The sequence below is a fragment of the Lacipirellulaceae bacterium genome (assembly GCA_040218535.1).
Taxonomy (GTDB): Bacteria; Planctomycetota; Planctomycetia; order Pirellulales; family Lacipirellulaceae; genus Adhaeretor.
The window spans coordinates 1,499,456-1,557,126 of record JAVJRG010000005.1; the positions used below are offsets into that span (position 1 = coordinate 1,499,456).

A 57,671-nucleotide genomic window follows, 5' to 3' on the forward strand; every position below is an offset into this window, starting at 1 on the left:
AGAAGTGTACGAGCACTGGAAGAACCTACCCAAGGAGGCCCGCCCCAAGTTGTACCTGCATGGACTCAGCCTTGGTTCTCTCGGTTCAGAGACGTCAGGAGATTTGCTCACGACATTCGAAGACCCGATCCAAGGGGCACTTTGGAGCGGTCCACCATTCCCGAGCCGTGTGTGGTCTCAATTGACACGAGCTCGAGAGCCAAATTCTCCTGCATGGCTGCCCGTGTTCAGAGATGCTTCGGTTGTGAGATTCATAAATCAGAAGTCCAAGCCGGACCCGTCGAGTGAGTCTTGGAGTTCCATTCGCTGCATCTATATTCAGCACGCAAGTGACCCGATGATCTTCTTCTCGCCATCCTTGCTGTATCAGAAACCAGAATGGCTTGTGGGGGAACGAGGAGCGGACGTCTCACCCTATTTGGATTGGTACCCGATCATCACTTTCCTGCAAGTCGCCTGCGATCTTCCCATGGCGACCAGTGTGCCGATTGGCTACGGACACAACTACTCACCAAGCGAATATCTCGACGCTTGGATAGCCATTACTAATCCAAAAGATTGGGATGATGCGGATAGCGTACGCCTGAAGCAATTGCTTACGCCATAGTTTGTTGGGGCGTCTCGAATGCCTAGTCGCCTTGCAAGCCGGGTCTCAGCACTCGCACCACTGGTGTTTGATCCACTGCGATAATAGACTGAGCAATCCTCACACGAACTGTTAGTAGCGATGATTTTCGTTGCTAGCCTACCCTGACTTTCAGCTCGCTTACCCCATTTATGAGCAACTTCACGATTGAAAGCGAAGCTGGAATACTTGCGACGCTTGCTGGAATATGTGCTTTTTTCTTTTGGCTGGAACGAAGTACCAGGTGGCGGCTATTCAACTACTTGCCGCCATTGATTTTCATTTACTTGATTCCAGTCATCTTCTCTGCCACAAACGTTCTGCCGAACGACGCGCCAGTCTACGATGCCTTTAGTCGGTTGGTGCTGCCGATGATGCTGGTGCTTCTGATGCTGAAAGTCGATATTCGTGGAGCCGTTGAGACGCTGGGGCGTGGAGTCGCCGTGATGTTGTTCGGCACGTTGGGCGTCATGGTAGGGGCTCCGATAGGGCTGCTGGTCGTAAAGGGGTGGCTTGGGCCGGATGCTTGGAAAGCGTTTGGCGTTCTGTCAGGTAGTTGGATTGGTGGAACCGGAAATATGGCTGCGGTCAGCGAGATGATCGAGGCTGAGGGAGCTGCCGTCGGTCTCGCGGTGATTGGCGACTCCGTGATCTATCTCTTTTGGCTGCCGATCTTGCTCGCTTCAAAGAACTGGGCGAGCGTTTTCTCCCGTTGGGTCGGCGTCTCTGAAGAGTCGATGAATTCACTCCCGATGGCCAACGAGGTGGACGAGCATGCGGCGAGTCAAGCAACGCCCTCAACACCTGATTTCCTCACAATGCTGGCGGTCGCGTTTGCTGCCACATGGCTCGCTGACGTGATTTCTGGCGTGCTACCTACGGTCGAGCCATACTTGACGGCCTCGTCCTGGCGGGTGCTGCTGATAACAGCCATTGGGATTAGCCTTTCGCTGACCAACCTGCGGGACTTGCCAGCGAGTCATGAGTTGGCAATGGCCCTGGTTTATCTGTTTGTTGCTCGAATGGGTGCAAAGACCGATCTTTCAGCGGCTGCCGAGCAGGCGTTACCCTTTTTGCTGGGAGCGGCCATTTGGATTCTCATCCACGGGGGTTTCTGCCTGCTGGGGGCGAAACTCATGAAGGTCGACATTCACACGGCCGCCATCGCCAGTGCCGCGAATATCGGTGGGGCTGCGTCTGCGACGATCGTTGCATCACACCACGACGAGCGACTCGTGCCGACCAGTATTCTCATGGCACTGTTAGGCTATGCCGTTGGTAACTTCGCGGCCTACGGGACAGCGCTGATTTGCTCGTGGGTTGCGTGAGAGCTACCAAAGCCGCTTAGCGAATGCGAAGTTCTTGTCACGTACGGGTGCGTAATTGTCGTCTTCGGGATTAAAGCTGCTGATGGTGACGATTGGTACTTCGGCTTGCAGAAACTGATCGTCACCCAGGTAGATAGCTGTATGGCGAATTCGGCCGAGGGGCCCAAGAAAATAGAGCAGATCACCGCGCTGCAAACGCGAACGGTGCCAACGCGTAGCGACTAGTCGGCCTACGTAACACTGTTGATTCGAGTCGCGCGGCAGGTTGATTCCGATGGTTGCGTAGCAAATCTGTACGAGCCCTGAACAATCGATGCCCGCGGCCGTTTTGCCACCCCAATAGTATTTGACACCGAGCAGCTTTTCCCCGTTTTCGATTGCCCGGTCGATCTCTTCACGAGGTGGCTCATCAGTTTTGCAGATATTTTTGGGGAGCGTTACGGTCTTCCCATCAGGCAATTCGCATTCGACGCCTTCGTTCGTTTCACCTGTTCGCTTAAGTCTCGTGCCTGCGGAAAGTTCGAGCCCCGCGTCGACCGTGTAGTTTGAAGTGAGGATCACTCCAGGAGCCTGGACATAAGACTCGAATTGCGCTTGCGTCAGTTGCGTTACGGCAGTCTTGGGAATGTAGCCCAAATAGCCTTCAACGCTGTGTGCCAAGTAGTAGTCTCCCACGATTCGCAACAGATAGAGTGGCTCGCCGAGCAAGCAGGTCGTTCCAGCAGATTGATTCCTTTCGGGGCTGTCGTAGCTAATCGTGGAGGCGATCTTCACAAGGCCATAGTGCTTGCTGGCCAGATTCTCAGAGGGAAGAACTTCGACGCGGTTATCAATCTCGCCAAAGCCGAGCGTTTCGAGAAAAGACTGCAGCCCTTCGCGCGATTCCGCGAACTCGACGAAGCCGTCGAGGACTAAGCTACCCTCGTCCTGTATTTCCCCCGTTACCTCGAAAGCACAAACTCGCGAATCGTTGGCAAGTCGCGAACGATAAAAATCGATGTACTGAGCGACACGGCTGGCGTCCCCCTTGAGTGAAGGCTCGATCTCTTTAGCGAGTCGGACGACCCTGCCTGACGAAGCCGGCGGGGCCCCATCAGGCACGGTTTGGGCCGTTGCGGTGGCGTCGAGGGTTGTGGCGAGGAGGGCGTAGGAAAGCAGTGTTATCGAAGAACGCATTGTATTGACTAGTTTAGAACGATGGGATGCTTGTGTGGCCTTATTGTAGACTTTATTTGAGGGTGTTCCACACTCAATCACTGGCTTATCAGCTAGTGGCGGTCAACGATATGCCTATTCTCTAAAGTTGCACCAAGCAGTGGCACAAGAGTTTGACCTGCCGCTGCAACAGAGCTCACGTTCTGGCTCTTTACAAGGTCACGTACAACAAGAAGCTGCCAAACTGATCACATCTCAGTTCTCAGACTGTCAGGACAAACTTAAGGGTCTGTTGGCTGTTCCGAATCTCCTGGCATTGATCCCTGTGCTTTGGAGCATTGTTAGATGCAGGCTTGCCATGTCGACAGGGCGACGAGAGCGGATTTGGCTTCCTGCCTCAATTGTTCCTCCGCCACGCCCCGCAATAAGGGTTGGCAGGTCTTCATTGCCGTGGGTGTCGCCGTCACCGAGGCTGCTTCCGTAGACGATCAGACTATTGTCTAGCAATGTCCGTCCATCTGGTTCTTGGATCGACTTCAGTTTGGCTAGTAGGTAAGCGAGCTGACGGTGGTGCCAGCGATTCACCTTGGCATACATGGCACGTTTCTCTTTCGTTGAACGCCACCGTGTTTTGCCATCGTCGTCATCGGTTCGGCCTGAAGCGTCGCGGTAGTGAGAGAGTGCGTGCCACGTACCCTTCACGCCGTCGATGAAATTGAAGTAACGGTTAGATTGTCCATGGTCGAGCATAAACGTCACCACCCTTGTTGCGTCAGACTGCAGCGCCAAAACGATGAGGTCGAGCATCTGTCGGACGTATTCCTCGTGCTCCGCTGGAATTCCAGGGGCTGGCGGAGTAAACATGTCGGTAAGAGTTTGGTCAGCGGACATTTCGTGCGATCTGCGATTCGCGAATTCGATCCGCTTTTCGAGCGCACGAATTGATTGGAAGTACTCGTCAATTCGGTGCTGGTCTTGTCGACTCACCTGCTTGCGTAGTCGCCGTGCCTGATCGCGTACCTCATCAAGCACCCCGGCTGTGGTTGCTCCACCCGATGGTGGGCGGAACATGCGATCAAAAACCGCACGCGGCTCGACTTCGCGAGGGAGTGGTACCCCTTGTCGATTCCATGAAATCGCATTGCGAGGCAAGGAGTTGGAGAAGAAGCCTTGGCCTTGTAACGACAGTTCCAATGAAGGTAGTAGCGTCTGATCGCCGATCGCTTCCGCGGCGACTTGATCAACGGAGACCCCAGCGGCACGTGAGTGTTCCCCCACATATCCCTTGCCCGTTAGCCAGTTCGGCGGACCTTCCACGTGACCATCACCCTCAGGCATCCAGAGATTGGTGGGAATGGTCAAATCGTCCTTAAATGGCTCGAGTGGGCTCATCCAGCTGTTAAGTTCAAGCAACTTTCCATCGTGTCCCACTTTTTTGGGATGCCATGTCCCTTCGGCAACTCCGTTGGGAAAGTACAAATAAATCAACCGTCGTGGTGACGCTGAGACAGTGGGCTTGGCGAATGCAGGTGACAGTAGTTGATCAAGAAGAGGAAGGGACACCGCAGCACTGGCGGTCTTCAATATGAATCGACGACTGATCTCGACTTGGTTTCTCAAGGATTCGTTTGTCATGGCTTCGCTCTTTCTGTTTGTTGGTAGCGAAAGGGATAGCTGGTAACGACGCCTTCCAATAGCGACTGCATTCTCAAATCGTTCTCTTTGACATGCTCAATGATCTTGCGAATGGCCGGCTCGTCGTAGTACTCCACCGGTCGGCAGAGCGCGTATTCCAGCGTTCTGACGACCAAATTGCGGATTAGATCCTCGCGACGTTGGGTGAGCAAATACTCGTTCAATCCTTGGAGACCAGATACCTCATAGCCGTCGGCAAGCGTTGCGCGCGTCAAGCTCTCGCCATGCTCTCCACGATGTCGGCCAAAGGCACCATAGTCTTCAAGTGCTATTCCTAGAGGATCAATCGTCTGATGGCAGGTCGCACAACGCCGATCGTCAGCATGGCGGCGTAGTTTCTGAGCGAAAGTCAGTCGATCGTCTTCTTCGAGTTCTTCATCCAGTTCGGCGACTTCGAGTGGGGGAGGTGGGGGCGGAGTGCCGAGTAGGTTCTCGAGAATGTAAGCACCACGCTTGATGGGGCTTGTCTCGTCGTAATTTGAGGTGACGGCCAGCACACCCGCGTGACCTAGGATTCCACGGCGATCCTGATGAGCAAGACTTACGCGACGCAGGTCCTTCCCTTGAACGCCTTCGATCTCGTAGAGAGTATTCGCCAGTTCTTCGTTGACGAAAGTGTAATCGGCGTCGAGTAGCTCAGTCAGAGGCTGATTCTCACGGACGATCGACATGAACAGCATCATGGTCTCTTGCCGCATCGCATCCATGAGTGTATCAGTACACCAAGGCTCATCGATCGGGTCACGACGGATTTCGCGACCTACGAGCTGCGTTGACAACCATTGGCCAGTGAAAGACTCAAAGAAAGCTTCGACCTTCTTGTCCTGGATCATCCGCTGGAGTTGCTTCCGAACGTTATTCGACTCGCCAAGACGATTGCTGGCTGCGAGTTGAAGCAGCTCCTCGTCAGGCATGGAAGACCACAGAAAGTACGACAGACGACATGCCAACTCCCAGTCGGTGATCGGCGTCGCCTCTTGATGTTTCGTAGTCTTTTCGATTCGCATTAGAAAATTCGGGGAAATTAGAATGCTCGGCAATCCTTCTTTAACGGCAGCAAGAGGAGACAGTCCACCTGCTCTCGACTGCTCGTATTCGTCATGCAGGCGACGTAGGTCCAACTCGTCTGGCGGTCTTCGGAAGGCTCGCGTCATGAAACGCGTTAGAGCCTCTTTGGCTCGTGAATCCTCGAGAGTCGTTATGTCGCCTCCGCTGAAGAGTGCCTTCCGAGCTTTCGCATCAATCATCCGATCCTTCCTTAGCGGGATTGCAGCATCAACCACACGTTCTGCTGTGGCGATGTACCTCTCCATCAGTGACGTCTGCAAAGAGAGGTTGGCTGCAGCGTTGTCGAATCCGGTTTCCCCCTTCAACTCCCGTGGAAAAAGATCGGCAGGACGCAGGTCGACCCCAAGCAGATCGCGGAGTGTGTTGTTGTATTCCCGATGAGTAAGCCTGCGAACTGGCTCATAGCCTGGATGACGGACTTTGGAGTAATCAAACTGGTCGAGCTCTTGCGACACGAGTTCGACAAACCGTTTACGGTGGTGGCTGGTCGGCTGATCCGCTTCCTCGGGAGACATCGACCGTAACTCGACCAACTGGGAGATTCGTCGCCAAGTCTTGCCGTGGACAACGAGCGGATGCTGAGCAAGCAAGAGTTCCAGGTCAACATTTCCCTCAGCGTGATCGCTCGAGTGGCACTCCCAACAATAACGCTCAATAAAGGGACGCAACTTGTCTCCCGCAGAAGCAGCTTCGGTGGAAGCTACCGCGCAGGAAATTCCCGCCAGAGATGCAAGTAGAATTCGTGATCTTGCACGGAATCGTGAGGTGATATTCACAGTGACACCGGAATTATTGCGGAGAGTTTCTATGGCTAATGCAGAGCATCGCAAGGCGGAAGGGGGTGGCTACCTTGTGTGCGTAGCCACCCCTCCCCCCTCAGCGGCACATTACGACGTGCCAGAGTTCTGGCCAGCTAGATTGAGGCGAATGCCGAATCAAGTGCCGCCAGGCCGCCAATTCCCTCGGTAAATTCCCTCAGAGTATCTCCATCCCCTTCGACTAACTCGAACGGCAGCGGGTGCGCCGCTAAATCGTGGGCTTCGCTCTCCCCAACCGTGCCGTCACTGAGGGTAACAGTTGTGGTGGCGAAATGCGTGAAAGCTAATGGAGGGATTGAGTCGTCACCAAGACCGAAGAACACGTTGTCAGAGGTCAACGCGTCAATGGTCACCCCGATCAGCGAAGTCGTCGACTCGCCTGAGGCTCCGTCAACATCAATCACCAGAGCCGATTGGCCATCAATGGTCGTCTCTATGGAATTCGCGGCAAGGTCCTCCAGCGAGGTTAAGGTTGCGAATCCGTCGGATTCACGTGCGAAGTCGCCAACGTCGAGAAGGTCTTCAAACGGATTGAAATCAGTGATGACATCATTGCCAGTGGTCAGCGGGAAGAGATCGGCTCCGCCGCCGCCGGTCACTGTGTCGTCGGATTCAAACCCTTGCAGTTTTTCCGACTCGTCGGTTCCAACCAGAGTAGCCTCGACGGGGACGACCTCATCCGAACCGTCATCATCGCTTTCCTCGGTTTCGTCTTCTTCAGTATCCTCGCTCAAATCCTCTTCATCGTCGGCCTCATTCTCATCCGTGTCATCGCAGAGGTGCTCTTCCTCTTCGGATTCATCCGTTTCATCGTCGGAGCTTAGCTCCTCCGGGTCCTCATCTTCATCGATTTCTTCATCATCTTGAGTGTCACTTTCTAAGTCATCTTCCTCACAGATGTCCTCGTCGTCGCAGATGCGTTCAGGATCGTCGAGATCCATCTCCGCGTCGAACTGGCCGTCTGAGTCCATGTCGTCCTCGGGATCAGCGAATTCTGGATCCGAGGTATCGTGAGCAGCGTCGTCAGGATCCGTCTCAAGAACTTTTGACGCATCGACCTCATCGGCTTCGTTTTGTGGTTCCTCTTCGTCTGAATCTGAATCGGACGCCGGTGCTTCCAGTGTGGATGATCCGCTCGACACTTCGCCACTGTTCAAAGCCTGTGAGCTTTCTGCTTCGCCGGAAGAATTGCTTGTTGCCCCATCAAAGTTGGTGAGTGTGCCAGGATCAACCAAGATGCCGTCGCCCCCCTCGTTTGTCATGTCGTAAAGCGGTGGAGTTGTGGGCGTTGTTGCCGGTGCACTGCCAACCACTCCGCCGTCAATGAAACTTACCGGCATTGCGTCACTCGGTAGGATCGCTCCGCCAAACGAGGTTCCGTAGGTATCCCAGAGCTGTTGATTCGTCAGTCCCACGAACTCTTGCGGGATGGGCACGACACTCTCTGGATCGGACGACTCGACCGGTACATGGTCATCCGCCTGCTGGTCGAAGTACAACGACTGTCCATTGAGTTGGATCCGATCAGACATCAAGAAGAAATACGGCTGGTAACCGTCGCCTCCTGTATCCGCTTCCATGACGACATTCCTCCGTTGACCAGCCGTGTTTTGAACAGCCGTGCCATCGAGGCTCTCGAAGGTGACGTTGTTCATGTTCAACTTGCGTGCCGACTGGCGGGCCTCGGTGATCACCAGGTCAGTCGTATTGGCGAGCTGCAGATTGCTGACCGTCCAATCATCTTGACGTGGAGCAAGTAGGCCAACGCCGTAGCCTTCGATGCTGACATTTTCGATCACGCCTGGGCCGCGGCTTACTTCGTTGTACATGTCGATTCCGACACCCGTGTCTGCCGTACCTCCGTTTTGTACCCACGGGTCGCCGATACCGATCAGTCGTGCATTCTTAAGCGACATTCGTTCGTTGTAATTCATCAGCACGCCGTCGCGCGATCCCCACACCGTCAGGCCATCGACCACCGGGTTAAGCGTGTCGATGTAGGCCTGGTTTGGTTTCGCGTGGAAGGGGCTACCGATCTCGCCGAGGTAGACCGATGAGTGGACATATCGCGAGCGGAAGCCAACGGTCGCTCCATAGGATTCGTTGTTGCTGATCTCTGCCAAGGGTGCCCACCAAGTCGGAATCGTCTCACGGCCAGTGATCAGATGTCCGTTCGCGATGTTTGCAGTTTTCACTGTCGCGCGGCCACGATCTTCCTCCACGAGGCCATCGCTCCAGATAATGATTCCGTGACCTGAAGCACCTGCAGACACGTTATCTCGCATGCTTACCAAGTGGCCGGAGAGCCAATAGCTGTCCCCATCCACCCCGAAGCTTTGCACATGAGCCTCCAGGTCGGGATCGATAGCGCCTCCGTCATCTAGTGTGAATGTTGGGCTCACCGTGCGGATGGCGATGTTACCAACCATCGAGCCGATTTCGTCTCCCGCTTCGGTGTAGAACGCGGCTCCCTTTACACCGTAGGAAACGTTGTTGACCATGTTCACGTGCCCGGAGTGGTTCACGAATCCCCAGCCGGGACTACCGTTCACCACGCTGCACTCGATCAGGGCCGGCTGACTACTCGGGTCGTTCCCACCACGGTGGAAGTGCACTGCGTAGCGACCACGCATATTGGTTCTTTCACCTGCTTCTGTGGTGAACACCACGCCTGCACTGGTTTCGTTGCCAACGACATCTTCAGCGAATTCGAAGAAGAGGTCGTCGAGCTCGCGTGACTTATCAGTGCGCCCCAATTCGTTAAAGCTGGTGTTCTTTACGTTCACATTCAATTGATGCATGAACATGATGTGGCCGCGACGACGGATCTCCGAGTTCTCTGAGACGAACTCAACGTTGCGTGTCGTATTGGCAACATACACGTTGAGATCCGTCTTCGGTGGAATGTGATCAAGTTGCAAAGCCTCGTTGAGCTGCACGATCGTGCCATCGATGGACTGAATCGTGCGCACTTCGTCACTCGTCGAGCCTTGCGTCCCCGTGATCACAATCTGGTCGCCGACGTTCCAACCCGTTGGAACAGATTTTAACTGAATCGAGGTCGCACCAGCGGCGGGGTGGCTCGCCAGGGTGACCCGGTGCGTCGTCTCAGCACCGTGAATGTCGACCGGTCCCTGCAGCAACGCACCGCGACTGAGTTGTTGGGGATCCCATTTCTGATCAATGGCTCCGTCATCAGTGAAGACAACGCGAGCCGTGACGTTGGCAGCAATCGGATTCGTCGAGGTTCCCATGACGAAGCAGCCCGTCGGTGAACTGACGATCGTATCGACACGCAACTCGGTGTTCGTATTCGTGGCGAACTGTAGAGTTCCGTCAATGCGAATGGTTTTGAATTCTTCAGCGATCTGTCCATCGACGGTCAGAGTCATCCCTTCAGGAATGACAATCCTTGCCCCGGCGGTAGGCAGTGTCCCGTTCTGCCAAACACTCGGATCCGACCAGTTGCCCGAGGCGACGACGGTATTAGTCGCTTGATCGAGCGATACGAGAGCCATCGCCGCCGGATTCGCGGGATGGCCTGTGTGGCCATGATTCCCACCGCCATGGTTTGCTCCATAATTGGCGTCCCAGGCTGCTAGTTCCGTCTGCGCAGTCGAAGTATTTTCCGTCGTGCTGGTCTGCTGCCATTGAAGAAAGTCAGCGCCACTGATATTTCCATCGCCGTTGTGATCTCCATCGTGCATCGTGTCGCCCGCAAGCATCATTCGGGCTTCTAGATTCTCAAAGCGAAAAGGCTTTTGCACGAACTTTGGTATTTTGCGGGGCTGTCGGCGAAAGAAAGGCAACGAATCAAAGTCATTCCGTGTGTTCCTACACATGCTTTTGCCTCTTTCTGTTCTCGGTGAAAAGTAGTTGGCCCAAGTCTTAATTCCTGTTAGGCGATCCAAGGTGAGGGACTCTCCCAGCGATCTTGATCAGAACGGGTATTCAGCCTTCCGCTAGAAACAGAGCCAATCATGGCAATTTGTTTCCCAACTGTGGCGGGCTATACTTAGTTGCACACGAGTTGCGGCTTTCTAACACGATTTTTCAAGAAATCTTCAATCGGCTTTCGCGAGTGCCACAGGCCCGTGAAGCGGCAATTAGAGCAAGCTAAGGAATTCGCTTTTGCTGACGACCAAGCAGAGCTTGATTTTCCGCGTCCGTGATGCGGACGACCTTGAGGCTTGGACTGCGTTCGTCGATATCTACGGTCCGCTGGTCTGTCAATACGGCCGCCGACGAGGACTTCAAGACGCCGACGCCGCTGATCTCGCACAAGATGTGCTGCGGGAGGTAGCGTGCAGTATCAAGCGTTTCGATTACGACTCGGAACTAGGCCGATTCCGCAACTGGTTACTGGTCATCGCGCGATACAAGCTCAGCCATCTCGTACGCAAGAAAGGTAAGGCTCGAGGAACCGGTGACACAGCCAATCTGCGAGTCTTAGAGCAACAAACAGCACCCGACGAACTTGCCGACCAATGGGAAAGCGAGTACCGTAGCCACATGTTTCGATGGGCGGCTGAGTTGGTTCGTGCCGAGGTCAACGAGCAATCTTGGGAGGCTTTTTGGGCGACAGCCGTTGAAGGCCGAACCCCCACGACCGTCGCTGCTGCCTTGGGTATGAAAGTTGGTGCTGTTTATGTCGCCAAGAGCCGCGTGTTGTTGCGTATTCGTGAAAAGATTGCCTCCGTAGATGACTCGATCGGCGGGTAGCTGTTTATGGAATGTCCTACGGAAGAAACGCTCCGCCAACTCTGTCGTGGTCAGCAATCAGAAGAGCATGAAGCGCTCCTCTTCACCCATGTCGATCGCTGTACCAAGTGCCAAACGCTAATCGAGCAACTCGGTGGTGGGTCTCTCGAAGCGGCCCAATCGCTGCAAGACAAAGTCTCCGACGAAGAGTCCGTGGTTCTTCAAGAGCGCCTTCGCAAGCTTAAGAAAGAGCGGCCTTCCTCTGCTGGGACGCCGAGCGCGGTACGCTTCGAAGACCTTAGCCCTTGGATCGACGTTGGTGACGAAAGCCTGGGGCGCGTTGACGAGTATGATCTTGTGAGATGCGTTGGGCGTGGCGGAATGGGAGTTGTGTTTGAAGCTTACGATCGCAAACTGCAACGTTCCGTTGCCTTGAAACTGATGTCGCCCGCATTGCTAGCCGGTGAATCGAACGGCGAGCGATTCCTACGTGAGGCGCGTACAGCCGCGTCGATTAACCACCCCAACGTCGTCTCGATTCACGCGGTTTCTAAGATTCGGGAATTGCCCTACTTGGTCATGGAACTCGTCGATGGCGATTCCCTGCAGCAAAAACTTGAGACTGAGCCACCTCGCGACATCGATGAGATTGGTGCATTGGCTGCGCAGATCGCTGACGGACTTTCCGCGGCCCACGCCCAAGGGGTTGTCCACCGTGACGTCAAGCCTGCCAACATTCTCATCGAGCGGGGAACGGGCCGCGTGAAGCTGACTGATTTCGGACTCGCTCGTCGAAACTCGGATGACATTCTTACGCAGACCGGCAGCCTGCTCGGAACTCCCGAGTACCTTGCTCCTGAACAGATCGATGGCGGTGAGGTAGACTTTCGGGCAGATTTATTTAGCCTGGGCAGCGTGATCTATCACATGTGCGTGGGTGCACCACCGTACGCGAGTAACTCGATTGCCTCCACGCTTCATGCCGTTGCGACAACACCGCCCACGCCGATCCGAATCGCTAGGTCTGAAGTTCCCGCTTGGTTGTCTGGGTTAGTCGAGTGCTTACACGCCAGGAATCCCGCGCAACGACCAGCCGATGCAGCGTCGGTAGCGAGAATGCTCAGAGATCGGCAGAGGCCTGCTGTAGTTCCTGGGGCAGGAAGGTCGCTTGCGAACGACCGCTCTCGGGCGCTGATTAGCATCGCTGCTATCGCTGGAGCCTTGCTTCTCGGTTTGGTTCTAGTCATGGTCAGTGGGCGCTCCACTTCCTCTGCTTATAGGGCGGAGAACGCTACTGAGCTAATGGACCATATCGAGCAGCGCGAAGGCGACCTGGAAATCATGCTCGTTTCCAACGAAGAATACCGCCTTGAGGCCATCCACCTCGAAGGGCGTTCCATGAAGATTGCTGCTGGGGAAGGTTTCGAGCCAACTTTGATTTTCGGAGGCCAACCCGACGAGACGGCTTTTCATTGCGAAGAGGGTGAGCTCGTATTGGCGGGCCTGCGCATTGAGACTGATGATGACATCGGCCCAGCTGACGAAGACTCGCTGGAAGTAATGGAGCCAATTCTGTCTTGCGCCTTTGGTAGTATCACGCTCCAAGATTGCGAGATTGATGCGGGCCATCGCCGCTGTTTAAGCCTGGCCGAGTCGCATTGCACCATCAGTCAGTGTCGACTCGATTCCGAGGATACGGCATTCTATGTTGAGTCGGCGGACTCGATCCTCCTAGAGCTCGACGAAACGACTATCCAAAGCCAGATTGGTTTCGAGATTACCGCACCGATGGAAGGTCGACTGCTACTAGACACATGCACTTTTGAGGGCGAGGTCGCATTTGAGCTCATCTACTCGGATGACAGGTCTCGCCTCGATATAACCTCAAACGATAGCCAATTCGATTGCGGCACCGCCCTTTTCAGTTTATACGACGTTCCTTCTGATGCCTTGATGAACAAAGATACCTTTCGTCTAACCCACTTGCCTATCGTGAGCGGAACTGAAAACCAATTCTCAGAATTCTGGATGCACTTATTCAACGACGAAGGCGAGTTGGTGCGAGCTATATCTACCGAAGAGTGGCAAACAAACAATGATGGAGTGGACTGAGAGCTACCAACATGGGCAAGGACCGACAGCCTCGAGGTTATGAGGCAATGCGAACGAATCCAGTACCAAGTTATTGTTTTCAAAACGCTATTCAAGGTTCAATACCCTCTTCTCTCCAGCCAACACTTGTAATCTCGATGTATGCAGCAAGAAATCACTGCATTTTGTTATTGCAAAGGAGTAGTGTGGATCGAGCATCGTCACTTGCGCAACACAGTGAATGAGGTAAATAGTAAACATTCAAGTGAGCTCCTGCTGCCTAGCTACCGACCGCTTGGCATTAGCCCGACTGTGGATTTCTAGTAGGGTATTGGGTATGCATGGACACGTAATTGTTCTGGGCGAACTACTTGAATCAGCCCATTGTCGTTAGAGTGACGTGATTGATATCAGGATCTGAAAGTAAAGCCAATGAGTCACGCTATTTGGCTGGAATCTCTGTCCATTTCTACGCAATCGTGGCGTTATGATAGGTGGCCCTCAGGTTTCATTGGATAGTGAATCCACTGGGGCTCCTCGGATTTCCAACTGCTAGGTTCGGGTTCGTCCATTGCCTACAGTCTGTGGAATGATTTCTGACGCTATACGAAATTGATTCAATCGCACAGCCAAAAGGTCGTTGGGAGGGAACTCTACGACTATCAGGGCGCCCAGTTGCTACAAAGGAACCTTGCCGACGATGCCGAGCAAGTGGATCTGGCTGCCTAACTTACTAAGCGATTGAACGTGGCCCCAAAAGTTGCATCCGGCAACGTGTACAAGAAAGAGTAAGGAAGTGAAGTGTTTGTCGATCTGTTTGAACTCGTGCACGACTGCTGGCGCGGTGGAGCGGTGTAGTTCGGTGAGTGCGGAGGTTGCTTGAATGGGATTGATGGTGCTGCAGAATGATTTCACTAGTGATTAAGAACACGTTGCTAACAGGGATATTCATCATTTCCCTGCTCAGGTGTGTCATCGCTGCGGAAGTCTACAACGAATCCGATGGGGTGGTCATCTTTGAGATTGAAAGCACCAATTCGCCCTACGGACTCTGGAAGCAGAAGACAACTCTTGCTGGCTTCTCCGGTAGTGGCTACATGGAGTTCACCGGTAATGATTACAGTCTTGGGGCGGCAGTCTCTCCATTGTTTTATCATTTCAAGATCAACAAGGGGGGGACGTACCTGTTCGATCTTCACTGCGCAAAGATGGCAGTCAAAGGGCACACAGACTGGGCAAATGATTGTTACATTCGCGTAGTTGGGGATTACACCGCGGCCCCAGGACCACACGACGTCCCCAAAGGCAATGCCTCTCTCAGTTTGCTGAAAAGTGACACAAAGTATTTTGGGGGCAAAAGCGATGCCTGGGAGTGGGCTTCAGGGGACTATCATTTCACTGGCGGCCGCCTCGATCCCGGTGGAAAAAAGAATAAACGCACCGCGCTCTATAAGTTCAAATCTGGCGAAATCTACACCCTGGTCATTTCTGGTCGCTCCAAGTCCTTTCGAATCAACCGGGCTATGTTCCGCCATACGTCGGCATCTAAGCGAGCCGCCCAGACCTTGAGCAGCGAGGAATCGAGCAAAACGGACGGCATACCTCCGATTCCCGACGATCTTGATAAGAAAATCAACGCTGCCAGTTTCGATAGGGAATCCCACGCCAGCAACGACACGATTATTAAGAGTAACAAATCTCACATCAGTAATACTAAAGATGAATCTTGGATCTGTTTCCAAAGTTTTGATTTTGGAACCGGCCTGGGCCGGAGCATTGAAGTGCAGTCGGCCAGCGCGAGTCCTGAGGGAGGCACTATTGAAGTACGCACTGGTTCAGCGACCGGCACACTATTGGGTACCATTGACATCCACAAGACTCAAACCTGGAATGACTATGAGCTTTCTAGCGCGAACCTGGCTGGTGCAAGCGGCAAGAAGGATCTGTTCTTGGTCTTTCGGGGCGGCAATAGAAACCTGTTCAACCTTAGAGACTTCATTATCAGGTCCGGTGTCTCTGTTGACGAGAGATTGCCCACAACCCCCGTACGCCCACCTGCAGGTCGAGTCGCTTACTTGGCAGACGGCAACTCACCTGACCCAGATGATCTCGGAGGGTCGGCAGCTGCCCTTGCTATGTTGCGTGCTGCTAACCTCGCTGACCGACTCGCCTACTTTGCCCACAGCTGCGACCTGGTGAGAGCAAGCAATATCTCTGCAAAAGATGAACTGAACAGACAAAAACTGTTGCAAGCCACGTGCGAAGATACTGCGACCAGATGGGGCGGATTCGAGCACATTACTTTTTGGAATTGCAGAACCCAGCAATCAGAGGCCATTTACAGACTCGTCGACCAAATAAACGCCTCGTCCGAGCAAGACCCACTTTGGATTCTTGAAGCGGGTGAACCCGACATCATTGGCTATGCGTTGAAGAAAGCCAATCCTGCAAAAGTCCCCTTTGTCAAACTTCTAACTCACCATCTGGCAAACGACGATAGCGGTGACTATTTCAAATGGAGACAGATTCTCGAGTTTGGAACCGAAGTGGTGCGCATTCCTGACCAAAACGGATACGACGCGCATCTCGGCAGGGGGCTCCAAAGACCGCTCTGGGCCTTCCACTGGGCTAGGGATCACGAAGACAGCCGCATTCGAGAGCTGTGGCGACATGGAAAGATTGCCGAAGAAGATTCGGTGGTCGGCTTTCAAGATGGCAAGTTCGATATTTCGGACGCTGGGATGATGTTCTACTGGATCACTGGCGGTAATTCAGCAACTCCTGGATATCGACAAGCTACTGTCCATGATGTGCGAAAACTGCTCGAAGACTATGTCGCAAAAGTTAAATAGAACGTCTCCGTCTTGTTCAAGGAAGCACTCGATTTACAACCGCAGCCCCACATCTACCTGTCCCGGCCTGGAAGACGTCATGACTGCAACGCTTAGAAACTGATTGCCTAGCAGCGGTATTGTCAAACTATTTGTGACATTATTGGTTCTACTTGGAGCCACCGTATCCAACCTGACCGCCAGGGAATCTTTAGGAGAGGGATTCCAATCATCGCCTAATTCTGCGAAACCGCATTACATGGTGACATTGGATGAACGGATACGTTTCAGCGGAAGGCATTACAGCCGACCTGGAAGCGATGAAGCGTGCAGGCATTGGGGGCTTTCAAGCTTTCCATATCTAATGGCGAATGTCTGAGGGCCCCGTAACGTATATGGGTAAGGAGTGGCGCAAGCTAATGAGGCACACAATTAGCGAGGCCGAACGTATGGGCCCGGAAATGTGCTTCCACAACTGCACCGGCTGGTCCAGTAGCGGAAGGCCATGGATTACTCCTGAAGACTCCATGATGAAAGTAGTTAGGTCTGAACAACAAGTAGTGGGGGTGGGCGTTGCCGAGGGACTCAAGCTGAAAAGCTTGACAAAAGAGTCACCTCTCCCGCGGAGAATCCTATGCCTCGGGAATCTCTTGTGGAGAAACGAATTCCAGATATGCCTTTGGCCTCTCGAAGACTAAAAGCCGGCCGCTCGGAGCACGCATTCCTCAACCTGAAGGATTGGAATCTGCGGCAACTCCCACTACATTACGGGTACATCACACGAGACGCAGGGGTGCATGAAAGAGGGATTCTCACTTCTTTATCTATTCTCGCATCGATTCAACAACCGCCGAATCCTATTTAGGGGATTGCTCTCACAGACATGGGTGATATCAAAATCGAAGTTTGGGACGCAACAGGTAACAAACGCCAGCTGGTTGAAGTGCCCTCGAATGCCGAGGTCAATCGTTTGATTGCTGTACTGATCGAACGCATGAACTTGCCTCGACATAGTCCCGACGGGCAGGCCATGAGCTATAAGTTTCATCACAAAAGTTCGGGGAGACAGTTATTGGATACTGAGACCCTCGAGTCTGCGTCGGTTCAGGATGGCGACATCCTTCGGCTGCAACCTGAGATCACTGCCGGAGTAGGCAAGTTGGATGCCTCTTCTTCTACCAGCCTGAAGAAGGGCAGGGCGGTGTGAGCGAAGTCCTCCGATTAGTCGATCTTAACGCGGACGGTGGCGGCAATCCTGGTGACGGTCGTTTCGCACGTTTTGAATTGATCGGCTGGTGGGACCAGCGGCGGCTGAAGGAGGCGAAAGCCTTAGTCATTGGCGCGGGAGCTCTGGGTAACGAAATCATCAAGAATCTGGCTCTACTTGGTGTGGGTCAGGTGTTGATTGCCGACCTCGACCAGATTGAGCACTCCAACCTTTCCCGTTCCGTCCTCTATCGAGCTGAAGATTGCGGTCGCAGCAAGGCGGAAGTTGCTGCTGAGCGTGCCCGCGATATCTATCCTGATATCAGAACGCATTCGTTCCACGGGAACATCGTCTACGACCTTGGTCTGGGCCTGTACCGCTGGGCTGACGTGATTCTCGGTGGCCTCGACAATCGCGAAGCGCGCGTCGCCATTAATCAGTCCGCTGCGCGAACTGGGAAACCTTGGATTGATGGAGCGATAGAAAGGCTCGATGGCGTCGCACGCGTTTTTGATCCAGCTGTGGGTCCTTGCTACGAATGTACAATGAGTGAGGTCGATTGGAAGATGCTCGAAGCACGTCGCAGTTGTGCATTACTCACTCGCGATGAGATGGAGCAGGGCAAAGTACCAACCACCCCCACAACCTCTTCAGTCGTCGCTGGCATTCAAGTCCAGGAAGCTGTGAAAATGCTGCACGGACTCGATTCGCTCTCAGGCCAGGGATTCGTATTTGATGGCACGAACCACCAGAGCTATACCGTTAGCTACAGTCAGTTGCCGGACTGCCCCAGCCACGATGCTTTCGAGCCCATCGAAGTTCTAGACGCTTCGACGGAGATGACAGGGGGAGAGTTTCTCGATCTCATAAGATCGCAGATTGGGCCATCCGCGGTCATCGAAGTGAACCACGATCTGCTCTCGGGACTTGAGTGCCCAGAGTGTACCGAGACTGAGCCTTACTATGGTTCCCTGGGAAGAGTAACAGAGTCCATGGGCAAGTGTCCAGGTTGCGGTGCAGCACGGACTCCTAAGATTTACCATACGATTGACGAGAATTTCTCCAATCTTGAAGCCACGCTCGGGGAACTGGGCGTGCCTTTGTGGGATGTGATAGGAGGCCGCGAAGGCGTGAACGCGAAGTACTATGAGTTTGCTGCCGACCGCTCAAGAGTTCTAGGGAGTCTTGCCCAGCCAGTGAATAGGGAGTTCGCCGAATGAGCACTTCACAGGACAGAATTGACGTTACTCATCTCGCCCGTGAGCCCCTCGAGGACGCGACATTCCCAGTCGGTACTGAAGCTGATTTCCGGCTTCACATGACCCCCTCCGTACGAGGCGGAATCGAAGAACATGCCAAGGCCGATACTTCAGTTGAAATTTGTGGCGTTTTGGTTGGCAAGTGGGGCAAGGACGAGAACGGCCCCTTTGTCTCCGTGACGGACTATATCCGTTGCGATAACGCCGACAGCAAGTTTGCTGAGGTCACCTTCACTCACGACTCTTGGGCGAAAATCAATGCGGAAATGGACAAGAAGCCCGACGATTCAAGAATCGTCGGCTGGTATCACTCCCATCCTGATTTCGGGATCTTTCTCTCCGATCGCGACTGTTTCATTCAAGAGAATTTCTTCTCAGGACCGGGACAGGTGGCCTTCGTTGTGGATCCCATCAGGGACCTGGAGGGAATGTTTGCCTGGCGTGGCGGGAAACCGACCCCGATGTCACACTTTTGGATCGGTGACCAAATCCGCACGGTCAGCGCAAGCGAGCGCAACCCGGAAGCGGAGGCGAAGCAAGCCGCCCCGGCTGCCAGTTACCAACCCGTAACAGGACAGGCAACGGGCGATTCGTTGTTGTCTATGCCACTCTTGCTTGCCCTTGGCAGTGTAATGTTGATGACCTTGGGATACTTTCTAGGCAACATGAAGAGCCGCTGGGAGCAGCAGAAGATTGTCCAAGGGGCGGTCGCCCATTATGGTCTTACGAAGGTGATGAAGTTTGGGCTGAAAGACGACCTGGCTATTGTCCTTGCGTATATCAATCGAGCAGAAAAACTTCGCCGGGCGATACCGAAGGATCAATCGGATATCGACGAGGAACTCAGAAAGGAAATTGAGAAAGCAGATCAGGAAGTGTCTCTTCTCCTAGGAAAGGCATTCGTCGCCCTTGCTTCGATTCAGCAACACTATGGCCTTGATCGCCTGGAACAGTCCGCCATCGAGGAGATTCTCAAAAAGCAAGACGAACTGAATCGGGTTCCGCCACCGAAAGAGAAAGCCAAACCTAAGGCCAAGCCGAACCCCTCAGCCAATGAGGAAAGGTCAGCGAAGAATAGCGGCGAACAGAGCAAGCCAGCGTCAGAATCTCAAGAAGATACGAGGCTGGTTCCCGACGATCCGCCAAGCGCACCACAAGCCCCGGTGAAGCCTAAGAATAACAAACCGCCCGAAGATACTGAGAAACCGAGCACTGAGCCAACTGAAAACTGAACAATTCAAACTGAAAACTCAAATCTCTTGTCCGACCCCATCCGAATAAGCACGACCGACCTGCGATCACCTGAGGTTGACGAGTACGTTGAGATGCAACAGTATCTCACGCGTGATTTCGATGCCGGCGCGTCACGGCCGTGGGTCATTCGCATGATTTATGCGAACTGGTTCTATCTTTCAATCGCTGCGATGCTGGGCGGACTTGTTGGATGGGGAATTTTGGAACCTTTTTATGACGATAACGCGCCAGAAGACAAGCGAACTCTAGTCGGGATACTGGTGTTCCCAACCGTCGCTGCAACGATCGGACTTTTCCTTGGCGCTGCTGAAGGCATCATGTGTCGCAACTACGTTCGCGCGCTCATCAATGGAGCCGTGGGGCTCGGCGTCGGTTTCCTTGGAGGGTTAATATTCTTAATCCCTACGGGCATTGTCTTTTTTGCGATGCGCGAGCTCGCCCTCTCGCTATGGGAGAATCCAGCCCCCGGGAAAATGCCAACGGGTCTTGCGTTGATTGTCTTCATGATGGGGCGGGCGGCAGCATGGGCAATTGTTGCCATCCCCGCAGGGCTGGGCCAAGGCATCGCGATTCGCGAAAAGAAAGTGATTATCAACGGGCTCGTTGGCGGCTTGCTAGGAGGGCTGATCGGAGGCTTGCTCTTCGATCCTATCAGCATGGTACTCATTACTGACGATGGCCAAGCCACCTATAGCCGTGCTGTCGGTTTCGGCACCATTGGGCTTTTTGTCGGCCTCTTTGTTGGTCTCGTCGAGGGCTGGACCAAAACTGCTTGGCTGCTGATGCGCAAAGGGCCGTTGGCTGGAAAACAGTTTATTATGTTCAAGGATACCACCGTGCTGGGTAGCTCTCCTAAGGCAGACATCTATCTGTTCAAGGACGACGCCATTGAGCCCCAACACGCCCTGATCATCAATCGCGGCGGTCGTTTTGAGATCGAAGACTGCAACACCCCCGATGGAACGTATGTAAATGGCATCCCCACGAAACGACACTTGCTTTCCGACGGAGACCAGATTGTACTTGGCAAAACCGTCCTGGAATTCTCAGTGAAGGAAAACACCACCTAGAGCTACAAACAATCTGCAACCCATCTTTAAGATGTTTCGTACTACCAGCGTCTTAGCAATCCACAAAAACATTGATATCTCATCCCCCGGTAAACAAGAGTTCTTTTCCTGGAGTCAAACGTGGCTATCGAAGTAACATGTGAAAGCTGCGCGGCGAAGTTTCGCGCTGGTGATTCTGCCGCCGGTAAGCAGACAAAGTGCCCCAAGTGTGGTGGGGTTATACGAATCCCCGTACCGAACGCCGAACCGGAGATCTACGAAGCGGAAGAAGCTGACTTTGGTGGTTTTTCTGATGAGGAATTGGCCGGCCCTCCATCTCCACCAGACGTGTCTGGCGATGGCCGTAAGCCTTGTCCGGCTTGCGGTGAATCGATCATGCAAGAAGCTGTGAAATGCCGTTACTGCGGTGAGATTTTCGATCGCTCGCTCAAGGGAGTCCTCGGTAACACAGGTCAGGTTGATCCCGAAGCCTGGTCGAAGGTCCGAGGTGGACTGAACACGATTTACATTTGTACGGGGATCATTTTTGGTACCGCCATCCTGATGGGAATTCTTGGTGCCCTGACCGCAGCGATGGGCGGTGGTCAAGCTGGGGGTCCTGGGAGAGGCGCTGCGATCCTGATAATCTTGGGAGGGCTTGCGATTCTCGGTGCCGCAATTGGAATTCTCGTTGGCTATGTTCGCTGCACGAATGTTCCCCAAGAAAGCGGTGCGAAGGGCTTTGTTACTTGGGCGGTGATTTGCATGGTTGGCAACATCATCCTCAATATTGCGGGACGAGGGGCAGAATCAGAAGCGATAACAGGTATCGGATCGCTAGTCTCTCTCGTCGGCAATGTCTTGTTCATTTTGTTTATTCGACGCGCCGCCACTTACCTCAACGACTACGAATTAGCTTCTAGCGCTGGCAAGTTTCTCATCTTCTGCGCGGCATTTATTGCTGGTTGTTTCGTGCTGGGATTCGCATTTGCTGCTGCAGCTGGTGGGGCGGCAGTCGCGATCGTTGGCCTTGTGTTCGTCGTTTCAGCGATTGTTTTTCTTCTTTGGTTCCTGCGTTTGATTCGAGGACTCAGGGATACGATCGACCAACGCATCGGATTCTAGTTCTCGGGTGAGGGGAGTAACAAAGTAAGCATTGTCCAATTCCGTCATTACATGTGACTGTGGCGTTCAGCTTCGCGTGCCTGAGGGGCCCGCGGGGCGGGCGCTGCGCTGTCCCAAGTGTAAGGCGGGAATTGCCGTATCCGCGGAGGCGACGGTGCTCGAAAGCACCCTTTTGTCCGGTGGTCGGATGACCATGTGCCCGATTTGCCAGACGCAGATTCAGCCCAACGAAAACTGCGTTACCTGCCCCGGTTGCGATCAAATCCACCATCAGGAGTGCTGGGCGGAAATCGGAGGTTGTGGAACCTACGGCTGCCAGCAGGCCCCCAACCTGGAAAAGCCTGACGCCACAGATGTGGCAACGACCACGGGATGGGGCGACACGAAGAACTGCCCTGCGTGTGGTGAAGAGATTAAGTCGATCGCTTTACGATGCCGGTACTGCAATACGGATTTCGACTCCGTTGACCCGATGACAAGTACCGACCTCAGACATCGCGCGAAGTTAGAAAGCAAGATATCAGGGGTCAAAAAAAATATAGCTATCTTGTTCGCACTGTCACTGTTGGGCTGCACAGGGCCGTTTGTCGCGATTGGCACGCCAATTTACTTCCTTCCCCGTCGTGGAGAAGCTGCACGAGCAGGGCCTTTATTCGTTATGATGGGATGGGCGGCCATTGCTATCTCTTGGTTGTTCTCGCTGTTGCTAGTCGCAGGTCTAGTTAGCGGCAGCTTTTAAATTGCCCGAAGCCCGCTCACGTTAACGCCTGAGATTTCCGAAGTGTCTGCATCCTCACCCCGACTGACGACAGCTGGCGAACGAGAAACTGGGACCGTCTGCGCCGCTTGCTCCGCGGACATCAACCTCGGCGATGCGGTAGCGCTTTGTGGAGATTGCGGATCGATCCATCACGCATCCTGCTGGAATGAGTCAAATAGCTGCCGGGCTTATCAGTGCTCGCCCGGGAAGCTGACGGGTAATAATTCGGGCCAAGTACCGATAACTGTCACGCCCCTTGATCTGAGTGAAGCCACTCCGTTGCCGACGGCTCCCAAGCGCGTCTCAACCCAAGAGCTACTCAAACAACTCGACGAGCAACCCAAGGCGTGGAATCGTCTCGCGATTTGGGCTTTCGGAATCGCTCTGGCCGGAATTCCCCTGTTTGGGATTATTACTGGCGTCATCGCGATGATCATCGCTTGTGTTGCCTTAGTTTCGCATTCACAACGCAAGCGAGGACTGGGGCTGGCCGTAGCTGCCATGTTGCTTGGGCTAGTTGACGTCGTAGGTTGGTCGTTTGGGCTGGCTTACTTCTATGGCGACAAAGCGGCGCATGTCTCGCTCGATGAATTGGTAATTGATCCCGAGTCACTCGATGAGCTTCCCCAGCATCTGGCGCGAGCCATGCGTGCCAATGTCTTGATCTCCTCTGATCGTGGATTTGGTCGGGGTGGATTTGGGTCGGGCGTTATCTTGAAAATTGACGACGGAAAAGCACTCATCGTGACGAATCGCCACGTAATTGATGCCAACTACTCCGATAGCACTCAGAACGCCCCCGAAGACCTCAGCGATCTGGCCGAGGTGGCCATTACGGTTGTATCACAAACCACGATTCCCGCAGTCGTTGAGTGGGTCGCGCCCCACGGAGTAGACCTAGCGATCTTGTCCGCTCGTGTGAGCTCTCCTGAAGTGCGAGCTGCGCGATGGCTTGATCATGCAAAACCGAAAATTGGCGACATGATCTTTGCGGTAGGTAACCCTCACGGCCTCGGTTGGACGCACTCTGAAGGAAGCGTTTCACAAGTCCGCCGGCAAAGAAAAGGTGCTTTCGACTACCGGATCTTGCAATCAACTGCGGCCATCAACCCAGGCAACAGCGGCGGAGGCTTATACAACGAGCAGGGTCAACTTATAGGTATTAATACCATGACTGGCGACAAAAGGGTCGCCGAAGGTCTCGGGTTCTCAATCGACTTTCAAACCCTCTTAGATCTAGTACCTAGGTGGCTCGCCTTACCCGAACAGGAAGAAAACAATGACGTCCTCAGCGATAGCGACTCTTAGGAGCCAAACTTCTTTGAACTCGTGATGCCGCCACTTAGATTAAGCCCTTGTCCATATACAAATGTCCAACGTTCGCCTCCGTCGCCTAACTGCTGATCATGAAAAGCTGCGTGAGTATGTGCGGCTGCACCCACGAGTCCGCTTGATTCAAGCAGACGGCACACCTCCAGAACGGTATCAGCTTGAGTATCGCATTAAGAGCGTGCGGATGCGTGATGGTGAATTACAAGAGACACTCAGCCACATGGTCGAGATTCACCTTCCGCGCAACTACCCAAGAACTCCGCCACAGTGTCGGATGCTCTCTCCAGTGTTTCACCCCAACATAGCCCCTCATGCCATCTGTGTGGGGGATCATTGGGGTTCTGGAGAACCACTTCAATCGATCGTGACGCGAATTGGCGAAATGATCGCCTACCAAAGTTACAACGTGAAAAGCCCGCTCAACGGTGAAGCGGCTCGCTGGGTTGAGGATAACAAAGATCGCCTCCCACTTGATCCAGTCAGCCTCTTACCTGAAGAGGGGACATCGGAAGTAACGGCAGCGAGCAAACAATCAGACGCCCCACCCACGCCAGCCGCTAAGACATTCCCATCAGAGCCACCAGGAGATGTCGAAGCGACCCCGAAGCTTCTATCAATTGCCTGCCCTCATTGCCAAGCTTCGTATCGAGTGAAGGAGAAGTTTCATGGCCGCAAATTGCGTTGTAAGAAATGCCGCGAAGTATTTACCGTCGAAGCTGAATGATGGATTTGCGCGGCCTTGCAAGTGCCGCATCTTGACGCCATTGCTCGAACGCTAAGTCCAAATAAGCAACATGATCAGGCTTGCGACTCGACTACAACGAACACCGACCCCATAGCGTCTTTGGCAACCTGGCCCCGAAGGAATTTGTTTCAATTGGCCAGGATAGCCTGGCCAATTGAAGCTTCGGCTTTCACACTGCTGCCGGATCAGTAAATTGTAGCAGGTCAACCCCCGCAACACTTTCACTTAGGCCGGTACTGAAAACGGGGGAAGGTCAGGGTGCCACCAGCATTTGAGAAGGATAGAACGGAAGGACGCCAGAACGAGGATTTATTGATCCTAGCATGAACTCCTTCTCCCACTATTCCTTCGGGGCCGTCTTTCAGTGGATGGTCGAGAACATCGGCGGAATTCGCAGGCGTTTGCCAGGTCATCACCATTTCCCATCACCCCACAAGTCGGCGGCTATCTTACTTGGGCCAATACTTCCTGCAAAAGTATCTTTGGTTTAATCGAATCGCGGTGGCGAAAACCTAATGGTCGTTATCAACTCAAGCTGACCGTCCCATGCACCACCGCTAGAGTCCATAGTCCCACAACCGATCAAGCAAAGATTCGCGAAAGTGGACAGCCGATTACCTCAGTCGAAGGGGTGCACGAAATCTGTACATAGGGCAATGAAACGATCTTGCTTGTTGGCTCGGGCGTATATGAGTTCGAGGTTGAACTTTCCAAGCCGAGCAAAGACAAGTGAGCGGCAAGCTAAGGTTTGCTACTTAGTTAGCATTATTCAGGGGCGGTGTTGAGCGACTTGCGCACATACGGCAAGGTGTGGTCCGCCCACATTTCGCCATGGGCTTTTAGACCTTTGGGGCTGAGGTGGATTCCTTTGCCATCGAGATCGCGGTGATCTCCCGTCAGTACATCGGTATCTGGGCCCTGTAGTGCGATTCCTTTTTCCCACAATTGTCGTTGGGCGGAACGAACGTTTTCGAAAGACGGCTCCTTGGCATTGTGATAGGAGGCTTGGGCTACGAACCAAGGAAACTCCCATCCGGCCTGTTGAGTGGAAGCGAGAATTGTGTTCTTAAGCTTTTCGTAATACTCAGCCGACGGCATGCCGACGTCCGATTCACCCTGATGCCAGAGCACAGCGCGAAAGCCCTGCGGCCCAAGTTGGTTGATTCGCTTAAGCATCCATCCTTGGAAGAGATCCCCATCGGGCTGCCAGTTATTGACGCTCGTCCCTCCGAAACCGGTCGTTGCCACGCCGATGGGAACGCCGAGTTCCTGGTACATCTTGTCGCCGAATGCTGGCCAAAAGCTCCCTCCTTGCGTGCGATCCGCCACCCCAGGTTGTGGATCGTCGGCGATTTGCCAGTGTGTGCCGCTGAATGAAGAAACCATGCCGGTCGTTTGTTGCGTTTTGAATTGCCCACTGTTGGTCGAGTTGGATTGGCCCGCCCCGACGAATACCTCGCCAACGCCAAAGTGGTCGACTTTGCCGCTCGCTAATGGCATCCTTTGTCTGTCGATTGCACGCGCTTCAAGCGTGTACCAGCCGCCTGCGGGAACATTCATCCATTGGCTGAATTGATGGGTCTGGGCGCTATACTCGACGCGTTGCCATTCCTGTTGCTGCGGTGAGAGTTCGTCGCCAATGAGCCTTATCTCAAGCCCCGTGGCATCAACCTCGGTGCGACCGCTGATGAGTACACGACCACGCTGCGCTGTTTCCCGCTGGATAACTTGGTACTCTCGCGGCGAGGTGATGGTCAGGTCTTGGGGCGGCGGTACGGCGTTGAGCTTCAATATCTGTAACCGCTCTTGTTCGTTGGTAGAACCTGCCTTGAAAGTCACCGTTTTCTTCGCCCCTGGCGGCAGTGTGGTTTGCACCACTTGATGCGGTCCCTGCCAGGGGCCCCAGAGTTTGTCAAAGCCATCGATCTTTAACTTCTGTTTGCCCATGAAGAAGCTTGCCTCAGAGAACTCGCCTGTGAGCGCGGTTTTCTGCAAAGGGCCTTCATTGATCGAAACCTCTCCGACGTAGCCATTGAAGACTACGAAGAATACCATCTCTGCTTCCGATTTGTTCGCGAGCCGCATCGTGAGCGACTTTTCTGCAAACTCGTAGCGTACCGTCGCTAAATCGCCGCTCGCGACGATGACACTTTCCTCTGGTCGTTCGAAGTTTGGCAGGTTCAGCGTTTTTCCTTGAAAAAAGTAAGCTCCCCGAGAGACGCTCACCCCAGGTGCCAGAAAGTTCATTCCCCCGGGGGCGAATTTCGTGAGGCATCCGTCTCGTTCGACGCGTGCCGAATAGCTGGACGTTTCAATGGCAAATGGTTGTTCTTCGAGCTTGATGTTGACTTTCGCGAGCACACACTCGCAACTTATTAAGCAGGCGAGGGTGGTCATCACCAAACGATCCATGTGCAATCTTTCTCCTGAGTTGCTGCAACTCAGGCAATAAGTTCGTGAACGACGCGGGCTGGTTCCACGCCCGTCAACCTTTGGTCAAGACCTTGGTAGGGGAAAACGAATCGCTCGTGATCGATGCCTAGTAGGTGCAAAATGGTCGCGTTCAGGTCGCGAATGTGAACAGGGTCTTTGACGATGTTGTAGCAGAAATGATCTGTCTGGCCATGTTCGTACCCACGTTTCATGCCTCCACCAGCCATCCAGGCAGTAAAACATCGTCCATGATGATCGCGTCCGTGATTGGTCGCTGTCAGTGTCCCTTGGGAGTAAATAGTGCGGCCAAACTCTCCTCCCCAGATCACGAGTGTGTCATCGAACATCCCCCGCTGTTTCAGGTCAGCGACCAGCGCGGCAGAAGCACGATCGGTATCAGCAGATTGCTCGCGAATCTCTTTCGGCAAATGAAAATGCTGATCCCAACCGCGATGGAAGAGCTGGATGAATCGGACGCCACGCTCCGCCATGCGACGAGCCAACAGGCAATTGGCAGCGAAAGAACCAGGGCGATGAACGTCTTCGCCATAAAGTTCTAAGGTACTAGCCGACTCGTCGGAGAAGTCGACCACCTCAGGCACCGAAGTCTGCATGCGGTAGGCCATTTCGTACTGCGCGATGCGCGTATTGATCTCAGGGTCCAGCATCTCTTGCTGATGGAGCCGGTTCAATTCGGCCAAACCATCGAGTTGATTCCTTCGACGATTTGCCGTGATTCCCGGTGGATTATTCAAGTACAGGACCGGATCCCTGCCAGCACGAAACTGAACTCCCTGATGATCTGACGGCAGAAAGCCGCTCCCCCAGAGGCGGGCGAACAGGGGCTGCATGGCTTGCCGCTTGCCGCGTGACGTTAGCACGACATAAGCCGGCAAGTCTTCCGTTTCGCAACCCAAACCATAGCTGAGCCATGCTCCGAGACTTGGTTTGCCAAGTTGCTGCGTGCCGGTGTTGATGAAGGTGATGGCCGGGTCGTGATTGATGGCATCAGTATGGAGCGACTTAATGATGCTGATCTCGTCGACCATTTTGGCAGTTTGTGGCAGCAGCTCGCTGACCCAAGTGCCCAGCGCTCCATGACGTTCAAACTGAAACATCGGGGCGACGACTGAGAAACTACTTTGCCCGCTAGTCATCCCCGTGATGCGCTGTCCACCACGAACCGAGTCTGGCAATTCCGTGCCATGCAATTCTCGGAGTTCGGGATGGTAATCAAACAGATCAATGTGCGACGGCCCGCCCGACTGGAAAAGATAAATAACACGCTTGGCACGCGCTGGGAAATGCGGCAGCGACGGGAGCCCAATCGCTTGAGACTGCTGCGTTGTTGCGGCAGCTTTTCGCGACCCCAGCAACCCGGCTAGAGCGGCAGCCCCGAGGTACCCGGCTGTTCGGCCGAGCAAATACCGCCGAGTCATTTGTAGCGCCAGATCGTTGCTAAGTTTTTCAATTGCAGGGAGCATGTCTCGATCACTCCTTGGTCATCGTTTCGTCAAGGTTGAGCAGCATCGAAGCAATGCAAGTCCAAGCGGCATGTTCGGCCAAATCCAGTTCACCATCACGTGGTGAATCGCCGACCTGAAGTAGCTTTTCTGCGGCTGCAGTATCATCCTGAAACTCAGCGAGGTGCCATTCGTACCTATCCGCTATGATTTGCAATTCCCGGTCGGTCGGCTCACGCGAAGTCGCCAGCAGAAATCCCAGCTTGGCCCTCTCTTCCACGACGTCACTGGTTTCCTTCATCATTCGTTCCGCCAAGCCGCGGGCAGTTTCGACGAATGTCGGGTCATTCAGCAGTACGAGAGCCTGCAAAGGGGTGTTGGTGATCTCTCGTTGCACGACGCACGTTTCCCGGTTGGGAGCATCCAGCGCAACCAAGTTTGGCGGTGGCACGGACCGTTTCCAAAACGTGTAGAGCCCTCGACGATAGAGTGCCTCGCCGCTCGCTTGTTGAAACTGCTGAGCCGTAAACTTGCTGTTGTCTTTCTGGTGGGCCAGTTCCAACCAGAGGCCCGCTGGTTGGTAGTTCTTTTCGCTCGGTCCGCCGATCTTCTCGTTCAAGAGGCCACTAGCGTGCAGAGCCAGATCTCGAATCAACTCAGCCTGCAACCGGAAACGCGGGCCGCGGGAGAGCAAACGGTTGTCAGGGTCTTGTTCATTCTTATGTACCGTGGAGGCAGAAGATTGACGATAAGTTGAAGAGAGCACCATCAGTCGCAGCATATGCTTCACGTCCCAGCCGCTCTCTACGAACTCCACTGCCAGCCAGTCCAACAGTTCGGGATGGCTTGGCCAGGCACCCTGGGTGCCAAAGTCTCCTGAAGTGGAAACGAGCCCATCGCCAAACAACATTTGCCACATCCGATTCACGGTAACTCGTGCTGTGAGCGGATGCTTCGGCGAGGTGAGCCAACGTGCTAATGCCAGGCGATCCTTAGCACCTGACTCAGGCAAAGCGGGTAGAACCGTGGGAGTCGCTGGCGAAACTTCTTCTTGAGGGCTATCGTATTGCCCGCGTTCAAGCCGGAAGGTCTTTCGAGGCCGCTGTAATTCTCGCATCACCATCGTGGTGGTGATTTCCTGATTCAGCACCTCAAGCTGTCGGCGAGCTGCCAGCAACCGACTACGTAGATCCTGATAATCCTTTTCTGGGAAGATGTTCTCGCGGTAGTAATCCTTAAGCTTGTTAACATCTGACTCACTTCGTTCTTCGCGAGCCGTTCTAAGAATCTTATGAATTGCCGGCGGTATGCGATCATCTTTCGTCCTTAACGCGAAGTAGAACTCGCACTCCCAACTGATGTTGACCACTTTGGCAAGCAGGTGGTTTTCTCCCGGTAGTAACTCAACCTCAAATTCCCGTTGCCGTTGCGGTACCGGTAGAGAACGCCGACGGTCGATGAGCTGCCGGCCATTCAGCCAGAGTTGAATCGCGTCGGTGCATCCGACTGAGATGAGGGCGGAGCGCGCTTCTTTAACGGTGATCGTGCGATGCAGGTAAGTCGCTGAGCGTTCGAAGGGGAAGCTATGAGCGTGTCCATCAGTGAGTGATGCTGCCGCGGTCCAGGTTTTCTCTTCTTCTCGAACTGAAACAGGTTTGCTTAGGTCGATTTTGTCCTTAGGAGTTAGATAACTGGAGTTGAGAACTTCCGCTGCCGTCTCTTCAACAATCGGGGGCAGCGTATACCACTGCGAATCTTTGAGAGCGGGGCGCAAATCCTCGCCCACTGTTGAGGGGGCCGCCATCTCCCACTTTTGCTGAGCAAGGTCCAGGCGTTCTTCCCATGGTTTCAGCTCGTTCTCTAATCGCTTGATGGTCTGTGAGAGTTGTATCTGTTGCGTCTTCTGTTCGTCGTTGGGCAGCTGTAGCAAGGGAGTCGCATTCCCACGCTGCCCGTCGAGACCTTTCTCGTCAATTGTGTTGAAGAAAGCGAAGAGCCTAAAATACTCTTCTTGGCTGATCGGATCGTACTTGTGATCGTGGCAGCGTGCGCAACCCAGGGTGAGCCCCATCCAAACCACCCCGGTCGTGTTCACACGATCAACGACATACTCAACGTGGTACTCCTCAGGGATCGCTCCGCCCTCGAAATTAATGCCGTGGTTGCGGTTAAACCCTGAGGCGATCAACTGATCTTTCGTCGGCTCGGGGAGCAGATCTCCTGCAAGCTGCCACGTCGTGAAGTCATCGAACTTGAGATTCTTGTTGTAAGCCTGAATTACCCAATCACGCCACGGCCACATCTCACGATGGCTATCAATGTGATAGCCGTGGGTGTCGGCATATCGCGCCGCATCGAGCCACACGAGCGCCATGCGTTCACCGTAGTGCGGTGAAGCGAGCAACCGGTCCACCAATCTCTCATAGGCATCGGGGCGGTCATCCGCTAAAAACTCGTCGATCTCTGGCAGCGTCGGAGGTAATCCAGTGAGGTCGAGTGACAGCCGGCGAATTAGGGCACGTTTCCCCGCTGGCGGCGCCGGCTGTAGTCCTTCTTGAGCGAGACGACTCAAGACAAAAGCATCAACCGCGTTGGCAATTCTGAATCCCTCAGAAGGCGCATTCACGTCTGGGGGTTCGACTCTCTGTGGCCTAATCATCGACCAATGCTTCTGATAGGCCGCACCCTGTTGGATCCAGTTCGCGAGCAACTTTTTCTGATTGCGGGTGAGCTTCTGGTGGCTCTCCGGTGGTGGCATGAGCAAGTCGGGATCGTGACTATTGATTCGGGCAACGACTTCGCTCTCGCCAACTTCCCACGGTACGATTGCCCGTGTACCCGAGTCGAGCTGCGCGGTGGCGGAAGCTTGCTCGTCGAGTCGCAAGCCTGCTTCACGACTTTGTTCATCAGGCCCATGGCAGGCAAAGCAGTTCTTCGCCAAGATCGGGCGAATATCGCGATTGTAGTTGATCGGTTCCTCAGCGAACGACACGTTGGCACTACACGTGAATAGAGCCGCCGTGTGAATCGCAAACTTCTGTAGGGCTGTCATCACGATCAATACCCCTGTTTCATATTCACACTCACCATTCGTGGCGAGACGCGCGTCAGTTCCTTGCCTTGCCTATCGTAAGCAATCGCCCGCACTAAGTGACGCCCAGGGGGGGCTTCCGACGTTGGCCATTGAGCGACTCTGCGGACAAAAATGCCGTGCGAATCAAATCGTTCTTCGTCAGTGGCTGGGTGTTCCGAGATGACTTGGCCCTGTAAGTCCACAATCTGAAAAACGACTTTTTCGACTGCCGTGGCACGATTCGGCGGCATGGCAACCATCGCCTTTACATGTGGCAAGGTTTCTTGGCTCCAAGGAGTATCAACGCGAATTGGCATAATAATCGGCCCACTCACCTTCCAGTGGGACCGCTCGAACCGCTCGACCAGTTTTACCCGGGCTAGATTCGCCGGTTGCTGGACGCTTAAGGGGCTGCCAAAAAGAAAACTGCGATCAGAGCGGGGGCCTCCATCGCTGTAAGACAGCTCGGCATCAATGCCGATCACTTCGCCCACTTTTGCTTGGAACTTAGGGAAATTCTCCCAGGGCAGCTTAAACTCGACTTCGAGACCAGTTTTCGTTTTCTTCGCAGCGACTTCGATTCCTATCTCTTTGATTGCATCTTCATAGCCCGGCCGAAGACAAAAGCGAGGACTTACTTTTTCAAGGTACATGGGAGTAAAGAAGCAGTGGACTGAACCCTGGCCCCACTCTCGGTTGAGGAAGTCGCTGCCCCGACGAGTATCGAAATACCACTCAACCGCATCTCCCTCCCACAACGGGTGCTCCTGTGAGTAGCAGTGTTCGTCGAGTGTGCGCAAGCCGACGTAGAAGGCCGCCTCGTCCCAAAGAAAGAAAAACTGCCCAGGACGGTTCTTGGAATCTGGGTGGAAGTACTCTAATGGGGCGGCAAAGGCGTTCGAGTATTCTTCGAGATTACCATCGATGACGATCGAACCCTCAGCACGGGGCACGACTGCCCGTACTTGGTCATGCAGCTTCTGCTCTTCAGCCTGGGCTTGGTGCACGAGAAATGCTCCGCCAAGAATGCAAAGTAATGTGAGTAAAGCTTTTTCTGAGGAGATCGCCATAAGTTTCATCTCAACTCCTCGTAGGCAAGATCGTATTAAGGATTAGGAACCGACTCAGCGGAGTGTTCGCGTCGGTCCGTGGCGATTGTTGAGTCGCGAATGACGAGTTCCGTATCAATGATCACCTGACGGCTCGTAAAGTCTTCTTCATCGATGCGCTGCAAAATGGCCGTGAACGCAGCATGTGCGAACGGATCGACGGGCAGACGAATCGTTGTTAACGGCATGTGTAGCAATTCAGAGATCGGATCGTCGTCGAACCCAGCCAGCTTCAAGTCGGTCCCGATTTCAACACCTAAGAAACTAAGGTGACGTCCAAGAATCGCTGCAAATCGATCCATCTTTGCGATGACCGCGTCAGGTTGTATTTGCTTCATCAGGTGGCGGCAGAAATCGAGATCGAGATCAACTTCGTGAACAGCACAAACCAGTTGCGGATCCACTTCCAATCCATGCTGGTAATGGGCTTCGTAAAAGCCTCGGAGCCGATCGTTGACTGCGGTTGAGTCCTCAGGGATACCGAGAAACGCAATGCGTTTCGCACCTTGGTTGATCATGTGATCGGTTAGCAGCATGCCCCCTCTACGATTATCGAAACCGACGCGAATAAACTCGCTGCGTTCCGGGTAGGTGGTGATGTCGCGATCGACGAGAACAACTTCTATCCCAGCTTGGGTAAGTTGGTCAACAATCTCTCGATTGATTCGCATTTTGTCGCTAGGCAACTCAGCCGGATAGTACAAGACGCCGTTGACGCCGTCATCAATTACTTTCTGAGCTGCGTTGAGCATGCCGGTTCTGAGATCGTGGCAACTCGAATCGAAACAGTGCAGAGCGATCGAGATTCCCGCCTCGCCGGCGAGGCGAGCTATGCGTTGGTAGATGAGTCCTTCCACGTAAGGCAGACGATCATCTGAATCCACCCAGGGCACCAAGAACGAGAGACGTGTCACTGGCGAGTTGCCGTCGCGATGCTTGACGTAGGTCCCTGAGCCACGGCAACGATCCACGAGCCCCATCTGTTCCAAATCGCGCATCGCACGCGAGACAGTGGTCCTCGAAACTTCAAAATGCTGCATCAATTCGGCTTCAGTTGGCAGCTTTTGACCGGGCGGATACACCCCTTGCCAAATCTGTGATCTGAGCAGTTCGAAGATACGACGATACCTTGGCTGATCGCCATTCGAGCCGTTTGCTTCAGGAGTGATACCGTTGCGATTTGGCATTTTTGAAGAGGTTACACGAAGTTTCTTGACGGAATCTTCGCATGCCAGAAAAGAGAAGGAGTGTAGCTGCTACTGCTCATGCTAACTGTTTTGCCGCGGCATGCAAGCGAAACGTGCGATCAAATGATGTGTCATTTCAATCGATGAAACTCCGTATTTGACTGCATCGGAGCGGTCTCAAACGCTGTTATAATGCGGCTAGGCAGAGCACCCTGCAATGCAACCTCCGCGTTCATTGACTCGCAGGCGTCCCGTGTTGCATCCGACATGCTCGCTCCCAATGCAAAAATATACGATGAAGTCTTCTCAAGCCCATCTCTTTCTTCGCACGCTGGCATTAGCCATAACCTTGGCGTCGTCGTCGCCAGCCCGAGAGCACGCGGTAGTTTCTGGAGCCGTCTACGAGATTGATCCGATGATCGGGACAATCTCGAAGCGGAGTGACGACGACTTCTATGGACTGGGTAAGACCTTTCCAGGAGCCGTGGTTCCGTTTGGGATGGTGCAGTTTAGTCCCGACACAATCACTGGAGGCGATAATGCCTCCGGTTATAACTACCTTCACGATTCGATCGAGGGCTTCAGCCTGTGCCACTTAAGTGGGACCGGTTGGTATGGCGAGTGGGGTAATTTTCAGATCATGCCCACCACTGGCGAATTAGAAGTCGACCGCGACAAGGCACGTTCGCCGTTTCGTCATGAGGCGGAAAGTGCCTCAGCGGGTTACTACTCCGTACATCTCGACCGCTATAACATCCAGGCGGAGCTCTCCGCAACACAACATGCTGGAATCATGCGTTTAACTTCTCCTGGGAAAGAGAGCATGCGCATTCAGGTTGATCTCGCCCGCCGCATCGGGATGAAGCAGCGCTGGATAGAACATGGCCATCAAGTGATTGAATTTCTTGACGACCAGACCGTCCAGGGTTGGATGGAGTGCCCGCATACCGACGGAGGATGGGGCAAGGGGGCAGGGGGGGTTTCCTATCGGCTTTACTTCTTTGCTCAATTCAGCCAGCCTTTCGCGAAGCATGGCGTTTGGGACAAGCTTCAGCCGATGCCCAATAAGTCAAAGTACAAAGGTTCAAATGTCGGTTTCTATGCGGAGTTTGAAACCGATGCAGAGGAACAGGTCCTCATGAAGGTGGGCATCTCGCTCGTCGATCTTGAAGGGGCGAAGAACAACTCGGCCGTCGAGATCCCGGGCTGGGATTTTGACGCAACCCGCCAAGCCGCTCGCCAGCGCTGGGCAGAGATTCTTGACCTCGTTGAGTTCAAGGGCGGATCGCAAAAAGACCGCACGATCATGGCGACGGCCCTCTACCACTGCTTTATGGACCCGCGCAGCATCGTGGACGTTGATGGGCGGTATCGGGGTGCCGACGGGGAAATCCGCCAGTCACAGGGCTTCACCTACCGCACAGTGTTTAGCGGCTGGGATGCTTTTCGCAGCCATTTTCCACTACTGACCCTCATCCGACCGGACGTGATCCATGACGAAATCAACTCTTGGGTTGAACTGGCCCAGGCGACCGGACGTGACTACCTTCCCCGTTGGGAAATGATGCACTCCTACTCAGGTTGCATGCTGGGAAACCCGGCCGTTTCAGTGGTGCTGGACGCTTACCAGAAAGGCATACGCACCTACGATATCGACCGCGTCTATGAGTTGTGCAAGAACAGCGTCGAACGATTCGGCAATCACCCCCGCGGCTTCACGCCCAACAGCCTTTCCCACACAGTCGAGTATGCCTATTCCGATTGGTGCGTGGGACGCCTCGCTGAAACATTGAACAAACCGGCACATGCCAGAAAGTATTACCATCGCTCTCTCGCTTATCGAAACCTGTGGGACACCGAAGTCCGCTGGCTACGTGGCAAAGACGACGACGGCAATTGGTTGAAGTGGTCGAAGAAGACGGACTACGGCCAAGGATGCACGGAGAGCAATCCCTACCAGCAAGCATGGTTCGTCCCCCATGATGTCAGTGGCTTAATCGAGTTGATGGGACACGAGTATTTCGAGGAAGAGCTGATCGCTTTTTTCGAGAAGGCTCCCGACGACTTGCAGTGGAGTGACTACTACAATCATCCGAACGAGCCATGCCACCACGTCGCCTTTCTTTTCAACTACATCAATAAGCCGTGGCTAACGCAAAAATGGACGCGGGCACTCTGCAGCACGGCCTACGGGCTCGGCCCCTACGGCTTGGGAGGTAACGAAGATCTTGGACAGATGTCAGCGTGGTATGTGTTGGCCGCCGCAGGATTACATCCAGTTTGCCCCGGAGATGGCATGTATCAACTTACCAGCCCCGTTTTCGACGAAGTAACGCTTCGACTTGATCCAGATTTCTACTCGGGGAGTACGTTAAGAATCGTGGCGAAGAAGAATTCGCCGGAGAACATTTACATTCAATCGGTAGAACTCAACGGCAAGGACTTGTCTCGGTGCTGGATTAGTCATGACGAGGTCGTCGCAGGAGGGACGCTTATCTTTGAAATGGGACCCTCTCCGAATCATCAGTGGGGAACCGCTCCTCCCGGATCAAACCTGCCGGAAACCCTTCGATGATCTTCCCGAAATTGAAATACCGCCTTCGATTTGGCCTAATTATTTTGGCTGAAGCTGTGATGCTCGTGGCTTGTACGAAGTCCTGGGCGGTTGATTTCTCCCGTGAGATTCGCCCCATTCTCATGGACCACTGCGTGCAGTGTCATGGCCCTGATGAGCAGCAACGGCAGACGGACTTGAGGCTCGATACTGAGGAGGGCATTGGAGTCGCGTTTGCCTCTGGAGTGTTTGAGGAAAGCGAAGCGTGGCGACGCATCCATTCCGTCGATCCTGAGGAACAGATGCCACCCCCAGAGTTTCGTAAGCCTCTCTCGGGCGATCAACGGGAGGTACTGAAACAGTGGATGGTTGAGAAAGCCCCTTGGTCGCGTCACTGGGCCTTTGTCGCTCCTCAGAGAATTGAGCCTCCAGGGATTGCCGGCGTCGCGCATCCGATCGATCGTTTTGTGGTGACCAAACTCAAGGAAGAGGGGCTTGAACCTTCTGAGGGGGCAACCCGCGAAACGATGATTCGTCGCTTGAAGTTAGATTTGCTAGGCCTACCGCCGACCCCCGAAGAAGTCGACAGGTTTGTCTCCGATGAATCGTCCGATGCTTATGAAAAGCTTGTCGACCGGTTTCTCGCTTCCCCTCACTACGGTGAACGAATGGCCGTTGAGTGGCTTGACGGAGCGCGCTACGCGGACACCAACGGATATCAGAACGATTTCAAACGGAGTATGTGGTTATGGCGTGATTGGGTGATTGAGGCTTTCAACGAGAACCTGCCCTTCGACCAATTCACGCGAGACCAGATCGCGGGCGATTTATTACCTTCGCCTACCCTCGATCAACGGATTGCCACTGGCTTCAACCGAAATCATCGGACGGTTACTGAAGCCGGGTCGATCTCGCAGGAGTGGCTCGTTGAGAATGTCATTGATCGAGTCGAAACCACCGCGACCGTCTTCCTAGGACTCACCATGGGCTGCGCGCGTTGCCACGACCATAAATACGACCCCATTAGTCAGCGTGACTTCTATCAATTCTTCTCGTTTTTCAACAACTTGAGAGAGCAGGGCGTCTATCAGGAAACTCGCGGCAATGTCATGCCAGTACAGCCGGTGCTGCCAAAAGAGGGGTTGCAACGCTTGGTCGATTTGAAAGAGAGGCTCGCGGCAGCCGAAGCGGAGGTCGACCGACTACGGCCTCAAGTCACTGAAGAGGCGAAGACATGGACAATCGAGGATTCGGCTTTCAAATCGCAGGAAGCTGCACCGAAGAGCAAGCTTCACGTGCGCTTGGCCGGCGACGCTGTGGCAATAAGCGAGAATGGAGAAACCCTGCAGCCCTCAGAAATGTCCGGGAAGATCACCTGGACGGAGAGCCTGCTTGGGCAAGTCGCAAAGTTTACAGGTCTGCACACACTCGCCTACGGACAAGCAATTGCGCCGGAAAGAGAGAAGCCTTTTGCGATCTCATTCTGGGTGAAGCCAGATAAAATCGGTTCGATCCTCGACAAGATCGACCTCAAGCAAGGCTCCCGCGGTTTCGACATCTACTGGCAGCAGGACGGTCGACTCGAGCTGCACTTCATCCACAGTTGGCCTGGGGATGCGATGAAAGTTTCGACCAAAGCCAAGGAGTCCGTTCCCAGGAATCAATGGTCACACGTCATGGTGAACTATGATGGCACGGGCAAGGCTGCGGGTGTCACCGTCCATGTGAACGGTAAGCCGGTGCCGCTCAAAGTTGAGCATGACAAGCTGCGGAGTTCATTCACGGTCGACGAACCGATTCGTATTGGTCGAACGTCCCGGGGCTGGATGTTTTTTGGCTACCTGTCTGACGTTCGATACTTCGAAAAGAACCTCAGCGAGAACGAAATAACTGCGATCGCACGCTCCGGACTGCAGGGAATCTTTCGAGAGAAGGCAGCAGGAGTGACAGCCGAAATCAAGGACGCAAAGTTTCAAACTGAACGAGCTGCGCTCTTTGCTGACTTTTCTGATCATCCCATAGCAGTTGAGCTTCGCAAGGCTGAAGCCAGCGTTATTGGACTGCAGAAAGAGATCACTGATCTTGAAGCATCCGCACCGACCGTCATGGTCATGGAAGAGCTTTCCAAACCACGACAGACCTTCGTCCTGATACGCGGTGAGTACGATAAGCCTGACAAGTCGCAAGCCGTCACTGCCGACACGCCAGCGTTCTTGGGTAAACTCCCCGACGATGTCAAGAAAGACCGTCTTGCGCTCGCAAATTGGATGACAGCCGAGGAGAATCCGTTGACTGCCCGGGTGAGGGTGAATCGGCTTTGGCAGATGCTCTTCGGGGTGGGCCTGGTCAAGACTTCAGAGAACTTCGGTGTGCAAGCTGAGCCCGCGTCTCACCCTGAACTGCTTGATTGGCTAGCAGTGGAATACATTCGCCTGGGCTGGGACACCAAAAAGCTACTGAAGTTGATCGTCACCAGCGGTACGTATCGTCAATCTTCAAGGGTCTCGCCAGAGCTGCTTGATCGTGATCCAAACAACCGCTTGCTAGCCCGCGGTCCGCGCTTCCGCATGCCCGCTGAAACCATTCGTGACAACGCGTTGGCAATCAGTGGTTTGTTGACGAGGAAAATCGGCGGCGAATCGATCCGGCCCTATCAGCCCGAGAAACTTTGGGACGAGTTGGCGGGCGGCGCTGGCGAAGGCAAGTATGTCCAAAGTCGCGGCGAGAATCTGTACCGTCGCAGTCTCTACATTTATCGAAAACGGACGGTCCCTCACCCGGTCACCAGTACCTTCGACGCCCCAAGTTTTGAAATCTGCCAAGTTTACCGTGCTCGCACGAATACCCCTCTCCAAGCACTGGCACTTCTCAATGATGTGACCTACGTCGAAGCGGGGCGGAAGCTTGGCGAGAGGATGTCCACTTATGAAGCCAAGAGTCCTAGCGATAAACTCGCCTACGGCTTTCGGCTCGCAACGGGGCGTAAACCGTCGCCCGAAGAACTAGCCACACTTGAGGCGAGCTATCGTAGCAAGCAAGATTTCTTCCGCGAAAGTCCCGAGGAGATCGAGCGATACCTCCAGCATGGCGAGTCAGAGACAGGCGTCGAAAAGTCCGAGGACCTTGCTGCTTATGCTGCCATTGGAAGCGTCTTGCTCAACTTGGATGAGACGATCACGAAAGAGTAACCGAAAATGACCGGCCTTGATTCCCTAGCGTTTGCCCAGCAATTCAATCGCCGGCACTTTCTAAGCTTCGGTGGCGCTGCGCTAGGAGCGACTGCTTTTCAAGCGTTGTCGCACAGTAGCTCATCGGCTTCGGAACAGCACACAGGCTTAGCCTCTGTTCCGCCTCCTCGCGCGAAACGGGTGATTTACCTCTTTCAGTCAGGCGCTCCTTCACAGTTCGAAACCTTCGACTACAAACCGAAGCTTCAGGAAATGACCGGCCAGGACCTGCCTGCTTCCATCCGCCAAGGGCAACGGCTCACGACGATGACCTCCGGCCAGGCTTCGTTTCCCGTTGCACCATCGATTTTCAACTTTGCCCAACACGGCCAGAGTGGGGCCTGGGTGAGTGACGTGCTGCCCTACACGGCAGGGGTGGCCGACGATCTGTGTTTCGTGAAATCGCTGAAGACCGACGCCATCAATCACGATCCGGCGATTACCTTTTGTCAGACCGGTTTTCAATTGGCCGGCCGTCCCAGCTTGGGGGCTTGGGTCGCCTACGGCTTGGGAACGATCAACCAGGACCTCCCCTCATTCATTGTCATGGTCTCACGAGGCACCGGACGGCAAGCGGGGCAACCACTCTACGAACGACTTTGGGGATCCGGTTTCCTCCCAGGCAAATACCAGGGCGTCAAACTCCGCCCCGGCAACGACCCGGTTCTGTATCTTGCCAATCCGGCCGGCTGCCCGCCGCAACTTCGACGCGACATGCTTGACGATTTGCAGTCGCTCAACAAGCAAAAGTATGAGGCCGTGGGCGACCCCGAAATCATGACGCGCGTTTCACAATATGAAATGGCTTTTCGAATGCAGACGTCGGTTCCTGAGATGACTGACATCTCCGACGAACCGCAGCATCTTCTTGACATGTACGGCCCCGATGTCCATAAGCCGGGGACCTATGCGCGCAACTGCCTGCTGGCACGTAGGCTGGCAGAACGAGACGTTCGTTTTATCCAACTCTATCACATGGGCTGGGACCAGCATAATGCGTTGCCTGACCACCTGAGCAAACAGTGCAAGGATACCGACCAACCCTCGGCAGCACTGGTCAGCGATCTCAAGCAGCGCGGACTACTCGACGATACGCTGATTATTTGGGGCGGGGAGTTCGGTCGCACGGTCTACTGCCAAGGCGAGTTGACGGCAACTGACTACGGGCGCGATCACCATCCCCGCTGCTTCACCATGTGGCTCGCCGGCGGAGGGATCAAGCCGGGCATGACCTACGGTGCGACAGACGATTTCTCCTACAACATCACGGAGAAGCCCACCGAGGTCTACGACCTCAACGCCACGATCCTGCATCAACTCGGGATCGATCACACGCAGCTGACCTACCGATTCCAGGGTCGCGACTTCCGGCTGACGGATGTCCATGGCAAGGTCATTCACGACATTCTTGCCTAGCCGCTCAGATTAGTTGCTTTGGGGTTGGTTGCTTTGCTGCTCGCGCTCTAAGCGGATTGCTTCATTCCGATAGCGATAGGCCTCCTGCAGTTGCCCCGTCTGCTTTAAAGCAACGGCCAGATTGTTGTGAGCTCGTGCGTGTTTCGGATTGATCGCAATCACACGGCGGAATTGCTTCTCAGCCGCTTCCACTTGGCCATCGGAAAACAGAGCATTGCCGAGGTTGAAGTTCGCTTTCTCATTGTTTGGCTCGATTTCAAGGGCGAGCCGAAAATGCGTGATTGCGTCTTCTGTTTTGCCTTGAGCGGCAAGAGCAGCCGCCAGATTATTGTGGTAGTCGTAATTGTTCTTAGATACGGAGAGAGCACGTCGATAGTGGGAAACGGCTTCGTCAAGCTTCCCTTGCCGGTGTAGGATTAGCCCCAAATTGTAATGCGCTTTGTCATTGGTGGGATTGCGAGCAAGTGCCACACGGTACTGCTCCGCCGGAGTCGCAATGCTTTTTTCCGTCGATTGCTCAGATGAGAGAGTGAGATCTTCCGCTGTTTTTTTCTGATCCCAATTGCCGGCGACGAGCGCAACCAGGCTCACGATGGCAATCCCGAGCAGCCACTTCATCCCCAAGGCTGATCGAGAAGTGTCCGACGCGACACTCTCACCGGCTGCCTCCCGACGTCTTTGCGAACGGGATCCTTTCGATCGGGACTTCTTCTTTGGCATGGGATGCGTGGCAAGGAAATAAGAAAAAAGGCACGGCCAGATAAGTTTGACCGTGCCTCGATTTAAGCAGTTATCGCTACTCACTAGTAGCAGAGACGCTAACGTCTGCGTCTTCCGCCGTTTGCCAATGCAAGTAAGCCGATGGCACCCAGCGCGAACGACGCGGGCTCGGGGATGAGCCTCCCTTCGAAGCGAACTTCCGAGAGCCCATTGATGGTATCACCTCCGGGGATCTGAGAAGACAAAATGGTTAGCTTCACACGCTGCGCGATATTTCCGGAGCCGAGAGCAAATGTCTGTGCGGGCTCGTTGAACGCGATTACTGTCTGGTCCTGAGCGGCGGCAAGTGTCAGAGTGCCAATCGAGACGAACGGATCTACCAAGTTGGGTGAGATGGCGATATCAAGCGATCCAACTTCTCGGTCGGGCTCAGGCAATCCCATGGTACCGCCACTAGGGCCATTGTACTGCCAGATATAGGCATCGCTTAGATCGTAAGTGCCCGCGAGGGTGAACTCAACGGATTCACCGATGGGAGTAGCGCTGAAGGTCTGCCACATCCCGTTTTCGTCGTTGTTGTGAAGTTGGCCGGGAACAGGACCTACCCCATCAAGGCCTGATCCGTTGATAAGATTGACTGCAGCGGCGAATTCGCTTGAAGCGGAAACCGCCGTCGGCGTCACCAGATCCGCCTGTGCTTGCTGAGCAAACAAGGCAACCACGCATGCGCAGCCGACAAGATTTCTCAATCTGCTCATTAGGTACCCTCCAAAGAAAGATTTTAGACAAGTGAAGCAACAACTCAGGAGGACCTTCAGAGGACCTCAATTGGCGTTTCGCGGTCTACGATAATCCCTCAAACACCATCCTTTAGGCTAGTAGAGCCGGTTACGACAGTCAATTAAGTTGCCCCTAAAGTTGTAATACATTGGATCGGTCATCTTTAAGGGGGTCGCCCAACAGCGGTCAGAAAACCCTGTTTTCAGCAGCTAACAACGCACTGAACACCAATGTCAGAAGTACAACGCTTCGTGGTTCGGGAATACTGACTGCCGAAGGTGGAACGAAAGGAGTGGGTATCTGACCGAATTGCTGCTGCCACAAGAGGAAGTCGATGCCGTTGGTTTGGCCGTCCTCCGAGGCATCACCCAGATTACCGGTGCCAAAGTCTTGTCGCCAGCGCTGGAAGTCGTACTCATCAACTAGCGCGTCCGCATTGAAGTCTGCCGACAGCAAATCAGAGGCGAGCTGAGGAATGGTATCGAGGTCTAACCGATAAGCAATCTGGTTGTATTCGTAGTCAGGTGTCGGTGGAGCCGAATCGAAAAAGTTCGTCGAGTAGGTTCCGTGGAAGTGGATAAATCGTCCTCCCTGCTCATCAAGAAAAGGAAGGTGAGCCGGATTATAGAACGAGTAAGAGCCCCCCAGTTCACCCGTCGGATCGCCGTGCGTAGCAATCTTCACGGCCTGCTTCCAAGGCCCTTCGGGAGTTGGAGCTTCCGCGTACCAAACCTCGCCCAAGAAGCTGCCGTTACCCGCGGATTCGTTGCCAACCATGATCCACTTCTTGCGGTGCTCATTCCAGTTTACCGAAGACCGGTGAAGTTTCACGTCTGTGCCCGTCTCAAAGTCGACCAAGCCAAAAGGTGCTTCACTGCGCGACAAGTGGCCGCCCGCAACCATCTCCTCAAAGATCTCTGTTCCCAGCGGATCTGTGTTTTGCTTCCAGCCGTAGACCGGCTTTCCCTGACTATCAAGTTCTAGCGGAGGGTTGTTGGCGTCATAGCGCGAGTTGGCTCGTAGTGGCGTATAGGCCTCCCACTGCGTGATATCGTTGACCGCATTCCAATTGTCTTTGACGCGGATGTTTGGGTAGTTTTCGCCAAAGTAGATGTAATCCTCGCCGCCGGTTGAGTGACGAAAGGAATGTCCTGCAGGAACAATCGGCGGTCCCGTGCCCCATTCCTGCTGTGGAGCAACGCCGTAGTCTTGCGATTTGATAAACCTCCCAGCAGGATCGCTAAACACGGCCAGCCCTTGCTCAAGCAGCACGAATTGCGGGAAGAGTGATTCCACATTAACAAAGTGAGCCAGCAGTTTTTCCTGCCCTTGATTATCTTTCACGGTGAACAACCCATCCACCCACACAGGTTTACCGGTTGACTGATATTGGGGAAACATCGGACGGCTCTGGCCCTGGGCATCCTCGAAGTAGGCGTAATCAATCCCCTGGCTTGAATTGAGCCCACCTTGGCCGGGTAACTGAGAGATGGCCCCCGAAGTGTAGTAATTGCCCCCTATTCCGCCTCCGTCCTCGTAAAGCGTGTCTCCCCAAAACCAGCTTACTTGATTCTTGTAAATGACCGCTTGCACGGAGTCTTGTCCAAGAATGTTTGCGTTGCTCACCGGGTGGCTGATAGGAACGCTCCGGCCCAGGGCTACGCTGTCCCTGTAGATATTCGCACCAGTTGCCCGATAAAGACGTTCGGCCCGATTGTTGCGAGTGAGCTGAACCTGGCTCACGTTTTCAAAAACGGTGTTCAACTGCTGACTTGTGCTGGCGTAGCCGTAGCTGGCGAAATCGAAAACTAAAGATTGGTTCATCATGCCAGCTTCATCGAACGCAACCAAACCGTTGCTATCGGTGATAAATGACTGCCCACCGACAGACACTTGCACCAACGGCACGCCTCTCCCTGTCACCGCATCGAGCACTTCGATGGTGTGGTAATTCTCTTGCTGTGCAAGCGCAGGGCTAGCCAATAGCAAAAGCAGTAGCACGCCACTGCAGATTTTGGATTTACTTGCCGAAGTACAAATCATCTTCATGCTGTTGCTCGGGCGAATAATGGCAATGTTATGCTTGGGCAAGCACCGACGGTCGCTGCTAATTTCGATCAGGGAAGCCCATGCTTTTTTCCAGTCGCTTGAAGCGTGGATCGTCACGTAACGGGTCGAACCAAGGCTCGACTCTGAGGAACACCAATTCCCAAGAGTTCTCATGAAAGGCTCGATCGAGGTACCGGAACGCCTCGTCAGTTTCTCCCAGCCCGACAAGGACGTAGGCGATCTGCACCGGCGGGACGTACCACTTCTCGTCCATCAACTGGAGTTTTGCAAGCACCTCTCTTGCCTTCTCTGTTTCCCCAGCAAGTGCATAAGCGTGTCCAAGCCCGGCTAAGATCTCTGCCAGGCCCCCCGATAGTTCCACCGCCTTTTCATAGGTCGTAAGGGCTTTGTCGTATTGTTTTTCTTGGACGTAAGCCATGCCCAGCCAATCGAGCCCGGGAGCGAAATCGGCCGAATTCTTGAGAGTTGACTCCATGTGGGTGATCTGTTGTTTCCAGTCGTGACCGAAATACAACACGGCGCCCAGACCCGTTTGCATACCAGGCGAAGGGTCGAGCGAGACTGCCCGCCTGGAATACTTGATCGCCTCCTCATGACGATCGCTTGCCGCTAGGAAAAGGGCGTACCAATGATGGGCAGTGGCCAACTTCGGATTGATTTCGGTCGCTGCGTGGAGATGTTGCTCGGCAGCAAGCCAATCCCAGGCGCTCAGTTTCGCAACCCCCATAGCAGTTTGAGCCCGCGCATCACGTTCATCGATGGCGATGGCCGTCTCCGCTGCCGTTAATACTTTTGAGAGCACTTCCTCCCGGGGAACAAAGCCGAAGCACCAAAGCATCGAATAGGCGTCGACGACTCCTACATGGCCTTCCAGAGAATGAGGCTTATTCAAGGTTTCTTTCTCATGCGCATCGGCTAGCTTCAGGATTCCCGCTTTTAGCGCAGCGCCGGGATATTCCAGAGCTGAGTTCTTGCCGCCTTTAGCATGAGGTGCGGGCACGGAAGGCGGATTTGTTTCCGCCGCACGCAAATGACCTTTCCTAGCGAGGGGCCTGTCCACAAAGAGGACAGTACAAATCAATCCTATCCAGCAAGCTACGGCTGCCGATCTCCTTGAAACAACAATCTCCATAATTGCCTTAGAGCATTTGAGGATTCAAGTAACACCAGAGGGAACCCCAGCATCCTGAGGTTCCCTCTGGGTAAGTTCAATCAAGGCAGCTCATTGCTGGTTCATTCGTTGTCGCGATTAGTGATCCGACGGCCGTCCATAGCGCCCAGAGCAGCAAGGATCGCTATGGCAACCGCGTTAGGCTCAGGCACTGCTGCAATGCTGGAAGTTGAGGACGGCGGCCCGCCGTACTCTCCCTGCCACACACTCAAGTCGTCGGGGTTGACGACGTTATTGTTGTCGTAATCCCCTTCCGACTGGGTGGCTGAGAGGGTGCTGTTAAAGGTCGTTTCGACCTCACCAAGCCCCATGCCTGTTAATGCGGTTTTCAGTCCACGCTGCACGATCAAAAAGTCACCACCGTCAGCAGAACCATTCTTGTCTCCATCGGAGGCGTGATCCTGGGTGACGAGTGTGCCTTCAAAGCGAACTTCGGCTAACCCAACATAGTCCTCCGATGGGCCACCGTGTCGGGAGTTTACCAAGAGACGAACGCGACGAATGCCGTTCCCGCTAAGGTTAATCACTTGAGCAAAGTTGTTCGAAAAACCATCATCGGCAAGCAAATTAAAGGTTCCGACCGAAGTAAACGTCCCCCCAGTGCGGTCGGGATTAGTCTGTAATTCGAATTCATCGACCCCCCGGTCAGGAGCAAAGGTCTCGTCGTTCTCGTTCCAGATGTGCATGGCTGTTAGGTCGTAAGCACCGTCGAATTCAAATTCAACGATCTGTTCTTCTTCTGGATTGACAGCGAAAGGATTGGAAGCGCAATCGACGCCTGGATCCCCACCAGCAATGCCTGCATCACCGCACCCCGAAATCCATCCGCGAGGGACGCTGTTAGTGCTTAGCACATGGCTGTCATCTAAGACACCGGCGCCACCAGCAGCGACCAATCCGAAGCCACCAGAGATGCCCACCTCAGCGCCTTGATCGCCATTGACGAGATTCTCAACATTCAATCCAACGCCAAACTGGCTCGTCGCACGGACGTCATTCGGCTTGATGACGTCGGCAGAACTCGTGGCAGCAAGCGTCAACACTAAGCTTGCCGATAGAGCGAAACGGTTCATTTGTGACTCTCCAAAAAGTAAAGCCGCAAGCATGCCGAACTCCGCGGATAACGAAGCGTGAACAAGCACCGACCTGAATGAAAAGATTTGAACAAAAGTCAACTGACGCGCCGTAGCTCGCCAAGCTGCAAAATGCATCTTCGCACGAGTTGAACCTCGTTTCAAGAAATATGCTGCTATGCTAGTAAATTACATGTGAACCAGGGTAAATTGATATGGCTTTTCTGAGCTGTTAAAGTGGCTTTCTGGGGAGGGTAGCCTGCAGTTCCGAAACCAATGGATCGACGTGTGGTTTCGTATAGTTTCGGGATTTTGAGAACTGTTGCAGTTTCCAGGGACAATCTGAGAGTCTGTTCTGACCTTTCGACAAGGCAAGAAGTCTGGCTGAAGATTTCACATTCGCCCATTCTCTCTACTAGACTAACATACTGAAGTAGACACTGGCGGCGGCCTGATCTTGTGCTACCAGTGTCAGCTTGTATTGACCCGTTAACCACACCTCGGTGCGTTTCGTTCGCAGATGTCTCAATCAAGGAAAAAGCGAGGGGCGAAGTCGCGCGAAGAATCGAGTCATGCGGTCAAGAAGCAACGCCACACGCCCGACGCTACGACATCACCATCGTGGCCTAATCTAAGAGGTAAAGCCTTCCTCGGCGTTGCCCTTGCTCTAGTCGTCGGATGCTTTCTCATTTGGTTTTTGCAGGCCGAAGAACCTGAGGGTGAACGGGCTGGGCAACCAGAGAGTTCACCCCAAACAAACAACGGCAAGTCGCAGATAATCGCAGAGATCGCCAGTCTCACGACTTCAGCAGATCAGCAACAGAGCCAACTCACCCGAGCGCGGCTCGACCCGAGCCGCGATGGCTGGGAGACGGAAGTTGTGGCCGAATTGGCGAAGTCCTACTTAAAGAAGATTGCGAAGTTGCCCGTACAAGGATCAGAAGACTCTTCTATCGCTGAGGACATTAGGTTCAACTCGCTACGCCCTGAGGATCTTCTTGAAGCTGACAGCCAAGCTTCAGCTTCAGATCAGATCGTCGTCCTGAGGTCGGCGAAAGATGACGATAAGGAATTGAATTATCAGGGTAGGGCAGCATTCTTGAGATCGCTCGCTGCACTCGCAGACGTTTACTCAAAGCCTGCCAAGAGACACCTTCATATCAAGGTCATTCGTGTCTCTTTAGAGGGCGATTCGGCCTCTACTGTGGCGTACTTTGAGGCAGATGGCCACTCGAATGTTGGGCGAATTCAACAACGAGCCACTTGGCACTGCGACTGGAAACGCCTCTCAGGCAAGAGTTTGCAGCTCACGTCACTGCGGGCTGCCGATTACGAAGAGGTCCTCACGAGTGGTACCTGGATGGTCGACAGTACCGAGGAGGTTTTGGCGAGCAATGTATCCTATCAAAAGCAACTGCGACACGGGCTCAACCATTGGCTAACTCGACTTGAACGCATCAGGGGCATGCATGTGTTCGCACGTAACGGGCTTGCCCTCGGGGATGTCAACGGGGATGGCCTCGACGATGTCTACGTCTGTCAGCCGGGCGGTCTGCCCAATCGGCTTTATATTCATCAAGCGGACGGAACGGCTCTCGATCGGTCCCGCGAAGCGGGTGTGGACTGGCTGGAGCAGACCAGTAGCGCACTGTTTCTCGATCTGGATAACGATGGCGATCAGGACCTAGCCGCAGCAACCGTAGCGGGAGTGCTCCTGATGGAAAACGACGGCACGGGCAAGTTTCAATTGCGCAAGACGCTCGCCACGAACGACACGGATACGCAGTCTTTCTCTGCCGCTGACTATGACAATGACGGCGATCTCGATCTCTACGTGTGCATCGAATTCGCTCGTCAACTGACATTGCAGTATCAATCTGACGAATCCTTCGTTTATCACGATGCTAATGACGGGGCAGCGAACATTCTCTTTCGTAACGACGTCACAGCCGGAGAGTGGCAATTCACTGACGTTACCAAGCAAGTTGGGCTCGACGTCGACAATCGTCGCCATAGCCTTGCTTGCGCTTGGGAAGACTTTGACAACGACGGCGATCAAGACCTCTATGTTGCGAACGACTACGGCAAGAATTGCCTCTACCGCAATACTGAGGGCCAATTTGAGAATATCGCCGCGGCCGCCAACGCCGTCGATTCTGCTTCAGGCATGTCGGTAAGTTGGGGGGACTACAACCGCGATGGATTCATGGATCTGTATGTCGCCAACATGTTCTCCTCGGCGGGGAACCGGATCACAACTCAAGAACAATTTCGCTCCGGTGGCAATCCTAGCTTGCGAAATGTTTACTCCCGCTTCTCAAAGGGGAACACGCTTCTGCAAAACATGGGCGAGGGCACATTCGAAGATGTTGGCGCAACCGCCGGTGTTGAGATGGGGCGTTGGGCTTGGAGCAGCGTTTTTGCTGACCTGAATAACGATGCGTGGGACGATTTGCTGGTCGCCAACGGCTACATTACCACCGAGGACACGGGAGACTTGTGAAGTTTCTTTTGGCGGCAGGTCGTGTCGCATGGTGGGAGTCCTGTGAGCAACGCTTCAGCAACAAGCGCTGCGAGCGATCAGCGTACGTCGATGGGGAGCGTTCTGCACGACATGGTCCGTCGCGGGCGATCGTTTAGCGGACGGGAACGCAACTGTGCTTTCTTGAATCTCGGCGCCGGGAAATTTGCTGACGTCTCGTCGGTTAGCGGGTTTGATTTCCCTGATGATGGACGCGCCGTTGCTCGCTGCGATTGGGATGGGGACGGCGATCTCGATTTCTGGCTAGCCAATCGCAGTGGTCCACAAGTCCGCTTTCTGCAGAATCGCCTCGCCACGGACAACCATTTTTTATCCCTGAAGCTTCGAGGCGAAACCTGTAATCGCGACGCGATCGGCGCGCGGGTGGAAATTCAGTTGGGTGACGAGGTAGCGACGACGCTGATCAAGACGCTCCGCGCGGGCGAAGGTTTCCTCACCCAATCAAGCAAGCAGGTTCACTTCGGGCTGGGTGCCAATCAAGCGAAGGTTAAGGTAACTGTGCACTGGCCAGGTGGCGAACGAGAAGAGTTTGGTGACTTGAATGTCGACCAGCACTACCTGATTGTTGAAGGAACTGGCAAGCCAGAGATCGCCCCAATCCAGAAAGTAGAGATTGCACCATCGAAACCAGAATCGCCAGCAGCGAATGAAACTCGTACGGGGAGTGTTGTCTCGGGGGCACAACTTCCGGTACCTCAGCTTTCTTATGTAACAGTCGACGGCCACGAGAAAACACTGAATGCTAGCGGCGATAAGCGGTACCTCTTAGTCAACTTGTGGGCCAGTTGGTGCCGTCCTTGTTTGGTCGAACTCAAGGAGTTCGAAAGACACGCCGACGAACTTCGTGCTGCCCAAATTGAAGTCGCAGCCCTGTCGGTTGATCAGTTAGATTCAAAAGGTACTTCGTCTGCGAAAGCGGCGAGCAATCTACTCCGCACGCTCAAGCTTCCAGGTGTCTCCGGTTGGGCGACATCCGAGACGGCTGAAACGCTACGCCTTGTGCAAGAGAACCTGTTCGACTTTCATCAGCCGATGTCTCTGCCGACGAACATCCTGATCGATCCGCAAGGGCGGCTCGCAATTCTTTATCGAGGCCCTGTTTCAGTCGAGCAGCTACTTCAAGATGTAGAACGTCTCGAGGGGAGCGAGCCTCATGAGGGGCTGCCGTTCCCAGGTCGTTGGCGGTCACCCCAAACGCAGCTCAGTCCGTTCGACTTGGTTTGGAATCTTGTCGAGAGTGGCCATCTGAATCAAGCGATCACTTATATCAACGACAATTACCCACTGCTGGAAAGCCATTACAATATGCCAAAGTTGCTAACGCTTGTTGGTAATTCCGAGCTTGCGGGCGGGAAAGCAAATGAGGCGGTGCGCTACTATCGTTCCGCTTTGAAGCTGGATCGCAGTTACTCCGACGCTCAAAACAACCTCGCCTGGATTCTCTCAACGCACCCGGACGACAGCCTACGCAACGGCGAGGAGGCCCTACGCTATGCTGAAGCTGCGCTTCGACAGGGAAGAGGGAACCTGATTTCAATGCTTGATACCTTAGCTGCGGCATTAGCAGAGAACGGCATGTTCGACCAGGCAGTCCGCGCAGCAAGCAAGGCTGTAGAAATGGCCGAGAAAGAGAGATTGCAGGTTCAGGCGAATCAAATCCGTTCGCGGCTGAAAATGTACAAGAAGAGTCAGCCTTATCGCTCGGAATAGTAGGATTGCAACCCACGAACGCTTCCAGTCGGTCAAAAACGTAGAAGCTCATGAAACACGCGAGCCTCCTCCGCCGTGATTTTTTTCGTCGCATGGGCCTCGGAGCCTGTTCGCTCAGCCCCGCTTGCGGACTGTTAGCAAGCAGGGTATTCGGGGCCGACCAGGCGAAAAGCGAACTCGTTGAATCGGTGCGGGACCTCGGCCCACAGTTCCTAGACAACCCGCTAAACATCACGGGGCAAGATGGGGCAACCTCTTGTGAATTGCCTTCGGGAGACAGCCTGTGGCTTTTTGGTGATACCATCGAGGGCCCCTTTAAAAGCATCCGCGGTCATGACCTGACCGATGTGCTTTCCAACACGGCCTCGATTATTCCAAAGCAAGATTTCTCAGAGGGCATCAAGAAGTTTCGCTACCTGACCGCAGACGGCGATTCGAGAGCCCGCCAAGTTATCGCGTTCGACAAAACGGAAGATCGCGCTAAGCACCGCCTTTGGCCGATCCATAGCACCTGCGTTGGAGATTCGATCTATGCGTTTTATCACAAGATTACGATGGATGCCGAGCGTGATGTTTTTGAGACTTTCGAGCTCAATGGAATGGGAATCGCTCGGGCGAATGTTGGCGAGTTTTGCTTTGAACGGCTACAAGCTCCCGATGGGACGAAAGAGTTTTGGAAAGGCGACCAGCCTGGGTTTGGCGTGTTTCTCGAACAACTTCCAGATGGATACTTGTATCTGTGGGGCTGTTTTTGGACCGGGATGTTCCTGGTGAGGACGCGTCCCAATTCGCTTGAGAACCTCGACAGTTATGAATACTTGATTGAGGCCCCCACGCTCGCTCAACCGAATCGGAAGGCACGTTGGTCCCCAAAGTTCGAGAACGCCGCTGTCCTCTTCGATAATGTTCCCAATGAGCTTTCCGTATCGTACAACCCTTACCTCAAACAGCATGTCGCAATTCACGTATTGGGGCGTGACAATCGATTGGCTATCCGCACTGCACCGCAAATTGTTGGCCCCTGGAGTAAGCCCGAGGTGTTTCACATAGCTCCTCGCCAAAGCGACGCGGACCTTTTTACAGCCGCCAAGGAGCACCCCGAAATGCGCACTTCAGGCGGGAGAACCCTGTACGTCACCTACGTCAACTCAGCGAATTACATCCCCACACTGCTTGAAGTCACCTTGAAATAAGCGTTATCTTCTCGATTTGACCGGTCTAATCGATGTTCAGATTTCGCTCTATTTTCTTACGGCGGCTCGGTAGGTGTGATAGAATCCGCTATAGAGAAGCACTTTTCCTTAATCAAACGGTTATTCGACTTCCCTCAACGCAAACGCAGGTGGAATCTCCTCGCGGAGTCGAAATGATGTGTTTAATTCAAACTGATCATTCCTATTAGCCATGCATTCGCAGCTCTGGGAGTTAGGTAATGTCCTCCGTCCACGTATCAGGTAAGCGGGCGTTTACGCTTGTTGAACTACTCGTTGTGATTGCCATCATCGGCGTGCTTGTTGGGCTCCTTCTCCCGGCCGTCCAAGCAGCCCGCGAGGCTGCCCGTCGTGCGCAGTGTCTGAATCATTTGAAACAGATGGGCCTCGGGGCAGCAAACCACGAGTCGACACACCAGATTTTACCCGGATCAGGGTGGGCTCCTTGGACCACTGGCGATCCTGACAGGGGAGTAGGGCGGGGGCAGCCGGGTAGCTGGGTATATCAACTGCTGCCATTCGTAGAGCAGCAAGCTGTCTACGAACTTCCCTCTGATGGAGACCCCGACAACATCACTGTGCAACAACGCGAGGGTGCTGCGCGTCTTCAGCAGACTCCCCTTGCAACCTTTAATTGCCCATCGCGTCGGGCTTCGGTGAATTACCCTTGGGATACAAATCTTTCCGCCTTTTTCCGGGTTCGGAATTCAAATCATGTTGAGGAAAAAGCACACAGCGACTACGCTGCGAACGCGGGCGACGCATTTCCTGACGAAGGTGCCGGTGGTGGACTGAGTTTCTTCTTCCAGGAATCAGAATGTGGTTTTCCTGCGAATCAATTCACACTTGTGCTTCCTCCTCGACCATCGGGAGGTAACTACGATATCGAAGATACCTTTTGTTGGCCTTCGCTCGATACGCAAACAGGTGTTTGCTTTCTCGGAGCTGAAATAGGAATCAAGAACATTACCGATGGTACTTCGAATACGATCCTCTACGGTGAAAAGTACGTTGAGGCTGACCAGTATGAAACAGGCTCCGACGGGGGGGATAATCAGTGTATGTACAACGGCTGGGACTGGGACGTGAATCGATGGGGAGGTGGATCTCGAATCGATCCTTCGGTCAATCCAACCTTGATCGGCGAGGCAAAGCCTGACCGTGCCAATGATGAAAACTTCTATAGCTGGGGAAGCGCTCATGCGGGGGTCTTCAACGTGACCTATTGCGATGGTTCGGTTTCCTCCTTAAGTTTCGATATCGACCGTGCGATCCTAGCGAACCTTTGTAATCGCTACGATGGGCAGGTCAGCGGCAGAGAAAATTGAGGTTATTCTGTTTCTAAGAAGTCCTCAGTTAAGCAGATAGCAGCCGAAACGACTTACGCTTCCTAATTCCATTGAGTAACTTGCTTTGCCCCTAAGAAATGCCGCAATAGTTTGCCTTTCTCTCTTGTTGCTAGCTGGCTGCGGTGGTGATCTAAGTCCATTGGAATTACCCGATCTTGACCCAGCAGACGCAGCTCAGCAAGCGGTTGAACTCTACGATAAGGATGACAATCAATCGCTTTCGAAGGAGGAATTGGCTAGCTGCCCAGGCTTGTTAATGAGCTTGAAAGCTTATGATCTTGATAGTGACGAGTCGATCTCCGAAGAAGAGATTAAGAGCAGGCTTAAAAAGTTAGTAGAGAAGGCTGCCGCACTTTCAAGGGTCACCGTCACGCTTAAGCTCAACAAGAAGCCGCTTCCCGGCGCGACCATTCGCTTTGTTCCAGAGCCGTATCTCGGGGAAGCGATCAAGAGCGCTACTGGAAAGACACTCAAGCGCGGTGTTGCTTCAATGGCCGTAGCTGACGAAGAATTGCCGGATTCGCAAAAAGGAATCCGTGGGATTCATCCCGGCACCTACCGCGTTGAGATTACTCATCCTGAAGTAGAGATCCCCGCTAAGTACAACACCAATACCACGCTCGGCTATGAAACGACGCCAGGGAACCCCTACGCTTCATTCGATCTGAAAAGCAAGTAGCGTTCTCCTCTCTGATCGACGGGGCGTGCACGCCCCTCCAAATCATCTTGGACGAATCCAAATCCATCGATTGCATCGTTTGCGGTTCCTGCACCGTCGATATCCTGGTTCGTCCGTTTCAACTGGACCAACCAGTCATCGGCGGTCGACTTTACGAGGTCGACCCGCTGCGGGTGGAAACAGGCGGCATTGTCAGTAACTCGGGGGCGACCTTCGCGCGACTTGGTCTGAAGACAGAAGCTTTCACGCTCATCGGGGACGACGAATTCGGCACGATCATACGTGATCGCTTTCAGACTTTTGGGGTCGGCACACAAGGACTTTCTGTTCACTGTCGTGAAGCAACCAGCGCATCAGTGGTGATGGTCGATCCCTCAGGAGAGCGATCCTTCGCACATTGTGTTGGTGCGCCTCGGGAACTTGACCTCGCATGGTTCGAGAGTCACATGAGTTTTTTCAAGCAGAGCCGGGCGGTGATGCTCGGCTACTTCTCCCTCATGCCTAAGCTGGAACCGGACCTTCCGCAGGTCCTTGGGATGCTCCGTCAAGCGGGCTGCCTGACGATCCTGGAATCTGCCGGCAGTGGCGGAAGTCTCGATGATCTTGCTCCTTCGCTGGCGGAAGTCGATATTTACTTGCCGAGCGAGGAGGAAGCTCGTCACCAAACCGGAACAGATCAACCCGGTGAAATGATCGAATTGTTTCGAGCACGTGGAGCCCGGGGCACCGTAGGCATCAAATGCGGAACCCAAGGGTCCGTGATCAGCCCGGTTCCCGGCGAGGTACTAACGATCGACTGCATTGAGGCACCGGGCGCTGTCGTTGACACCACCGGTGCGGGAGATGCTTTTCTTGCTGGTTACGTGGCGGGTATTCTGAAAGAACTGAGCCCCAGCCATGCCGGCCGTCTCGCTGCGGCAGCGGGAGCCTGTTGTGTTACCGGCCTAGGAGCCTCCGCCGGACTGCGCGACTACCAGGAGACAGCGCAGCTTGCGGGGCTGTGAGCAATTCCTCATCTTTTTGCTAGTGAAGTGCGATACACTTCAGCGTTGTTCTGACGAAACGAAGAGCTTACAGCTATGCAAAAGTCACTCGATGCAAAACTCCGCAAACTGCAAGCTGATTCGAGTTGCAACGAGTTCATTCTTGCCGATGCCAAGGATGCTGACATGGCGTTTGGCTTGGCAGCCACCGGCAGCTGCGCCACATCACAGCGTCCTCGCACGTTGGACGAATACCGTGATCAAATCCGTGCGGTCGTGAAGCAAGGGCTCATCGACATTTCGCTGATGAGCGCCAGTACCGCCGAGGTGCTCTCCGCCGAGGAAGGCCTCTTTGCCGACAGCACCGTGACTCCCGCGATTCGCATGAACGATTCAACGGACATTTGGCTGGCTGCGGGAACCGGTAACTACGCTGAGCAACCTTCACTACCGCATCGCAGTGCGAGTATCGAACACGTCTTGGGTCTTTCGGATCAGGGCAGCACGCCCTTGGCGACGTTGGGACTTTACTCCATCACTATGAACAACAATGCATCGGCGGATCGGGCGACTCTCGAGGCGTTCGCTCAGTTCCGTCGCGAAGCAGTGTCCCTGGGACTTCGTTACTTCCTCGAAGTTTTCCCACCTAACGCTCCCGGTCCAAGAGCCCCTGCAGACGAGGGTGCATTCGTTCGCGATACCGTCATCCGTGTTCTTGCCGGCCTCACTCGTGCTGAGCGTCCGCAGTTTTTGAAGATTCCTTATCTCGGGCCGGAGCTTACTGAGCAGTTGGCATCTTACGACAGCAGCGTAATCCTCGGCATCATGGGCGGAGCCTCAGGCACCACACACGACGCCTTTGCGCTGTTGGCGAGCGCCAAACAGCACGGAGTCCGGGCCGCCCTCTTCGGCAGACGGATTAACAATGCGGAAGACCAGTGCGCGTTCGTCCAACACTTACGCGGCATTGCCGATGGTGAGCTCAAGCCGCAGGAGGCCGTCCGAAGCTACCACGCGGAGCTGGAACGTTGTGCGATCACGCCCCACCGGTCGCTTAACGAAGACCTCGAGCTCACTCCAAGCAGCTTCTCCTAATACCACCAATACGACGACCTCGAGGTTATGAGACGCTACTTTTGCCAGCGGAAAACATCTCGAAAACACGGGGATAAAGACAAGTTAGCGTCAGATCAACCGATTGCAAACCATCTTATCTAATCGCATTATTTCTCGGGGAATCGCGGTACTCAGAATGAGTTGTCAATTGAAAACCTGTACGGTACAGGAATGGCATCTCTTGCTTCCCGAGGAGGTGCGGCCTGTCGTGATAAAGGTCGCTTGGCGATTGACCGGCGCATCGGCCTGTTGCCATGGGTCAGTAGTAGTGGTAGGGAGGGGGCGAGACGTTGTTAGCTGCGAAACGACTTCAGGGGGAACGGTGAACACTACTTGTCGGTCCCGCGGAAGGACCCGACCGGGGCCATCGTTGGTAAACGTAAAGCTAGATTTTCAGAGCGCGTTTCTGGCCGAATAACGCCATCACGGGGAAGTGGCGTCGAATCGAAACCCGGAAGGACCCGGAACGGCTCGCTTGGGCTAGGGTGGGTCCTCTACAACGAAAGCACGGCAGAAACCTACCGGCGAAAGAACCAGCGGGCTCGAATCCCTTCCCTCCCGCGATGCCACTACGAAGCGCCACAGTCGAACGGCTCGGCAGCGTGAGTTTCAGCAAACTCATAGGCTTGCCGCAAGGCTTCGTATTCGCTCTCGGCCCGCTTCTCGATGATGAGCCCATCCCGCTCCAAGGTACACGCCCAGCCGGTACGGGCTCGCTGGACGATCACGGAAAAGCCTTGTTGCTCAATTAGCTCTTGGTAG

The 57,671-nt window shown here is 54.1% G+C and carries 39 protein-coding genes (2 of these 39 running past the window's edge); 23 read left to right on the forward strand and 16 right to left on the reverse strand.

Features of this window, described 5'->3' with window-relative positions; translation table 11 throughout:
• Both RIB44_06275 and RIB44_06280 read left to right on the forward strand, forming a co-directional pair.
• Positions 1 to 607, forward strand: partial view of an alpha/beta-hydrolase family protein gene (locus RIB44_06275; protein ID MEQ8616182.1) — the 3' end only. Its footprint begins 1,040 nt before the window's first position; 607 of the gene's 1,647 nt are visible here — the last part of the coding sequence; its start codon lies beyond the left edge, outside the window; it ends in the stop codon at positions 605 to 607.
• Positions 608 to 777: 170 nt separating this feature from the next.
• The gene (locus RIB44_06280; GenBank protein MEQ8616183.1) at positions 778 to 1,953 is read left to right on the forward strand and encodes a DUF819 family protein; all 1,176 of its coding nucleotides are present in this window, start codon (positions 778 to 780) and stop codon (positions 1,951 to 1,953) included.
• Positions 1,954 to 1,956: 3 nt separating this feature from the next.
• On the opposite strand, the gene RIB44_06285 is transcribed toward RIB44_06280, so the two are convergent.
• The 4 genes from RIB44_06285 to RIB44_06300 form a co-directional block, all read right to left on the reverse strand.
• On the reverse strand, positions 1,957 to 3,129 hold the full coding sequence (locus RIB44_06285; protein MEQ8616184.1) for a C40 family peptidase: 1,173 nt from the start codon (positions 3,127 to 3,129) through the stop codon (positions 1,957 to 1,959).
• 249 nt (positions 3,130 to 3,378) lie between these two features.
• Positions 3,379 to 4,743 (reverse strand): DUF1552 domain-containing protein, encoded by a 1,365-nt coding sequence (locus tag RIB44_06290; protein ID MEQ8616185.1) that lies wholly within the window; start codon positions 4,741 to 4,743, stop codon positions 3,379 to 3,381.
• Positions 4,740 to 6,647 (reverse strand): DUF1592 domain-containing protein, encoded by a 1,908-nt coding sequence (locus tag RIB44_06295; protein MEQ8616186.1) that lies wholly within the window; start codon positions 6,645 to 6,647, stop codon positions 4,740 to 4,742. The genes RIB44_06290 and RIB44_06295 overlap by 4 nt, the downstream gene beginning before the upstream one ends.
• A gap of 137 nt (positions 6,648 to 6,784) precedes the next feature.
• Positions 6,785 to 10,531 (reverse strand): G8 domain-containing protein, encoded by a 3,747-nt coding sequence (locus tag RIB44_06300; GenBank protein ID MEQ8616187.1) that lies wholly within the window; start codon positions 10,529 to 10,531, stop codon positions 6,785 to 6,787.
• Positions 10,532 to 10,820: 289 nt separating this feature from the next.
• Between RIB44_06300 and RIB44_06305 the strand changes: the two genes are divergently transcribed.
• Both RIB44_06305 and RIB44_06310 read left to right on the forward strand, forming a co-directional pair.
• Entirely contained in the window at positions 10,821 to 11,411 is a 591-nt protein-coding gene (locus tag RIB44_06305; protein ID MEQ8616188.1) for a sigma-70 family RNA polymerase sigma factor, read from the forward strand.
• Positions 11,412 to 11,417: 6 nt separating this feature from the next.
• Positions 11,418 to 13,502 carry a serine/threonine-protein kinase gene (locus RIB44_06310; GenBank protein ID MEQ8616189.1) on the forward strand — a complete coding sequence of 695 codons (2,085 nt, stop codon included), beginning with the start codon at positions 11,418 to 11,420 and terminating at the stop codon, positions 13,500 to 13,502.
• A gap of 657 nt (positions 13,503 to 14,159) precedes the next feature.
• Here the strand turns inward: RIB44_06310 and RIB44_06315 are convergent.
• A complete protein-coding gene (locus RIB44_06315) occupies positions 14,160 to 14,396 on the reverse strand; it encodes a hypothetical protein (protein MEQ8616190.1) in 237 nt (78 codons plus the stop codon).
• Between the two features lie 2 nt (positions 14,397 to 14,398).
• Here RIB44_06315 and RIB44_06320 point away from each other — a divergent pair, with 2 nt between their 5' ends.
• From RIB44_06320 to RIB44_06360, 9 genes are all read left to right on the forward strand, one after another.
• Positions 14,399 to 16,333 (forward strand): carbohydrate-binding protein, encoded by a 1,935-nt coding sequence (locus RIB44_06320; GenBank protein ID MEQ8616191.1) that lies wholly within the window; start codon positions 14,399 to 14,401, stop codon positions 16,331 to 16,333.
• 862 nt (positions 16,334 to 17,195) lie between these two features.
• A complete protein-coding gene (locus RIB44_06325) occupies positions 17,196 to 17,519 on the forward strand; it encodes an EsaB/YukD family protein (GenBank protein ID MEQ8616192.1) in 324 nt (107 codons plus the stop codon).
• The gene (locus RIB44_06330; protein MEQ8616193.1) at positions 17,516 to 18,739 is read left to right on the forward strand and encodes a ThiF family adenylyltransferase; all 1,224 of its coding nucleotides are present in this window, start codon (positions 17,516 to 17,518) and stop codon (positions 18,737 to 18,739) included. Before RIB44_06325 ends, RIB44_06330 begins: the two co-directional genes overlap by 4 nt.
• Positions 18,736 to 20,010 carry a Mov34/MPN/PAD-1 family protein gene (locus tag RIB44_06335; protein MEQ8616194.1) on the forward strand — a complete coding sequence of 425 codons (1,275 nt, stop codon included), beginning with the start codon at positions 18,736 to 18,738 and terminating at the stop codon, positions 20,008 to 20,010. The genes RIB44_06330 and RIB44_06335 overlap by 4 nt, the downstream gene beginning before the upstream one ends.
• Positions 20,011 to 20,037: 27 nt before the next feature.
• On the forward strand, positions 20,038 to 21,102 hold the full coding sequence (locus RIB44_06340; GenBank protein ID MEQ8616195.1) for an FHA domain-containing protein: 1,065 nt from the start codon (positions 20,038 to 20,040) through the stop codon (positions 21,100 to 21,102).
• 120 nt (positions 21,103 to 21,222) lie between these two features.
• Entirely contained in the window at positions 21,223 to 22,206 is a 984-nt protein-coding gene (locus RIB44_06345; GenBank protein MEQ8616196.1) for a hypothetical protein, read from the forward strand.
• Between the two features lie 31 nt (positions 22,207 to 22,237).
• Positions 22,238 to 22,945 (forward strand): RING finger protein, encoded by a 708-nt coding sequence (locus RIB44_06350; protein ID MEQ8616197.1) that lies wholly within the window; start codon positions 22,238 to 22,240, stop codon positions 22,943 to 22,945.
• A gap of 42 nt (positions 22,946 to 22,987) precedes the next feature.
• Positions 22,988 to 24,274 carry a trypsin-like peptidase domain-containing protein gene (locus RIB44_06355; GenBank protein ID MEQ8616198.1) on the forward strand — a complete coding sequence of 429 codons (1,287 nt, stop codon included), beginning with the start codon at positions 22,988 to 22,990 and terminating at the stop codon, positions 24,272 to 24,274.
• Positions 24,275 to 24,335: 61 nt separating this feature from the next.
• The gene (locus tag RIB44_06360) at positions 24,336 to 25,022 is read left to right on the forward strand and encodes a ubiquitin-conjugating enzyme E2 (GenBank protein MEQ8616199.1); all 687 of its coding nucleotides are present in this window, start codon (positions 24,336 to 24,338) and stop codon (positions 25,020 to 25,022) included.
• 786 nt (positions 25,023 to 25,808) lie between these two features.
• Here RIB44_06360 and RIB44_06365 read toward each other — a convergent pair.
• From RIB44_06365 to RIB44_06385, 5 genes are read right to left on the reverse strand one after another with little or no spacing between them, the layout of a single operon-like run.
• Positions 25,809 to 27,455, reverse strand: a complete 1,647-nt coding sequence (locus tag RIB44_06365) for a sialate O-acetylesterase (GenBank protein MEQ8616200.1) — start codon at positions 27,453 to 27,455, stop codon at positions 25,809 to 25,811.
• A gap of 29 nt (positions 27,456 to 27,484) precedes the next feature.
• The gene (locus tag RIB44_06370) at positions 27,485 to 28,960 is read right to left on the reverse strand and encodes a DUF1501 domain-containing protein (GenBank protein MEQ8616201.1); all 1,476 of its coding nucleotides are present in this window, start codon (positions 28,958 to 28,960) and stop codon (positions 27,485 to 27,487) included.
• A 7-nt stretch (positions 28,961 to 28,967) separates the two neighbouring features.
• Positions 28,968 to 31,991 (reverse strand): PSD1 and planctomycete cytochrome C domain-containing protein, encoded by a 3,024-nt coding sequence (locus RIB44_06375; GenBank protein ID MEQ8616202.1) that lies wholly within the window; start codon positions 31,989 to 31,991, stop codon positions 28,968 to 28,970.
• 5 nt (positions 31,992 to 31,996) lie between these two features.
• On the reverse strand, positions 31,997 to 33,082 hold the full coding sequence (locus RIB44_06380) for a sugar-binding protein (protein MEQ8616203.1): 1,086 nt from the start codon (positions 33,080 to 33,082) through the stop codon (positions 31,997 to 31,999).
• 35 nt (positions 33,083 to 33,117) lie between these two features.
• Positions 33,118 to 34,308: a GntR family transcriptional regulator gene (locus tag RIB44_06385; GenBank protein MEQ8616204.1), complete on the reverse strand. Its 1,191-nt coding sequence runs from the start codon at positions 34,306 to 34,308 to the stop codon at positions 33,118 to 33,120.
• A gap of 295 nt (positions 34,309 to 34,603) precedes the next feature.
• On the opposite strand from RIB44_06385, the gene RIB44_06390 reads away from it, so the two are divergent.
• The 3 genes from RIB44_06390 to RIB44_06400 are packed head-to-tail and all read left to right on the forward strand — an operon-like array spanning position 34,604 to position 41,505.
• Positions 34,604 to 36,883 carry a GH92 family glycosyl hydrolase gene (locus RIB44_06390; protein MEQ8616205.1) on the forward strand — a complete coding sequence of 760 codons (2,280 nt, stop codon included), beginning with the start codon at positions 34,604 to 34,606 and terminating at the stop codon, positions 36,881 to 36,883.
• Positions 36,880 to 40,050, forward strand: a complete 3,171-nt coding sequence (locus tag RIB44_06395) for a DUF1553 domain-containing protein (protein ID MEQ8616206.1) — start codon at positions 36,880 to 36,882, stop codon at positions 40,048 to 40,050. The genes RIB44_06390 and RIB44_06395 overlap by 4 nt, the downstream gene beginning before the upstream one ends.
• Before the next feature lie 6 nt (positions 40,051 to 40,056).
• A complete protein-coding gene (locus RIB44_06400; GenBank protein MEQ8616207.1) occupies positions 40,057 to 41,505 on the forward strand; it encodes a DUF1501 domain-containing protein in 1,449 nt (482 codons plus the stop codon).
• 9 nt (positions 41,506 to 41,514) lie between these two features.
• On the opposite strand, the gene RIB44_06405 is transcribed toward RIB44_06400, so the two are convergent.
• From RIB44_06405 to RIB44_06425, 5 genes are all read right to left on the reverse strand, one after another.
• A complete protein-coding gene (locus RIB44_06405; protein MEQ8616208.1) occupies positions 41,515 to 42,225 on the reverse strand; it encodes a tetratricopeptide repeat protein in 711 nt (236 codons plus the stop codon).
• A gap of 98 nt (positions 42,226 to 42,323) precedes the next feature.
• Positions 42,324 to 42,983: a hypothetical protein gene (locus tag RIB44_06410; protein MEQ8616209.1), complete on the reverse strand. Its 660-nt coding sequence runs from the start codon at positions 42,981 to 42,983 to the stop codon at positions 42,324 to 42,326.
• A gap of 208 nt (positions 42,984 to 43,191) precedes the next feature.
• Positions 43,192 to 45,054: a hypothetical protein gene (locus tag RIB44_06415; GenBank protein MEQ8616210.1), complete on the reverse strand. Its 1,863-nt coding sequence runs from the start codon at positions 45,052 to 45,054 to the stop codon at positions 43,192 to 43,194.
• 58 nt (positions 45,055 to 45,112) lie between these two features.
• The gene (locus RIB44_06420; protein ID MEQ8616211.1) at positions 45,113 to 46,075 is read right to left on the reverse strand and encodes a tetratricopeptide repeat protein; all 963 of its coding nucleotides are present in this window, start codon (positions 46,073 to 46,075) and stop codon (positions 45,113 to 45,115) included.
• Positions 46,076 to 46,308: 233 nt separating this feature from the next.
• On the reverse strand, positions 46,309 to 47,319 hold the full coding sequence (locus RIB44_06425; GenBank protein ID MEQ8616212.1) for a hypothetical protein: 1,011 nt from the start codon (positions 47,317 to 47,319) through the stop codon (positions 46,309 to 46,311).
• Positions 47,320 to 47,839: 520 nt separating this feature from the next.
• Between RIB44_06425 and RIB44_06430 the strand changes: the two genes are divergently transcribed.
• From RIB44_06430 to RIB44_06460, 7 genes are all read left to right on the forward strand, one after another.
• A complete protein-coding gene (locus RIB44_06430) occupies positions 47,840 to 49,822 on the forward strand; it encodes a VCBS repeat-containing protein (GenBank protein MEQ8616213.1) in 1,983 nt (660 codons plus the stop codon).
• Between the two features lie 42 nt (positions 49,823 to 49,864).
• Complete coding sequence (locus RIB44_06435; protein ID MEQ8616214.1) at positions 49,865 to 51,571, forward strand: ASPIC/UnbV domain-containing protein; 1,707 nt, start codon at positions 49,865 to 49,867, stop codon at positions 51,569 to 51,571.
• Between the two features lie 50 nt (positions 51,572 to 51,621).
• The gene (locus RIB44_06440) at positions 51,622 to 52,764 is read left to right on the forward strand and encodes a DUF4185 domain-containing protein (protein ID MEQ8616215.1); all 1,143 of its coding nucleotides are present in this window, start codon (positions 51,622 to 51,624) and stop codon (positions 52,762 to 52,764) included.
• Between the two features lie 239 nt (positions 52,765 to 53,003).
• Positions 53,004 to 54,110 carry a DUF1559 domain-containing protein gene (locus tag RIB44_06445; GenBank protein ID MEQ8616216.1) on the forward strand — a complete coding sequence of 369 codons (1,107 nt, stop codon included), beginning with the start codon at positions 53,004 to 53,006 and terminating at the stop codon, positions 54,108 to 54,110.
• Positions 54,111 to 54,270: 160 nt separating this feature from the next.
• On the forward strand, positions 54,271 to 54,810 hold the full coding sequence (locus RIB44_06450) for an EF-hand domain-containing protein (GenBank protein MEQ8616217.1): 540 nt from the start codon (positions 54,271 to 54,273) through the stop codon (positions 54,808 to 54,810).
• A gap of 47 nt (positions 54,811 to 54,857) precedes the next feature.
• On the forward strand, positions 54,858 to 55,814 hold the full coding sequence (locus RIB44_06455) for a carbohydrate kinase family protein (GenBank protein MEQ8616218.1): 957 nt from the start codon (positions 54,858 to 54,860) through the stop codon (positions 55,812 to 55,814).
• Between the two features lie 75 nt (positions 55,815 to 55,889).
• On the forward strand, positions 55,890 to 56,888 hold the full coding sequence (locus RIB44_06460; protein ID MEQ8616219.1) for a hypothetical protein: 999 nt from the start codon (positions 55,890 to 55,892) through the stop codon (positions 56,886 to 56,888).
• Between the two features lie 590 nt (positions 56,889 to 57,478).
• Here RIB44_06460 and RIB44_06465 read toward each other — a convergent pair.
• Positions 57,479 to 57,671, reverse strand: partial view of a hypothetical protein gene (locus RIB44_06465; GenBank protein MEQ8616220.1) — the 3' portion only. It continues 80 nt past the right edge of the window; 193 of the gene's 273 nt are visible here — the last part of the coding sequence; its start codon lies beyond the right edge, outside the window; its stop codon occupies positions 57,479 to 57,481.

What these genes read in the sequence shown, in the direction of transcription:
- RIB44_06440 (MEQ8616215.1), top strand. Translation starts at nt 51,622, where the DNA reads ATGAAACACGCGAGCCTCCTCCGCCGTGATTTTTTTCGTCGCATGGGC.
- RIB44_06290 (MEQ8616185.1), bottom strand. Translation starts at nt 4,743, where the DNA reads ATGACAAACGAATCCTTGAGAAACCAAGTCGAGATCAGTCGTCGATTC.
- RIB44_06285 (MEQ8616184.1), bottom strand. Translation starts at nt 3,129, where the DNA reads ATGCGTTCTTCGATAACACTGCTTTCCTACGCCCTCCTCGCCACAACC.
- RIB44_06410 (MEQ8616209.1), bottom strand. Translation starts at nt 42,983, where the DNA reads ATGAGCAGATTGAGAAATCTTGTCGGCTGCGCATGCGTGGTTGCCTTG.
- RIB44_06325 (MEQ8616192.1), top strand. Translation starts at nt 17,196, where the DNA reads ATGGGTGATATCAAAATCGAAGTTTGGGACGCAACAGGTAACAAACGC.
- RIB44_06375 (MEQ8616202.1), bottom strand. Translation starts at nt 31,991, where the DNA reads ATGACAGCCCTACAGAAGTTTGCGATTCACACGGCGGCTCTATTCACG.
- RIB44_06405 (MEQ8616208.1), bottom strand. Translation starts at nt 42,225, where the DNA reads ATGCCAAAGAAGAAGTCCCGATCGAAAGGATCCCGTTCGCAAAGACGT.
- RIB44_06415 (MEQ8616210.1), bottom strand. Translation starts at nt 45,054, where the DNA reads ATGAAGATGATTTGTACTTCGGCAAGTAAATCCAAAATCTGCAGTGGC.
- RIB44_06430 (MEQ8616213.1), top strand. Translation starts at nt 47,840, where the DNA reads ATGTCTCAATCAAGGAAAAAGCGAGGGGCGAAGTCGCGCGAAGAATCG.
- RIB44_06370 (MEQ8616201.1), bottom strand. Translation starts at nt 28,960, where the DNA reads ATGCTCCCTGCAATTGAAAAACTTAGCAACGATCTGGCGCTACAAATG.
- RIB44_06445 (MEQ8616216.1), top strand. Translation starts at nt 53,004, where the DNA reads ATGTCCTCCGTCCACGTATCAGGTAAGCGGGCGTTTACGCTTGTTGAA.
- RIB44_06395 (MEQ8616206.1), top strand. Translation starts at nt 36,880, where the DNA reads ATGATCTTCCCGAAATTGAAATACCGCCTTCGATTTGGCCTAATTATT.
- RIB44_06310 (MEQ8616189.1), top strand. Translation starts at nt 11,418, where the DNA reads ATGGAATGTCCTACGGAAGAAACGCTCCGCCAACTCTGTCGTGGTCAG.
- RIB44_06280 (MEQ8616183.1), top strand. Translation starts at nt 778, where the DNA reads ATGAGCAACTTCACGATTGAAAGCGAAGCTGGAATACTTGCGACGCTT.
- RIB44_06390 (MEQ8616205.1), top strand. Translation starts at nt 34,604, where the DNA reads ATGAAGTCTTCTCAAGCCCATCTCTTTCTTCGCACGCTGGCATTAGCC.
- RIB44_06425 (MEQ8616212.1), bottom strand. Translation starts at nt 47,319, where the DNA reads ATGAACCGTTTCGCTCTATCGGCAAGCTTAGTGTTGACGCTTGCTGCC.
- RIB44_06335 (MEQ8616194.1), top strand. Translation starts at nt 18,736, where the DNA reads ATGAGCACTTCACAGGACAGAATTGACGTTACTCATCTCGCCCGTGAG.
- RIB44_06385 (MEQ8616204.1), bottom strand. Translation starts at nt 34,308, where the DNA reads ATGCCAAATCGCAACGGTATCACTCCTGAAGCAAACGGCTCGAATGGC.
- RIB44_06380 (MEQ8616203.1), bottom strand. Translation starts at nt 33,082, where the DNA reads ATGGCGATCTCCTCAGAAAAAGCTTTACTCACATTACTTTGCATTCTT.
- RIB44_06300 (MEQ8616187.1), bottom strand. Translation starts at nt 10,531, where the DNA reads ATGTGTAGGAACACACGGAATGACTTTGATTCGTTGCCTTTCTTTCGC.
- RIB44_06400 (MEQ8616207.1), top strand. Translation starts at nt 40,057, where the DNA reads ATGACCGGCCTTGATTCCCTAGCGTTTGCCCAGCAATTCAATCGCCGG.
- RIB44_06460 (MEQ8616219.1), top strand. Translation starts at nt 55,890, where the DNA reads ATGCAAAAGTCACTCGATGCAAAACTCCGCAAACTGCAAGCTGATTCG.
- RIB44_06360 (MEQ8616199.1), top strand. Translation starts at nt 24,336, where the DNA reads ATGTCCAACGTTCGCCTCCGTCGCCTAACTGCTGATCATGAAAAGCTG.
- RIB44_06365 (MEQ8616200.1), bottom strand. Translation starts at nt 27,455, where the DNA reads ATGGATCGTTTGGTGATGACCACCCTCGCCTGCTTAATAAGTTGCGAG.